This is a genomic window from Lacihabitans sp. CCS-44, assembly GCF_024343735.1.
In the GTDB taxonomy this organism is placed as follows: domain Bacteria; phylum Bacteroidota; class Bacteroidia; order Cytophagales; family Spirosomataceae; genus Leadbetterella.
In genome coordinates this window covers 57,672-115,342 of sequence record NZ_RJUE01000059.1, presented here as the reverse complement: position 1 = coordinate 115,342, position 57,671 = coordinate 57,672, and the positions used below count along the sequence as shown (strand labels likewise).

The following is a 57,671-nucleotide window of genomic DNA, read 5'->3' as shown; positions in this document are numbered from 1 at the left end:
TCAGGTCAAACTATACCAATACGAATGGTTTTGCGAATCAGTATTATTATCATTTACCTAAAACTATAAATGATACCCAACGAAATTATATTAGAGCCTATATTCGTAAGTTTGAAGACACTATTTATGGTAAAGATTTTAAAGACGAACTTAAGGGCTACCACCAGTACGTTGACCTAAGTTCATTTGCTAAGATGTTTATAGTGAATGAAGTATCGAGAAATATAGATGGTTACAGGATAAGCTCGTATTTTTCAAAAGATAAAGACTCCAAAGGTGGAAAGTTGACCGCCAGCCCTCCTTGGGATTATGACATTTCTTACGGGAATGCCGATTATTGCGAGGGAGGTAGATATGATTTGTGGGCCTACAAGTTCAATGAAATCTGTCCAAGGGACGGTTTTCAGGTACCTGTTTTTTGGAAGAAAATGGTTTCTGACCCTAAATTTATTGGTGAATTGCGTAATATCTATTTTGAACAAAGAAAAGCTGGTGGCGTGCTGGATCATGACAGAATCGTGAAGGAAATAGATGAATTAAAAAACAATGTGGCTGAGGCAGCAGCAAGAAATTTTCAGAAATGGCCAATAATAGGAACTTACGTGTGGCCAAGCCCGAGGCCGGTACCATCTACTTGGGATTTAGAAATTGTAGAACTCAAAAACTGGATATTTAATAGGCTGACTTGGATGGATAGAAATTTTCCTGAAGAATTTGTTTTGACTGCAAACGAGTTGCCTTCTGAAAGTCTTCAAGTTACAGCATTTCCTAATCCTTTTGTAGACAAACTACAGATAAAAATATTAAGCCAAAATAGTCAAAAAGCCGAAGTATCTTTCTCGGATATTACTGGCAGGATAATTCTCAAAAAAGATATCGAACTTTCTTCAGGAGAAAATTTTGTGGATTTCGACCAAATTCAGAACGTAAACGATTTCTTGTTTTTGAAAATTAAAACTGAAAGTGGCGTGATGGATTTCAAGAAGGTGGTGCGAGTGAAGTGAGTTTCAAAAAGTACATTTTGCTTAATTATTAAAAAAAATGTAAAAATCTATTCAGCCTGAAATTTGTGTAAATCCGTGATATTTTCAATATCCGTGTAATCCGTGTTCCATTAAATTGTTTATCCCTCCAAATACCTACGCCCTCACCATAATCTTATGAGGAATTCCATCTTCTATGTAGTCTTCATTGATACTTTCGAAGCCAAACGAAGCATAAAAGCTTTCCAAATACGCTTGGGCTCCTATTTTTATTGATTTTTCGCCAAAGAGTTCTTGTACTTTCTCAACGGATTTCCCAAATATTTGTCTTCCATATCCCTCACCACGGCCATTTGGTGACGCCACAACTCTGCCAATACTTAAAAAACCCTCATAATAAAGGCCAGCGTCAAAAAGTCGGGTGTAAGCCATCAGTTGATTATTGTGGCCATAACCCATAAAGTGTATAGCTTTTTGGTCTTTGTAATCCAAGTCCAGGAAAACACAGTTCTGTTCCACCACAAAAACTTCTGACCTGAGAGCCAATATTTCATAGAGTTCATCCACACTTAATTCAGCAAAAGCCTTACATTCTATCCGAAGATTACCCATTATTGTTATTTTTGTGAAAAAATATTTATGTTTCTAGATATTCATAACCATTCTCAGACTTTCGATGCCAATATAAAAAAAGTTTTTAATTTGGACATCACAGTAAGTACTTTGGGAGAAGATTTAGAGCATTTTTTTGGAGAAAATGAATCGGTTTCGGTCGGAATTCACCCTTGGAGCGTATCGGAGGATTCTTTTTTTGAGCAATTGGAGGTTTTAGAATACTTGGCAGGGGATTCAAGAGTAAAAGCAATTGGAGAAATTGGTCTTGATAAACTCAATGGGCCAGATTTGAAACTTCAAGAAGAAGTGTTTTTGAAGCAAATCCGAGTTGCGGAGGTGGTAAAAAAGCCAATAATAGTGCATTGTGTAAAAAGTTTTAACGAACTCATCGCGATAAAGAAGGTGGTCAGGCCTAAGGTGCCAATGGTTATCCATGGTTTCAATCGTAAAGTTGATTTGGCAAAAGAATTAACGCAAAAAGGTTTTTTTCTTTCATTTGGAAGGGCTTTGATGGAATCGGATTTGGTGAAAGAAGCACTCAGGAATATTTCTTTAGATCAAGTTTTCTTTGAGACTGATGACGATAAAGCATTAGTGGTGAGTGAAGTGTATGAAATGGCAGCGGATATTTTGAAAATAAATATAGAAGAACTAAAAGATAAAATATATCAAAATTATTTAGAATTGTACTTATGAGTGATTTAGGTTGGCTCTCGAGAAGTGAGCTCTTGATTGGAAAAGAAAATATACAAAAACTTCAGAATTCGCATGTTTTGGTGGTAGGTTTAGGCGGCGTAGGTTCTTTTGCCGCGGAATTTATATGTAGAGCGGGAGTGGGCGAGATGACCATTGTAGATGGTGACGTGGTTGATCCAACAAACAGAAATCGTCAGCTTCCAGCACTTTTTACAACGCATGGCGTCAGTAAAGCCGGTTGGATGAAGGACAGACTTTTGGCTATCAATCCAGACTTGAAGCTAAATGTCATTAATGAGTTTTTGAGTCCTGAACGCTGTGAGGAACTCATGAAAAATCAATATGACTACGTGATGGACTGCATTGACAGCATTACTCCCAAACTAACCTTAATTGCATCGGCCTACAAAAGTGGCAAAAAAGTAGTGAGTTCGATGGGAGCTGGTGGTAAAACAGATCCTACACAGATTAGAGTGGCAGATTTGTTCGAAACCCATACATGCAAATTGGCATTTTACGTAAGGAAAAGACTCAAGAAAATGGAGGTTGCCAAAGGTGTCAGGGCAGTTTATTCTTTGGAAGAAATGGACAAAGACTCTTTAATAATGACCGATGGCTCCAACTTCAAGCAGTCAGCTTATGGCACTATTTCCTATTTGCCAGCGGCCTTTGGAGGTGTTGCTGCTTCGATAGTTATAAGAGATTTGTTGGGTATAAATATAGAAACTCAAAAAAGGCCAAAAATGATGAAATCTAGCAATATCAAAAAGAAGAAATAGTATTATTAGAAATATTAAAATGCAAAAAAAGCCTTGAATCTCAAGGCTTTTTTTATGTTATTGATACTGTTTTTTAATTCGAAGTTATTATCTCAAATTTTAATTTCCTTGGATCCGATCGGTTTATAATTTGCTGGTTTCTAACATATTCTAAATTGTAAACATTAGAAATAACTCTTCCGAATTTGGTGAAAACATCTTTTAGTTCTTTCACTGTTTCTGGGAAATTTGCAGAACCACCACTTGCCAGTTTTGTTAAAACTGTTTTATCTACACCACCTTTTCCATTTAGTCCAATACAAAAACTGGTAATTTTATAAGAATTTTTATCAGACTTAATTTTGCCCAAAAGATAGTCGGCGTTGACTGCCGGAGGTGCCATGTTGTCAGAGCCATCCGTAAAAGTAAACAATACCCTAGACTGCGACTTGGAAGCTTGTAGCATGTCTATACCAGCATCCATGGCATTATAAAGAGCTGTAAATTTACCTTGCTTGAGGCCTTTCACATAGTTTTTCAGGGCTTCTTTGTCGGTAGACAAAGGAAACTCATTTACAGTATCAGAGAAATCAACAATACCCATCTTTACCACTTTCCTTTCTGTAAATATTTTCTCGATAAAATCTATAGCATAGGTTTTAACTGTTTCAAAATCAGTGCCTAATGATTCGCTTCTGTCCAAAACCAAAACTACACTGATGTCTTCTGATTGGCTAAAAGACATCGTAAATTCTACATCTTTTTTCCAATCATTGGTTTCTTTTTTGAACTCGTAAGCATTGATAGCTTCTATATTGTAGTTGTTTGAGTATTCATCAATAATTCTAAAATTGTCAATGATTACTTTGGTGCCAGCGGGGCCATCTACTTGGCCTTCAAAGTTTTTAGTAAAGTCAATTTTTATTTCTCTGGAGGTTTTTAACTCATCAAATCTGATTTCGGGGCTTTTACCCGAAGTGTTCCAAAAATCAATGTAAATGTCAAAGGTGGTACCGTTGGGATTTACATCGCCACCACCGCAGCTAATCAACACAATACTCAGTAGAACAGTCTTAAGGATTAAGAAAGCATTTCTTATTTTCATTGGGATAAAATTTATATTCAGCTTTGGAAACGAAAACATCATGCCAAAACTTTCATTTGCACGTAAAATTATTGCAATTTTGCACAAAAAATCGGATAAATGAACATTGGAGTGGTAATTTTAGCAGCGGGGGAGTCGAAACGAATGGGTGTGGCCAAGCAAATTCTTCCGATTTTTGGTGTTCCAATGCTTAAATATCTAGTAGATGAAGTCCTTGATACTGAGGCTCATCCAGTGACTGTTGTGGTTGGAGCTAACAAAACCAAGATTGTGCCGCTGTTGGAAAATATTCCAATTGGTATAATTGACAATCCCGATTGGCAAAAGGGGATGGGGAGTTCAATAAAAATGGGATTGGTGGGTTCGTACTTGATCACCAAAGGTTTTGATGGTTTGATATTTATGACCTCAGATATGCCGTTTGTAAATGCCGCCGTTATTAAAAAACTAATAGAAACTGCTCGTGAATTTCCAGATAAAACGATAATAGCCTCGAAATATAGCGGTACGTTGGGTGTGCCGGTATTGTACAAGAAAGAACGTTTTGAGGATATTTTGGATATGAAACCCGAACACGGTGCCAAACAAATTTTCAATAAATATCCTGAGGAAATCGTTGCCGTAGATTTTGATTTAGGAGCGGTTGATTTAGACACCAAAGAGGATTACTATAACTTTTTACAATCAAAAAACTAATCCATGCAAGCCATTGCTTTTTATATAACATTACCTTTTTTGTATTTTTTTTCAATTCTACCCCTTAAGTTTTTATATATAATTTCTAGAGGATTTATCTATCCAGTGCTTTATAAATTAGTGGGTTATAGAAAAAAAGTGGTAGAGCAGAATCTTAAGAACTCATTTCCTGAAAAAAGTAAAGAAGAAAGAGAACACATTGCCTCAGATTTTTATAAATACCTGGCCGATATGTTTGTGGAAACCATCAAGAGTTTCACTATTTCGGAGGAATCATTATTGGAAAAAATTAAGTTAGAGAACACCGAAATACTAATTCCGTTTTTTGAAGCAAACAAAAATGTCGTTATAACACTAGGCCACATCGGAAATTATGAATTGATAGCCAAAGCCATGCCTTTCTACTTGAAGCATAAAGTGTTAGTTCCGTATCACAAAATGAGTAATAATTACTTCAATAACTTGTTTTTCAAGTCCAGAACGGCTTTTGGGACTGTTTTTTTTCCTACATTCGACACCTTTACAAGTATCAAAAAAGACTATGGAAAGGCTTTTGCAGTTACGCTTGCCAATGACCAATCTGCTCCCCCGACTAAATCTTTCTGGACCAAATTCTTAAATCAGGATACTACTTTCTTTACGGGTACCGAGAAAATCGCTCAACAATTCGATTATCCCGTGGTTTTTGCACACGTTACAGTTCCTCAAAAAGGTCATTACACCATGGCTTTTGAGTTGATTTCTGACCAATCCAAATCAGAGCCAGAAGGTTTTATTATGACAAAACACGCCGAGCTTCTTGAAAAGGATATTCTGGCAGCTCCAAAATATTGGCTTTGGACACATAAACGCTGGAAACACAAAATGCCGGCTGGTGTAGAATATGGTTTTAATTTTTCAAGAAAATCTTAACCAAAACTCACGTTTTCTTCTCCAACTATCTCCAAAAGACTCTTTTGAACGTCTTTGTTGAGGTCAATCTTCATCGTTCTAGAAAACATGGCAACGTCATATTTTTCGTCCATGTCATACACATTCATCTTGAAGTTGAATTTGCCAGGATTTGAAGTAATAATATCCAGTAATCCATTGATAGTGATGTCGTTGATTTCGGCCAAGTTTAATTTTACATTTACTTCTTTGAATCGCTTGGCTTTCATGTCGTTGAGCAAGTCAATCTGCAACGGTTTAAATTCTAGCTCACCTTCGCGGTTCCATTTGGTTTGGATTTTTCCTCTAATGCTTACAAAAAAGCCCAGGCCTAAATAATTTGAAAACTCTACATAATCTTTCCCGAAAAGCATAATTTCGAGTGAAGAGGTGTAATCCTCAATCTTGAATATCCCAAACGGATTTCCATTTTTGGACTGTTTCTGTTGTACGGAAGATATCACTCCACCAACAATAAATTCTCGATTTACATTATCAGGCTCAAATAGCTGCTCCAAAGGTTTGCATAGCGACATTTCTATGGAAAACTGGTCAAGTGGATGTCCTGAAATATAAAAACCCACCACGTCTTTTTCGTATTTGAGTTTTTCTATGTCTCCCCATTGTTCTATGTTTTCCGACTTGGGTTTCTGAATGTCAAATCCACCATTGGTTTCAAATCCACCAAACAGTGAATTTTGTGCAGAAGCCTTATCTTCAGCTACTTTGTTGGCATACCTAATCAGTTTTTCTATAAAAGTGCTGCCATCAACTTCATGGAAATAAACTGCCCGATGAATATCGTCAAAACAATCAAAAGCACCTGCATAAGTCAGCGATTCGAGCGTTTTTTTGTTTACTGTTCGTAGATTTACCCTAGTCACAAAATCAAAAATATCGGCAAATGGCCCATTTTTGTCTCTTTCCTCTATAATGGCATCTATGGCGGCATCTCCACTTCCTTTTATTCCTCCTAAGCCAAAACGAATCTCCTTTTTCTTATTTACGCTAAATCTTTTGTAAGACTCGTTTACATCGGGGCCTTTTACGTTCAATCCCAATAACTTACATTCTTCCATGAAAAACGTAATCTTTTCAATATTTCCCAACTGTGATGTCAATACCCCGGCCATGTATTCCTCGGTATAATGTGCTTTAAGATAGGCAGTTTGATAGGCCACAAATGCGTAACAAGTAGAATGCGATTTGTTAAAGGCGTACTGTGCAAAAGCCTCCCAGTCGGTCCATATTTTCTCTAAAACTTTGGTATCATGGCCATTGGCAGCACCGCCTTCCATGAACTTCACCTTCATTTTGTTCAAGACCTCTATCTGCTTTTTACCCATGGCTTTACGCAAAACATCGGCATCCCCTTTGGTAAAATTGCCTAGCTTTTGCGACAAAAGCATCACTTGCTCTTGGTAAACCGTGATTCCATACGTTTCTCCCAAATATTCCTCCACTTCGGGCAAATCATACTTTATTTCCTCAGTTCCATGTTTTCGGGCAATAAAGTTAGGTATGTAAGCTATTGGACCCGGGCGATAGAGGGCGTTCATTGCTATCAAGTCGTCAAATCTATCGGGTTTGAGCTCCTTCATGTACTTTTTCATACCATCAGACTCAAACTGGAATATCGCAGTAGTTTCTCCTCTTTGAAAAAGCTCAAAAGTTTTGGCATCATCCAGCGGAATCTCGTCAATCTCTATCTCATGTCCATAGTTTTCTTTGATCATCCTCAAGGCCTCTTTTATTATCGAGAGGTTTCTCAATCCCAAAAAGTCCATCTTGATTACACCGGCATCTTCTATAACTTTTCCTTCGTATTGCGTTATCAATAAGTCGGAGTCTTTTGAAGTACAAACAGGTACAATGTCAGACAAATCCCATGGAGCTATGATGATACCAGCAGCATGAATACCCGTGTTCCTTACAGTACCTTCCAATTTTTCGGCCTGTTTTAAAACTTTGGAAGTCAGATCGTTGGCATTGTACATTTCTCGCACTTTCCGCACATTCTCCTGTTCGTCAGGGCCAAGGCCAAGTTCGTTCAATGATTTTGGGCCAGCCATGGGCATGTGTATCAATTTCTTGAAATCCATGCCATAAGACGGTTTGTCAGGAATCAACTTCGCTATGTAGTTGGCATCTGCAAGGGGTAAGTCCATCACCCGAGCCACGTCTTTTATTGACGACTTAGTGGCCATGGTACCATAGGTGATAATCTGGGCCACTTGATTTTTTCCATACTTATCTACCACATAATCAATCACTTTCTGGCGGCCTTCGTCGTCAAAATCGGTATCGATATCGGGCATTGACTTTCGGTCGGGATTTAAGAATCGCTCAAAAAGCAAATTGTACTTTATGGGGTCAATATTGGTAATACTTATACAATAAGCCACCACCGAACCCGCCGCCGAACCACGACCAGGGCCAATCATTACACCCAAATCACGCCCTGCTTTTATAAAATCCATCACAATCAAGAAATATCCCGCAAAACCCATGGTTTTGATCGTAAATAACTCAAAGTCAAGGCGTTCTTGGGTAGAAGTTATAATTTCTCCATAACGTCTTCTGGCACCTTCATAGGTCAAATGACGCAAATACTCCCATTGATTCAGCTTGTCGTCGGCGTGTATCTTAAATTCCTCAGGTATCGGGAAGTTGGGCAACAATATATCTTGCTTGAGATTCAGTTTTTCAATCTTCCCAACAATCTCATTGGTGTTGTCTATCGCCGCCGGAATGTCCCGAAAAAGGTGGCTCATTTCTTCCGTCGACTTGAAATAAAATTGGTCGTTAAAAAAAGCAAAACGGGTATCTCTTGAGCTCATCGTTTCGTCGTCCGCAAAATCTTTTGCCGACGGTGTTGCCAGTTTTTCGTTGGTATTTACACACAGCAAAATATCATGAGCCACCCAGTCGGACTGATCCACGTAGTGGCTGTCGTTCGAGGCAATAACTTTTACATTATACTTTTTTGCCCATTTAAGCAAAACCTCGTTCACTATGTTTTGTTCAGGTATTTCATGGCGTTGTATTTCCACATAATAATCCTCTCCAAACCTCTCCAGCCACCATTGAAACTCCTTTTCGCCCTCTTCCTCGCCTTTCTTCAATATCGTCTTTGGTACCGAGGCTCCAATACAACAAGTGGTAGCAATAAGCCCCTCCCTGTATTTTTCAATCATCGCCTTGGTCACCCTCGGGTATTTGCTGTATAGCCCTTCCATGTATCCCAGCGAACACAATTTCGTCAGGTTTTTGTATCCAATGGGGTTTTTGGCTAACAAAAGCTGGTGATACCGAATGTCTTTTTGCTCTTTCGTAAATTGCTTACGGGTATGATCTTCCACTACATACAACTCACAACCCACTATGGGCTTTACATTGAACTTGTCCGCCGCCGCCACAAAATCAAACACACCGAACATGTTACCATGGTCGGTAATCGCCATGGCTGGCATATTGTCAGCTTGTGCCTTTGCAAAGAGTTTCTTTACATTAGAAGCTCCATCCAACAGCGAATATTGGGTGTGATTGTGTAAATGGGAGAATTGCATCCTGTCTTTTTTGTAATAAGTAGTATTATGCAAATATAGCCAATAACCCAATTCTTTCTAAATCCTGATTCTCATTAATTTCTTTGTGAAATTCAAAGTCTTAAAAATCAGCACTTCTCTATACTTTGAATTCTTATCTGGCGGCCTGCTAAAGCACCGGGCTATCCGTTACAAGTCCTCGCGGCTACGCCAGCTGTGGGCTTTCCACTACTATCCCTGGCCGGAAGGTGGAGAGTAGTATAACACAGTTGACAACTTTCAAAAAGTTGTCAACTGTAGAGTATGCAACTACAAAGTATTCTTAATCTTTAGTACTGTTAGTTAATTCAGATTTGACCTTTTTAGGAGGCAAGAAATTCTCCCCACTGACTACCTTTTTACCAGTTTGTTCTTCGAGTCTCAAGCGAGCATCTTTGGCTATTTTTCCGCCTTTTTTACTTGCAACGGCATTTTCTGTTAAACCTTTTGCTTCGTCGGTTTCAGCTATTTGTCGAGTCGAAAGTTCGGCCAATGCAGTAAAAATCAGCTCGGCCTCACTCATGTGATCTCTCAGGTTTTGAGATTTTAAGCCCTTTAAATCTTTGTGGTTTTTTACGGTCAAGCCAGTCCATTCTCGATGGATGATATTGGTAAGTAACGCAAACTCGTCAGATTTTTCAACTCCACTTTCTTTCCAATAGTCAGTCAACTTATTTCTAGTTTCTTGGCCAGTCATGCGTTGTTGAATCCACTTTTCACTGTGACCCAATTTTTGCCAATTTTCTCTGACTCTATCAATACTTTGGCTGGGGTCGGCTATCTCCTGCATACGTTCATAGCCTACTTTTGCAAGCCATTGCTTAAAAGGTTCGGCCTTTGGAGATGGTATGGATTGTATGATACGTAATAATGTTTGAGTATCTGCAACATCTGTTTCTCGCATTTTTCCATCAGTTGCCTTTAGTTTCAACTGTCGACAAATTGTCGACAGTTCAAGCCCATCTTCGGTTTTTACCCTTAACTTCATTTTGAACCAATAGTCTCTCGGATTTTTACTATCTGTCAATATCTCAATGACGTCGATAACAGAGAAATACCAAACTTCTTGTTCTACATCCCAATGACTCCTTACTTTTTTACTTTCAAATAATTTTACATCATTCATGTTTGAATTTAGTTTGATTTTTTGGTTGCTAGATTTTTTTTTCTTGTAAACTTATATAATTTTCTTCAATTTTTCGGCTGAGTTTTTTAGCAAGTACCTTCTAAAAGATGGACGGCCTATAGTCTTTTGCTGCCAGCATAGATGATTCTTCATAAATCAAACTTTTATAGTTGACAAATTTTGAATTTATCAACTATGACAATTTCAACTCAAATCACACCAAATATTCCAATCAAAATTTGATTTCTAGATAATTTTCCCTAATTTTGCGACCCAATTTACTTTTAATACACTTAATCTGTTTTGTACAATGCCTAAGCAAAAAACAAATTCAGGAGCAAAAAAGAGGTTCAAATTGACTGGAACTGGAAAAATCAAGCGTAAGCATGCTTTCCACAGTCATATTTTGACTAAAAAATCGACGAAACGTAAGAGAGTTCTTGCATCGTCAGCTCTAGTTAGCTCTGCGGACGAAAGCCGCATCAAAGCTTTGTTGAATAATTAATTCAGCAATTGGTTCAATTGTTTCACCCGAATAAAGGCCTTGAAGTTTCCCTAATCGGAACGCCTGATTCAAAAAACTAAAAAATTATGCCACGTAGTGTCAATCATGTCGCGTCTAAAGCTAGACGCAAAAAAGTGCTGAAATTAGCCAAAGGCTATTACGGCAGAAGAAAAAACGTTTGGACGGTTGCCAAAAACGCCGTTGAAAAAGGTTTAGTTTACGCCTACATAGGTCGTAAGCAAAAGAAAAGAAATTTCCGTAGCTTGTGGATCGTAAGGATCAATGCTGGTGTGAGGCCATTCGGTATGTCATACTCAGTATTTATCAACAAACTACAAAAATCAGGCATTGAGCTTAACCGTAAGGTTTTGGCAGATTTGGCTTTGAATCATCCAGATGCTTTCAAAGCTATCGTAGAAAAAGTAAAATAATAAGAACCTAGTTTTTGTTAGTAAAAAAGACGCCAATTGGCGTCTTTTTTTGTTACTAATCTACATTTTTTAAGTCATATTGTGGAATTGTACGAGATAGTTCATAATTTTAAACAAAATTTATTAAAACCAACAGTATCAAAATGTTAGAAGTATTGCAAGGATTGATTCAACAAGCTGGACAAACAGCAGTTGTAGAAAATACAGAAGTGCCTAATGAGCATAACGAAGGTGTAATGGGAGAGGTTATGCAGGGTCTTTTGGGAGGTTTGACTAACCAAGCAAATTCACAAGGTGGATTAGGTAGTATTTTAGGAATGTTAACAGGTGGTGGAAATTCTAACCAAGCCGGTAACTTGATGAGCAACCCTTTGGTAGCTGGAATAGCACAAAATATTATCGGAAGCATTATGTCAAAGTTTGGTCTTTCAAACGGTGCCGCTTCAGGTGTTGTGGCCAACATGTTGCCATCAGTTTTGGGCGGTCTTATAAGTAAGTCTAACGATCCTGCTGATAGCTCTGTAGATACAGGAAGTATTATGAACGTTCTGTCTGGGGGTAAGACTTCTGGAATAGACTTCGGAAGTTTGTTGAGCCAAGGTGCTGGGGCATTTGCAGACGGAAAATTAGATATGAATGATTTGGTAAATTTGGCTTCTGGAGCATCTAATCAAGGTCAGAGTTCTGGTGGAGGCGGTTTATTCGGTAGCCTTTTAGGCGGACTATTCGGAAAAAAATAAGTTAGGAATTTGTAAAAAAAGCGTAGAATTAGATTTCTACGCTTTTTTGATGTAAAGTGCTTTCTTCTCATACAATGTCATGAAATTAACCCAAAAAATTATAATTTTATTTTTACTTTTTAGTAAGCTTTCTGCACAGATTACTGTTTCTCACCCCATAAATAATGCGGTTTATCAACGAAATAGTGCTAGTCAAGCCAATTTGATTATTAGTGGAAGTTACTCGCAGCCTATCGCTACCTCCATTCAAGCAAGGCTCTTAAATCCTACAAATGGGAATCCTATCTTTGGATATGATTGGTCGGTGATTCAAGAAAACCCTATTATGGGATATTTTCATGGACAATTTAGTAATGTGCCCGCCGGTTGGTATACCTTAGAAATTAGATCGGTAAGAAGTGGAACCGTTTTAGAAGCCACAACAATAAATCGAGTGGGAATCGGCGATGTTTTTATGATTGCTGGGCAGTCAAATGGGCAAGGATATTTTGACAACTCTAATAATCCAATAGGGTTGGCTTCTAATAACGAGAAGGTTGTTACACATGATTATGGTGTGTACTGTTCAAACGAAAATTTGCCCATGCCAGTGATGAGTCAAATTTTAGAATTGACAAAGCCAAGTACAGCGGGTTTTGCATCCTGGTGCTACGGAAGACTTGGTGAGAATATTGTCAATAATACAGGTTTTCCTGTAGCTTTTTTTAATTCTGGTGCATCAGGTTCTACTTCTGATAATTGGAAAGTAAGTTCCGATGGCGGTACTACAAATAATATCTTCAGTGGCCAACAGTTTTGTAGTACTTTAAGTGAAAACAATGGAAGACCATATTCAATTGGCATGCCTTATTCAAATTTTAAACGTGGTTTAAATTATTACAACTCATTGTTTGGAGCAAGAGCAGTTCTCTGGCATCAGGGTGAATCGGATAAGGTTCAGAATGTGAGTGCTCCAACGTATCAGTCAAACGTGAATTATGTAATTGCAAAATCTAGGAATGATTTTTCTAATAATTTGCCGTGGGTTATTTCTAGAGTTTCTTTTATTGATGGAGCTGCATCTGGAGTCATCACCGGAGCCCAAACTGGTTTAATAAATAATTCAAATCAAATATTTGCTGGACCTGAAACGGATAATATAAACAATAATACCGTTGCAGGTTCAAGGGACAATATCAATTTGCATTTTTCAAAAATAGTAGGAATGCCGTTATTAGCTGATGCTTGGTCAAGTTATTTAAACGCTTCATTTTTTAGTAATTCCAATCCCGTCGCAGCCAATACGCCTCCGACTATTTCGGTGAGTTATGTAAATTCTTCTCAAGTAATCTTAAGCGTGCCCTCTGGTTATGCTTCTTACAAATGGGTAAGTGGAGATTTCGCGTATGGAAATTCTACTTTTGGAACATCCAATACCTTAACGATTAGTTCGGGTACTTACCGTTGTTGGGTTACCACTGCCAACGGTAATCAACAGATTAGCAGTGAAGTAAATGTGGGCCAAGCCTTAAATTTGGCCAATAATGGATTAAGCTGTTCAGCCAATGCTTATTTGTCAGATTTGAAGTTTATTTCGGCTTCTAATGCTTTGGGACCGATAGAAATAAACAAAACGAACGGTTCGTCAGGAGATGGAGATGGAAGTGCGATAGTATTGAAAGGTCAAGTTTATGCTAAAGGACTAGGCGTAGCGGATAATTCAGAGATTAAGTATATAATTCCAAGTGGTCAATACTATAAATTTAAGTCCTACATTGGTATAAGTGATGATGTTTCAAATGCTTGTGACAACACAGGTGGTGTAGTTTTTAAAGTTTATGGTAATGAAACCTTGCTTTATACGAGTCCTACGATTTACAGAAACACTCCCTTGCAAGAGGTGAACGTTAATGTTTTTTCTTACAGCTCTATCAAATTAAAAGTAGAACCAGTAGGGTCAAATACGACTTGTAATCGTGCCGTTTGGGCCGATGCACGATTGATGTGTTCATTGGGCGATAATGTAGATCCTTCACCTGTAACCAATCTTGCCGCAATAAATACTTTAACCAAGTGTATTTCGTTTCAATGGACGCACGCCACTGATGATCAGGATCTTGGTGGGTATTATATATATAAAAACGGTATTAAAATAGATACTATTTCTGACACACAAAATACTTACACTATCACGGGTTTGAGTTCAGGAAATGCCATTCAGTTTGGAGTAAAAGCCTTTGATATAGTTGGAAATGAAGCCTCTACTGTTTCGGTATCTTTAAATTCAGTAAATCCAGTTATCCAATATGAGGGAGATGGGTATTTTTGTGTTTCCAGATCTTATTTACCCACACTGTTAGTGCCAGCTGGTGGCGTTTTTTCATTTGCTTCTGGCCCTCCAGCTACTATTAATGCTTCAACAGGCGAGTTTTTTTCAAATATTTCCGATGTATTTAATTTGAATTATCAAATTGGAGTTGGAAATCCTGCCTGTGAAGAAACTTTTGGTTTTGTTCTTGGTACCACAAGTCCACCTACTATAACGCCAGTGATTTCAGCCGACAAGTCTTTGGTAAACTCAGGAACAGCAGTGAATTTTACCTCAAATGCATGTGATGGATCAAGTGTTCTGACATGGAGCTTTTCAGGCTTAAACACTACAAGTGTACAATATAGTCCAACTTCCTCAGGTGTTTATTTTGCTTCGTGTAAGAAGGATTTATGCCAAGTGTATTCTAACAATATTACCATAAATGTATTACCCAATTGTACGAGCAATTTGGTTTTGGCTCCAACCGCCGATAACCTAAGTTCAAGAATAAATCCTTTGAATTTTAACAGCAGTAATACCATCCAAGCCACAAACATCATTTCTCCTACCAACAATGTGCAATACAATGCTGCCAATGCTATAATTCTAAGTCCGGGCTTTACTGTCGATTCTGGCGTGATTTTTTCCGCTAAAATCCAGAATTGTCCTAATTGACAGATACGTTTGTGACAATTTGTCATTAATATTTGACAAAAAAACCATTGGCATATTCATTGTGAAATAAGTATCGTAATTATTTTTAATTAAATACACTGACAGAAAATCATGGGAAAAATTATTGGGATAGATTTAGGTACTACCAACTCTTGTGTGGCCGTAATGGAGGGAAATGAACCGGTAGTAATAGCCAATAGTGAGGGAGCTAGAACCACTCCTTCTATTGTGGCGTTTTTAGATAACGGCGAGAAGAAGGTAGGTGCCCCAGCAAAAAGACAAGCAATTACCAATCCTAAAAACACTATCGCTTCGGTGAAGCGTTTTATGGGTAAAAAATATACAGAGGTAGGTTCGGAGTTGAGGACAATAGCTTACGATATAGAAAAAGGTGCTAATGACACTCCAAGAGTAAAAATTGGGGATCGTCAATATACTCCACAAGAAATTTCGGCTTTTATTCTTCAAAAAATGAAGGCGACAGCTGAAGATTATTTAGGACAAACTGTCACTGAAGCAGTTATTACTGTTCCTGCCTATTTCAACGATGCAGAACGTCAAGCTACCAAAGAAGCTGGTTTGATTGCTGGTTTGGATGTGAAAAGAATCATCAACGAGCCTACAGCGGCTGCATTGGCTTATGGTCTCGACAAACAAGGCAAAGACATGACAGTGGTAGTGTTTGACTTGGGTGGTGGTACTTTTGACGTTTCTATTCTTGACCTTGGCGATGGCGTTTTTGAAGTAAAATCAACTGACGGAGACACTCACCTAGGTGGTGATGACTTTGACCAAGTGATTATTGAATGGCTTGCAGCAGAATTCAAAGCAGATGAAGGTGTGGATTTGATGCACGATGCTATGGCTCTTCAAAGACTAAAAGAAGCTGCCGAAAGAGCAAAAGTAGAGCTTTCAAGTTCAACTCAAGCAGAAATTAACTTGCCGTACATCTTCCCTGTGGACGGTGTGCCTAAGCACTTGGTGAGGTCGCTTACAAGAGCTAAGTTTGAGCAATTGGCCGACAGTCTTTTCAAAAGAATGATGGAGCCTTGTAAGAGAGCTATGAAAAACTCTGGAATATCGAACAGCCAAATATCAGAAGTTATTTTGGTGGGTGGTTCTACACGTATTCCTAAAGTTCAAGAAGAAGTAGAGGCTTTCTTTGGCAAAAAACCTTCAAAAGGCGTAAATCCTGACGAAGCTGTGGCTATAGGTGCGGCTATCCAAGGTGGTGTATTGACAGGTGAAGTTAAAGATATATTGTTGTTAGACGTTATTCCACTTTCATTGGGTATCGAAACTATGGGTGGCGTATTCACTAAAATGATTGAGGCCAACACCACAATTCCTACCAACAAAGTGGAGGTTTTCTCTACGGCAGCTGACAACCAGCCTTCGGTAGAATTGCACGTGTTGCAAGGTGAAAGACCGTTGGCCAACCAAAACCGTACTTTGGGAAGATTCCACCTGGATGGTTTGCCACCAGCAATGAGAGGAGTTCCTCAAATCGAAGTGGCGTTTGACGTGGATGCTAACGGTATCTTGAACGTTACTGCCAAAGATAAAGGTACTGGTAAAGAGCAAAAAATCAGAATTGAAGCATCGAGCGGACTTTCAGATGCTGAAATCCAAAGAATGAGAGACGAGGCTAAAGCCAACGAAGAAGCTGATAAAAAAGAAAAAGAAACTATCGAGAAAGTGAATGCTGCTGACTCAATGATTTTCCAAACGGAAAAGCAGCTGAAAGAGTTTGGCGACAAGCTTTCAGAAGGCAACAAAACTGCTATCGAAGGAGCTTTGACGGAGCTTAGAGCTGCTCATGGAACTCGCGACTTGGCTGCAATTGATGCCTCTATGGAGAAAATAAACACGGCTTGGCAGGCAGCTAGCCAAGAAATTTATAATGCTCAACAAGCCGACGGTGGTGCACAAGGCCCAGCCGCTGGTGCTGAGGGAGGTTCTGCTCAAACTTCTGAAGAAAACGTTACGGATGTAAATTTTGAGGAAGTAAAGTAAGAGAATCAAGTTTCTGAAAAATACAGAAAAGTCTGGACTTTAATTAGTTCAGACTTTTTTTTACAACCTTTTTTTCGTGCTTCACGTATATGCTGTATAAATCTGCCTGAGGATTTTTTTTCATAAGGATTTAGGATTTATTTTAAGATGTATGGGTTTAGTCGAAAAAGCACCTTAGTTTTTAGGGTGCTTTTTTTAATTTCAGAAATTCAAAATAAAAAAAACACAAAGCCATTTGACTTTGTGTTTTCAAAAGAATTTAGAAATATTATTTAGTTTTTCAATTTTATCAAAGACAAAAATTCTTCTTTTTTCAAAGCATTATTAAAGGCACCTTCAAAAAATGAAGTCACTGTAGAACTGCTTTGGTCAGCGATTCCTCTTGAAGATACACAGAAATGATCTGCATCGACTACAACTGCAATATCATCCGTTTTAAGAGCCTCTTTTAGAGCATTTCCGATTTGAATGGTCATTCTTTCTTGTACTTGCGGCCTTCTGGCATAATGATTAACCAATCTGTGCAGTTTCGAAAGACCAATTACGTTTCCTGACGAAATATAACCAATATGAACTTTACCCACTATCGGCACAAAATGGTGTTCGCAGTTGGAGTAAAAACTAATATCACGTTCTACAAGTATCTCATCGTACTTATAATTGTTATCAAATAGCGTAATAGAAGGCATATTTTCAGGATTTAGACCAGAAAAAAGCTCTTTTACATACATTTTAGCTACTCTTTTAGGAGTTCCCATTAGGCTGTCATCGGTCAAATCTAAGCCTAATGTTTGCATGATTTCTTTAAAATGGCCAGCGATGACTTCTATTTTTTGGTCATCAGACATATCAAAGGCATCTTTTCTCAATGGCGTGGCAATGTTGGTCATGATATGATCATCGCCTATTTCTTGGTCATGGATAGCCTTAAGCTGGGTATTCAACATAGTTTCTTTCAGTTTCAAATAAAGTTATTTTTAAATCAAATTTTGTATCAATCTTCTGACGAAGAACATCATAAATCACTACAACTATATTTTCGGCTGTAGGGTTTAAGTTTTTAAAATATTCTACGTCTAAATTTAGATTTTTGTGGTCAAATTTATCAAGTATATTTTCCTTGATAATGTCACTAAGTATTTTCAAATCAAATACATATCCAGTTTTTGGGTCTGGATATCCTGTGAGCTTTACCAACAAATCATAATTGTGCCCATGGTAGTTGGGATTATTACATTTGCCGAAAATCTCTTGGTTTTTTTCATCGCTCCACTCGGGGTTAAATAACCTATGAGCGGCGTTGAAATGTTCTTTCCTAATTACTGATATTTTGTTCAAAATAAGGTTTTTTTAGTCTTGTACAAAGTCTGTGTACTACACAATCAAAAACGGACTGGCTGGTTTTGATATTTGTCTAACGAATGAAAGTTTAATATTGTTCAAATAAAAAAAAATATTACATTAGTAAAAAAAATTAATAATTATATGGATCGTAGAAATTTTCTGACAACTAGCCTAGCCACATCTGCCATTCCTTTTCTAAATGTCAATGCGGCTCAGAAGGATAAAAAAGTAAAACTAGCTTTTATCGGAGTGGGTCTAAGAGGAAGAAACCATGTTGAACAAGCCATTTATAGAGACGATGTAGAAATAACCGCTATTTGTGATATTGATCCAGATGCCATCAAACGTACCTTGGCCATTACACAGAAAGCCAATAGGAAAGACCCAGCGGTGTACGGAAAGAATGACAATGATTTTATAAATATGCTCAAACGCGATGACATTGACGGAGTGGTTATAGCCACCCCATGGGAATGGCACGTACCTATGAGTGTGGAGTCGATGAAGGCCGGAAAATATACAGCTGTGGAAGTCTCGGCCACTGTTACCTTGCAAGAATCTTGGGATTTGGTGGATACTTATGAAAAAACGGGGTCGCATTGTATGATTCTGGAAAACGTGTGCTACCGCAGAGATGTAATGTCGGTGTTGAACATGATACGCAAAGGAATGTTCGGTGAAATGCTTTATGCACATTGCGGATACCAACACGACCTCAGGGAAGTCAAATTTAACGATGGGAAAAACTTTTATGGTGGAGGTGTGGAGTTTGGAGAAAAAGCAATATCAGAAGCTAAATGGCGTACGCAACATTCTATCGATAGAAATGGGGACATTTATCCAACACATGGTCTTGGTCCGGTAGCTCACTGGCTGGATATTAATAGAGGTAATAAATTCAATTATCTGACTTCCACTGCTACCAAGGCCAGGGGTTTGCACAAACATATTGTGGACAAAGGCGGTGCTGATCATCCCAACTCCAAGGTCAAATTTAAGTTGGGCGATGTGGTGACTACCACAATTCAGTGTGAAAACGGAGAGAACATAGTCATCATACACGACTGTAACTCACCAAGACCTTACTCGTTGGGTTTTAGGGCTCAAGGTACGGAGGGCATCTGGATGGACGATAACAAATCTATCTACCTTCAGGGCAAAAGTCCGAAGGCCCATGCTTGGGAGCCGTTTAAGCCCTATCAGGAGGAACATGATCACCCAGTTTGGAAAACCCACGCTCAAACAGCCGAAAAGGCAGGCCATGGTGGAATAGATTTTTTTGTGCTGCGGGCTTTTATTGAGTCGGTAAAAAACAAGGTTGCTCCACCAATTGACGTTTATGACGCAGCGGCTTGGAGTGCCATTAGTCCATTGTCAGAACTTTCCATAGCTCGTGGAAGTTCGCCCGTTGAAATCCCGGATTTTACCCGAGGCAAATGGAAAACGAACAAAAGGATTTTCGGTTTAACTGAGAATTATTGATTTTGAATAAATTATTTTGATTGTTTTTAGGTTGTAGGAGAAATAACACTTTATCATTTGAACAACAAAATTGCAGTAATTACGGGTGGTACTTCTGGTATCGGAAAAGCGACAGTTGAAAAACTTGTTACTTTCGGAACTACAGTGATTCTTTTGGCTAGAGATACTCAAAAAGCTGAATCAGTTAAAAAAGAGATTTTGATAACTTTTCCGAATGGGAAGGTGGATGTCTTTGCTGGAGATTTAGAAGATCTGAATTCTGTAAAATCCGCTGCTGAGGAAATTAAAATGAGATATCCCCAAATAGATATCCTCATTAACAATGCAGGAGGTGTTTTTTCTAAGTTTGAAAAAACTATGGACGGTTTCGAGGTTGGTTTTCAAGTGAATCATTTGGCTCATTTTCTATTGACGCAAATTTTGCTTGACAATTTGCTAAAATCTGATGCTGCCCGTGTTATCAACTTATCGTCTGAAGCCCACAGAATTGGGAAGTTTAGTGTTGGAAATCTTAACGCCGAGAAAAAATTTAGTACTTGGAAACAATACGGAGCTACAAAATTGATGAACATCCTGTTTACGAAGGCTTTGGCTAACAAATATGGGGATAAAGGTTTACTGTCTTTTGCCATTCATCCAGGTGTGGTGAAGTCAGGTTTTGGAGCAAATAATGGTGGCTTTTTGAAATATTTCAATAAAATGCCTTTTTTGATAACACCCGAACAGGGGGCAGAAACAAGTGTTTATTTGGCCACTCAATCAAGCGAAAAACTGTCAAATGGCGGATATTATAAACGATGCCAGATTTCGTATTCATCGCTTGAAAGCCAAGACCTTGTGGCCCAAGAGCAACTTTGGGAAATTTCTATGAAAATGATAAAACCTTATTTATAAGCCTACTAATTGACCTTCTACAAAACTGGTGTCGGGTTTTGAGAGAAAAAGCTTTTGAATGCTAAAAACGGAATACGCTTGTAGTTTTCCGTTTTTTATTTTCATTTTAATTTCAGAGGCATTCTTAAAAAGATAGTTGGAAGTGCTAATTTCTACCGAAATTTCTTTAGAATCTTTTTCTTTCAATTTTTCAATGGTCATCTTTTTGACAGGTAAAGATTCCGATTTTTTGAGTTTATAACTGATAATTCCCTTATTTTCAAATATTTCATAGCTATTCACAAAAGCACTTTTATTTAAATCAGCTTCAACAAAAAGGCTCAATTCCTTTGTCCATTCAATATCTTTAGTAGTTTTGGTTTCTTTTTGCTTACCGATTTGCCAAGTCTTAAGTACCTCTGGTTTTTGGTTTTCTAGGCTGAGAATTAGAGACTCAGAGAATTCTTTTAAATCAAAGTATTTCTTGTTTAAAAGTTCTTTTTCTTGATTACAAGATAGTAACAGTAAGGGTATTAAAAGGATTATCTTTGGCATTTATTAATGGTGAATGTCTTCAATTCTGAATAGGTGAAAAGGCAAAATGTTAGGATCTAGGGAAACAAAATTGTTGGCACCTTGCCAAGTGTATTTCGCACCTGTAATGAGGTCATGAACCAAATAATACTCTGTTTCGTGTTTGTCTAGTTTGTGCAATGGAAGGTTTAAAATACCCGATTGCGTATGGTAACCTTCGAGATTTACGACCAAAAGCAGCCTGTTTCCGTTTTCATGGGTTTTTATATAGGCCAACATATTATCGTTAGAAATCTCACAAAATTCTATGTTATTGGTGTGTTGTAGGGCCGAATTTTGTTTTCTTATACGGTTTACCTCCGTATAAATGTGGGTTATTTTGTTTCGCTTTTCCCAATCCCAATATTTTATCTCATACTTTTCTGAGTTTTTATATTCTTCTTTTGGGGTGTTGGCGTCATGATACAAATACTCATAACCTGGCCCGAAAACGCCATAATTACTTGATAATGTCGCAGCCATAAAGTATTTTATCAAAAACAATGGCTCATGCCCAGTTTGTAAAATATATGGATTGATATCGTGTGTATTTGGCCAGAAATTTGGTCGGAAATAGTCTTTCATGTCAGATTTGGTCAACTCAGTCATATATTCTATCAGTTCGGCTTTCGAATTTCGCCACGTATAGTACGTGTATGACTGCGTAAAACCAACTTTTGCTAGCTGTTGCATTACTTTTGGTTTCGTAAATGCCTCTGACAAGAAAATCATTTCGGGGTAAACCTCACGAGTTTCGGCAATTACCCACTCCCAAAAACCGAAAGATTTCGTGTGTGGATTGTCCACTCTTATAATTTTTACCCCCCATTCTGCCCAAGTAAATATTACACTTTTTAACGATATCCAAAGGTTTTGCCAGTCATCACTTTCAAAATTTATAGGGTAAATATCTTGGTATTTCTTAGGTGGATTTTCAGCATATTTTATTGTTCCGTCTGGTAGAATTTTGAACCAGTCGGGGTGCTCAGCCACCCACGGATGGTCGGGCGAACATTGAATGGCCAAGTCCATGGCCAGTTCCATATCATATTTTTTGCATTCTTCTACCAGATGTTTGAACTCCTCTAAAGTGCCTAATTCTGAGTGTATTGCAGTATGTCCTCCTTCTGAGGAACCGATTCCATAAGGTACGCCAGGTTCTCCGGGCAAGCATTCGGTCGAATTATTTTTGCCTTTTCTGAAAGTAGTACCAATTGGATGCACAGGTGGTAAATACAGCACGTCAAAACCCAATTCTTGAATACGTGGCAAAAGTTTTTCTACGTCTTTAAATGTCCCATGTTCGCCCTCTGCTCTTGCAGCCGAGCGTGGAAATATAGAGTACCATGCTGAAAACTCCGCTTCTTTTCGGTCAGCAAAGACTTTTCTTTCCTCTGACCAGCACACGTTTTCTTTGATGGGGTATTTTTCTATCCATTGGTGAATTTGCTCGCTTCTACAAATCCAAATGGCTTCTTCATATTGAGAGGACGATTTAAAAGCCGAAATTGCTTTTTTAATCGCTTCTTTATCAGTGCCTTTGGCTACTTTTAATATAGTATTCAAAAACTCGAGACCAACCAATAATTCCACTTCGAGGATAAGTCCAGCTTTTATTTTTTCGTCAACTTCGTGCTGCCAAGTAGCAAAATGATCTACCCAAGCTTCTATTTTGAAACTGTAAAATCCTATTTTTTCTACCAAAAACTCACCTCCAAATCTATCATTTCCCTGGCCAAACATTTGGCTCTCATTCCAGTTTTTGTCGGTTTGATGTTTGGTCCAAAGTCTCTGTCCAAGATAATCATGTCCATCTATCAATATATCTGCTGAAACGTTCACTTTATGCCCGATCACAGTCTTGGTTGGGTATTTGCCGGCGTTTAATTCGGGTTTAATGTTTTCAATAACTGCTCGGGTTTTGCCATCAATTGGAAGCATTATTTTATTTTTTGTCATAGGTGTATTATTTTGTCGCTCAAAAATATTACTTATGTTTCAAATTGGCCTTTATTTTAATTAATATTTTGCATTTTTGTCATATTAATGCGTGCAAGATTCACGTTAGATCCTTTAAAATTACATAAATCTAATATTTCAATGAGATACCTATTTGTATTGTTTTTGTTAGTCAATACTTCTCTGAAGGCCCAATCGCTCAAAGGGGCATGGCAAAATACCGACAAGGAAACTACTACCACTATCATAGCCACAGATACTTATCTGACCGTCAATGTGTACGATTTAGGTGGTAAAAAGTTCATAGAATCATGGGGTGGAGAATATACCATAGGGGCTACCAATGAGGCTTTTATGGAGATTGAGTTTCATTCTCAGAATCCTGCTGTTGTGAATTCTTCACAATCGTATAATATAAGTCTCAAGAAAAAAACTCTGGAATTTAATGACAAGAAATTTCAAAAACTTGATTTTGCAAAGGAAAATGCCCTTTCTGGACTTTGGAGAATAGCTGCAAGAGCCAATGAAAAAGGTGAAATGACAGAAATGAAACCTGGCCCAAGAAAAACCTTGAAGATTATGTCTGGTGGCTACTTTCAGTGGTTTGCCATAAATACACAAACGCGTGAATTCTCAGGAACGGGTGGGGGGAGATATACGCTAGTAAATGAAAAATATACCGAAAAAATTGAGTTCTTTTCAAGGGATAACAACAGAGTAGGGGCGGAGTTAAGTTTTGAGGCTGCTGTAAACGGTAAAGAATGGACACATTCTGGCAAAAGCTCAAAGGGAGATCTCATCAAAGAAATCTGGACTATGCAAGATTAATTCCTTACATAAACCCCCTTTTCTGTGCTTTTGTATTTGGCTCCTAGTTCAGGTATGTTTTCGAAAATTGCGGGGATCACATTTTCACCGTCAATTATAACATCTGGCATGTCTTTTCTAAAATTATTGTAAATATTAGAAAGGCTCATATAATTATTTGGATTTTTAAAATCGGCTTGGGCAAGGCTCCAGCTTAGATATCCAGTGGCCATGCTATTGGTCATGTAGGCATCTATATGCTGTCCTGTTACGAAGATTCGCTTCCCTTGATATTGGGGAGCTAGGTCGGGTTCTTCTACTTTAAAATTCGAGAGGGCATTGAGTTGGTATCCCATTACAGACTTTGCTCCTGTTACGGATACAAACAAAATCGTTACAAAAAACAGCATAAAAAGAACTTCAGGAATTAGCATTTTTTTGGCATGAATAAAAAAGCCTGCACAAAAAAATGACAATGGAACAATCATATAAATTAGATTCGAGGGTACATATTGACCTGAGATAAGAAAAGCCGCCAATGAGAAAAACGAACTAATGATAATCAACTGATGAGACCTATTTTGGAAACTGTTGTATCTGTGACCTCTCAAAACCCTGATTATTCCGAAAAGCCCTACAGTCATAGGTAAAACCAATGCTATAAGAATATCTCTGAAACTTAAAAGTGATATATCGAAAGTGGAGTTGAGATTAAATAGCCAAATATTGGTAAAGTAATCCGCTTGGTCATTAAAATAAAAATACAAATACATAAAAAATATAGGCATGAGATATGCCAAAATGACCATAAACGTTTGTCTCAAGTTAATACCTGTATAGAGAAATAATACTAAAACTGCCCAAACGATAAGGATAAAACTGGGCAAGTGAAAAAGTGTTGCTATACCTAAAAATAACCCACTCTCAAAAACATCATCACCTACGCCTTCTCTTTTTTCAATTTGCCTTAAAGTGGAATTTAAAGACATCAGAACAAATGTGTTTGCCATTAAGGCAGGAGAAAGTTTCATGAAATCAAAAGAGGCGTTCATTAATGTAAGAAATATCAGCCCTGGGATATAATTTTTCTCATTGAATAGGTTTCTTCTATTTGCTATGAAAACAAAATATAAAGTTTGAAAGAAGATTACAATCGTTGCAATGGTTTCGTAAACGAATTGGTTTTTTCCTGCCCAAAGGTCTACCATTTGGTAAATGAAGCTAGAAAGCGGTCCAACTTGTGTTAAAACTTCGCTGTAGAGTTTAAGTCCTTCATTAAGCTTTTCTCCAACAAGCATCCACTCCAACTCATAGGTAAGTAAGGGCAATTTGCTGCCTATATAAATCATTTTTATACCCAAAAGCAATGCTAGAAGGGTAATAACCTGAAAGATGGAGTTAATTCTGAAAAACGTTAGCAAAGCCTTGTATTTTTAAATAATAAGGTGCAAAAATATCATTTCGTTTACGGATAAACCAAAAATAAGCCTGATATTTGTAAAATAATTCTGGTGGAGAATAGGTTTAGAATAAATGCTGAATCGTTTTTGGCATCTAACATCCAGATTTTTAAATTGAGAAATGGAAAGTAAAAGACAAAAGCAGGTAGGTAGGTTGATTCAAAAAGATTTAGGCGAGATTTTCCAAAGAGACTTTAAGTCGCTTTTTGCAGGAAATTTCGTTACGATCACAGATGTTAAACTTTCTCCTGATCTCAGTGTTGGCCGTGTTTATTTGAGTTTTTTGAAAACTGATAATCGCGAAGAAATACTGCAAAACATAAAAGAAAGCACAAAAAAAATAAGAGGTCTGTTTGGTCAAAAAGCTAAAAATCAACTTAGGATAATTCCAAATTTTAGTTTTTTTATAGATGATACAGCTGAGTATGCTCAGAAAATAGAAGAATTGTTTGCCAATATCCACATTCCACCTGCTGAAGAAGACGAAACCTCAGAATAAGAATGAATCTGCCTTTTTTTGTTGCCAAGAAGTATTTTCTTTCAAAAAAAAAGAGAAGTTTTATAAACTTTATTTCTATCATTTCCATGCTGGGTATTGCACTTGGCCTTACCTCGCTCATTATCATTCTTTCGGTTTTTAATGGCCTTGAAGATCTCAATAGGCAAATTTTTAAGGCATTTGATCCGGATCTAAAGGTCACATCAACACTCAAGAAAGGTTTTTACCCTACGAAGGGGCTTATTAAAAAAATCAATAATGTGGACGGTGTGGCATATACTATGGAGGTGTATCAAGACAAGGCTTTGGCCAGGAGTAAAGATGCCCAAATGATAGTAGTGCTGAAGGGTGTAGATAGCACGTTTACAAAAAATGTAGAAATGAAGAAGTCTCTGATTGAAGGTAAAATGTCTATTTATAACGGAGAAAGACCTGTGGCCTATATTGGTGGTGGTGTTTACTCCGTTCTGGACTTGAGCGTCGAAGATTATCTCAGTCCTTTGGGTATTCTATATCCTAGAAATCAAAAACTTAATGTGTTGAATCCCGAAGAAAATATTAACCAAGTAAATGTTGAAGTGTCTGGCGTATTTGCTTTGGAGCAGCAATATGATAATTATGTTTATTTGCCTCTTGCAACTGTAGAGCAATTGATAGATGCTCCCGGAAAACGGACGAGTTTGGAAATTACTATAATGCCAGGTTATGAGGTAGCATCAATAAAAAATAAAATTGCGAAGATTTTAGGAGCAAATCTACAAATAAAAGATCGTGATGAGCAAAATGATTCCTTGCTAAAAGCTATCAAAATAGAGAAATTATTCATATTTGTGGCTTTGTTTTTTATAATCGGAATAGCCTCTTTTAATATTTTTTATGCATTGAGTATGCTCGTAATTGACAAAAAAGATGATATTCAGACACTGTCATCCATTGGGGCTGGTCAAAGCTTAGTGAAGACCATCTTTTTAGCAGAAGGTTTTCTGATTTCTTTCATAGGTGTTTGCCTAGGTTTAGTGCTGGGACTAGGAATATGCTTCATTCAAATGCATTTTGGAGTTATTTCATTAGGAATGCAATATGCTACAGTAGATGCCTATCCAGTAAAAATTATACTTTCTGACATTGTTTTTTCTGTGCTTGGAATATTTCTGATAACATTTCTAGCGTCGTTGCTTCCTGCAACAAAAGCACAGAAATTTATGTTAAACCAAAAAAGCTAATACTTGATGAATTGCCGTTCTATATTTACTGTCATGGTGTTTTTGATATCTTTTGTGTCTCAAGCACAAGATTTTAAAACTAATGTGATAAACAAGAAATGGATTTTAGTTACTGAAAAGGCAGAGAAGTCAGAATCTATAAGATTTATACCATATGCCAAAGATAAAGTTACACTCAATACCATGATTTGGGTTTTTAGAACAAATGGGCGGATAGAATATGACTACCAATCTAGTGAAGATGTGGAAGCTTGCTTGGGCGTAGATTTTTTAGACTTAGACGTTGACGCCTGCACTTGGAGATTTAATTCTGCTAGTCAATCTATTTTGTTAACGTTAAAAGGCGGATATGCAAGTATTGATGATTTTGTTTTAAAAAATGAATATGATTTTCGGTCAATAGAAGTTGAAAATAGTGAAGTGGGTTTTGAATTGGTTTTGAAAAAAAAGGTTTTCTATCGCAACCTTAATTAATATTTTTTATGAAAATGAGTGTTTTGATTATACTGTTATTGGTCAGCAATTTGGTTTTGGCTCAAATTCAGCAAACACAAGATTTAAAATTTGACTTAATACACACAGAGCTAAAGATAAAACCAATTTGGATCAATCAGACACTTGAAGGAACTGCTGTATTGACACTCAAGCCTTATTTTTATGAACAAGAAACCTTGGTGCTCAATGGCAGAGGATTTTTAATAAATAGTGTTCAGATAGGTCAAAAAAATGTAAAATTTAATTATGATAGCGAACAAATAGTTATCTCTCTTCCTCAAAAATATACAAGGAAAGACACTTTGGTGGTGATTATAAAATATGTGGCTCAGCCAGAAAAGATAATTTCTCAAGGCAGTGATGCCATAGTAAGTGATAAAGGTCTTTATTTTATAAATCCACTGAATACTTTAAATGGCTTGCCAAGGCAGCTTTGGACACAAGGAGAGACACAAGCCAATAGTGGTTGGTTTCCAACTATAGACACCCCAAATCAAAATCACTCACAAGATATTTATCTCACTGTAGAGGAAAGCTTTACAACTTTATCAAATGGCCTTTTGGTTGGTACTCAACCGCATGATGATGGCACAAAAACTGACCATTGGCAGATGAAAACACCACATGCTGTTTACCTCACAATGATAGCTGCAGGTAATTTTAAGAAGGTGGTAGATAGTACTTTTAAGCGTTTTGAAGTGAGTTACTATGTTGAGCCAGAGTTTGAAAAAAATGCATTGGATATCTTTGGAAGAACGCCTGAAATGATTTCATTTTTTGAGAAAATACTCGGTGTGGACTATCAATGGTCAAAATATGCTCAAATACCTGTACGAAAGTATGTATCTGGTGCTATGGAAAATACTACTGCCACTGTACATTCTAAAACTGTACTAAAAACTGGAAATCAACTGGTAGATGGAAATGATGATGGAGTTATAGCTCATGAACTTTTTCACCATTGGTTTGGAGATTATGTAACTTGTGAATCATGGTCACATTTGCCTCTAAATGAGTCATTTGCAAATTATTCGGAGTTTCTTTGGGCAAGTCAAAAATATGGTAAAGATGAAGGCGACTTGGTTTATATCAACGCCCTTCAGGATTATCTTTACGAAGCCACTCAGAAACAAGTACCCTTGATTAGGTTTGATTATGCAAGCAGAGAGGATATGTTTGATGCCCATTCTTATCAAAAAGGAGGGAGGGTTTTGCATCAATTGAGAATGGAAGTCGGTGATGAGGCTTTCTTTGCAGCTTTAAATCATTATTTAAAAAGTCATGCTTTTCAAACAGCTGAAATAGAAGACCTTCGTATTTCTTTTGAAAAAACAACGGGCAGAGATCTAAAATGGTTTTTTGACCAATGGTTTAAACTTCCTGGTCATCCGAGGCTCAAAGTACTTCAAAAAGTAGAAAACAAAAAACTGCATTTGTCAGTAAGTCAGGTTGTTGATTCTGTAAATCAGATGATTTATAAGCTAAGATTGCCTTTAAAGATATTTACAAGCAAGACTATTTCGGAAAAGATAATCGAGATAGAGAAACAAGAGCAAGATTTTATTTTTGATTTGGAAGGGGACTTAAAAAACGTTTTGTTAAATCCTGATGGATATTTTTTAGGAGCTGTAGATCATGTTAAAACTACTGAAGAATTGGTGTTTCAGTTTCAAAATTCGTCTTCAGTTTATGGCAGATTATTCGCATTAGAGGCACTCACTTTCAAGCCTGAAGATGGAGTAGGGGAGAACCCTCTACAGAATAAAGCTATTAGGGACTTGACAGTGGATGCACTTAAGGATACTTTTTGGAAAATTAGACAAACGGCTGTACAAAAGCTATTTGATTATGATGGAGAAGACTTTCTTAAAGTAGAAAAAGCTTTGCAGAATTTGATTAAAAATGAAATAAAATCAAATGTGAAGGCAGATGCCATATTGGCTATGAAAAACTTCCTAAATCCTCAAAATGATTTATTATTTAGGGCTGCATTGAACGATTCTTCCAATCTTGTAAAATCAGCAGCTCTGGAAGCATTGTTTACAAATAAAGTTGCAGATGCTTCAGAATTGGCAGAAAAATTCTCGGGCAGTTATGATAATTCTATATTCGCCTCTGTGGCAAACTATTTTTCGGAGAATCCTCAGTCACAACACTATGATTGGTTTATGTCGCGATTAAGCAGAATGGAAGGCGTTGAAGTTTATCAATACTTAGCAATATTTGGCTCATATTTGGCTCGGTCGGATAAAGATTTAATTGTGGAATCTATTCCTTATCTTACCGATTTAGCCTCTAACGAGCCTGAGTGGTTTGTTAGAATAAGTGCGGCTCAGATTCTAGACATGCTCAGCGATGAAAACAAAGAAGCCGAAAAAGCTCTGAAGCAAGTAATATTGAAGGAAAAAGACGAAAGGTTGATTAATTATTACGAGCAATTCAAAAAATAGATGTGGAGCGATTATCTCAATTTTTTATCTAAACTTACTTTTAAGAGAGCTTATAATGCACTTGGACTGGTATTTGGGTATATTTTATCCAAATTAACCAAAACGCCAGTTAATGGTTTTTTGCCTGTTGCATTGGCTATTGAGCCCACCACATCTTGTAACTTGCGATGCCCGGAATGTCCGAGTGGACTGAGGTCTTTTACGCGGCCAACAGGTATGTTGGAAACAACTCTTTTCGAGAATGTTATTTCTGAACTCAAGGATACTTTGTTGTATTTGACTTTTTATTTTCAAGGAGAGCCTTTTTTGCACAAAGATTTTTTAGAAATGGTCAAGTTTGCTTCTGAGAAAGGTATCTACACATCTACCTCAACAAATGCTCATTATCTAAATTATGAAAATGCAATTGCCACCATAAAGTCGGGCTTAGACAGAATTATAATTTCATTAGATGGAACCACACAAGATACCTATCAACAGTATAGAATAGGTGGCTCGTTAGATAAAGTAATAGAAGGTACTAAAAACCTAATTGAGGCTAAACATAATCTCAATTCTTCCACTCCGCACATCATATTTCAATTTTTGGTAGTAAAGCCTAATGAACATCAAATCGGGGAAGCTAGAGAACTTAGCAAATCTCTTGGCGTGGATGAAATTAGATTTAAAACGGCCCAAATTTATGACTATGAAAACGGTTCCGATCTTATCCCTAAATCGGATAAGTACACCCGTTATAGAAAAAATGTCAAAGGTAAATATGAGATTAAGAATAAACTTCTCAACCACTGTTGGAAAATGTGGCATTCGGCAGTAATAACCTGGGATGGTTTAGTGGTGCCCTGCTGTTTTGACAAAGATGCAGAATATCGTATGGGTAATGTTTCTAAACAAACTTTTAAGGAGGTTTGGATGTCGGAAAAATATTTAAACTTCAGGAAACAACTTATAGGTTCTAGAAAAAACATAGAAATGTGTAAAAACTGTACAGAAGGGACAAATATTTGGGGTTAATCACATACACAACGAAAGTTTTTTCCGTATTATAGGTATTGGTTCGACTTTTGTGGGCTATTATTTTCAAGATATTTATGCCATTGAGAGAAATAATTTTTGCGTTTTTGATTTTGAGTAACCTGTTTTGTCATGCTCAGGAGTCTAGAGATGGATATTTGATTGAATGTGAAGCTTCTGAAAGCAACGAAGATGTCGCTTTTTTAGGTCCAATTTTAAAAAACTCAAGACCTCAGGCCAATACTGCAACTATAAATGTCACCTATTCTAATTTCCCAAGTGACGCTAAGGATGCATTTCAAGCCGCTGTAGATGTTTGGCAAAGTTTACTGATTTCTAAGGTTCCGATTAAAATTACAGCTACCTGGGATGCCATCAGTAGTAATACATTAGCTACCTCTGGGGCAAAAAAAGTATATAAAAATTTTGCAAACTCACCTATTAGAGATGTTTGGTATCCTTCGGCTTTAGCTGAGTCAATAGCTGGGGTAAATTTAAATGGCACTGAAGCAGATATAGCTATCACTGTTAATAAAAATATTAGTTGGTCTTTTGATACAGATGGAACCCGGCAAGCCTTTAAGTATGATTTAATGACTGTGATTTTGCATGAAATAGCCCATGGATTAGGTTTTACAACTTCTATGAAACTGGCGGGCACAAACGAAACCCAAGCTCAATGGGGTATAGAAGGGTTGCCATTGATATATGATATATTTTCGCAAAGGTCTAGTGGTCAAGTACTAACCAATACTGCAATTATTGGTAATCCATCCACTCAATTAAAAGCAGCAATAACAAGTGCAGATGTCTTTTTCAAGATTTCTTCTGGACCTTTGTCAAAAGATTATCCAAAAATGTACGCTCCTACCACTTATCGAAGTGGAGGTACACTTTCGCATTTAGATGAGTCCAAATATCCGAAAGGCACTGAAAATTCTTTGATGTCGCCGCAAATTGGTGCTGCCGAAATCAATCATTACCCAGGTCAGGTTATATTGGGTATATTGAATCAAATTGGCTGGGGAGTTTTAAAATATGATGGATTTGTGATTACGGCCACAGAGCCTCAGGATAATTCACAACAAATGTTTATTTACCCCAATCCTTCTCCAGACGTTTTGAACGTAATTGTTCCCGAAAAATACCACGATAAAACTATTGTGGTTGAAATATTTGACATGAGAGGCGTATTGATGCATGAAGAAATTATCGAAAGTCAAACAAATGCAAAAATAAACATACAGAAATTACCTTTCGGGAAGTATATTTTGCGAATTGCTCAGAATGAATCTATTCAGTTTATCAAGAACTAAATTATTCTATTTTATATGGAATGTAAGGCGTAATGTCTGCACCAAATTTGTGAAGTTCTCTCACTATGGTCGAGCTAATGGGTGCCAATTCTGGTGCAGTGATTAAAAATACTGTTTCTAAGTCTTTGGCTAGCTGGCGGTTGACCTGCGAAATCGTGTTTTCGTATTCAAAATCAGTCGTGTTTCTTAATCCTCTAAGAATAAACTGAGCTCCGTATTTTTTTGCTACTGAGGCAGTTAGGTCGTCATAGTTTACAATAGAAATTCTAGGGTCGTCTTTGAAAGCTCCACGGATTTCTCTCTCTATAACATCAATCTCGAAGTATCTTTTTTTGTTGGTATTGGTTCCGATTCCAATAATAATTTCATCAAAAAGACGTAGTCCTCTTTCAACAATATCGGCGTGACCTTTCGTGAAAGGGTCAAACGAACCCGGAAAGAAGGCCACTTTTTTCATTTTTTTTATCATTTTTGTCTCTTGTGAAAAAGCTGTTACACAAAGTTACACAAAGGGGACACAAAGTTTCATAAAAGGGAGGCTATTTTGATAATTCTGTCGCCAGAACCATTCTTATTTTGATTCTTGCACCAATGGCCATTACATCCACCAAGTCTTGAATCGTAAGATTTTGCTCGGCTCTAAGTATAACAGTTGGCTCTTCCATTCCCGTGGTGGCTTCTACAAGCGAGGCTTCCAGTTGAGGAAATGGAATCGGCTTTTTATCAATAAAATATTGCTTGTCTTCCGTAATTGATAATGTAATCGGCTGTTTACTAACATCGTGTGTCGATTTGTCAGACTTTGGTAACATCAATTTTATGACGTTCGGACTGCCAAGCGTAGACACAATCAAGAAAAACAAAAGCAAGAAAAACATGATATCGTTCAGTGACGAAGTCTGAACTTCGGCCTCGAAACGTCTTTGTCTTTTAAATTTCATTAGCGAATTGGCTCGTTTAATGTATCAAAAAAGTCCATAACAGTCGCTTGCAGATTGATGCTGAATTTGTCAATCATCATGTTGATACCGTGGTAAAACGAGTAAGCCAGTAAACCCACAACTAGACCAGAGAAACTCGAAATCATTTTCTCATAAAGACCATTTGAAATCGTTTCTATAGAGAAATTTCCGGTTACAGATATCTCATAAAATATACGAATGATACCCGAAATAGTACCCACAAAGCCCAATGTTGGAGCCACACCAGCTATCAAACCTAGATAACCCATGTTTTTCTCCATTTTAGAAATCTCTAAATTAGACTGTATTTCCATCGCACTTTCGATATCTTTTACTGGTTTTCCAACTCTGGCAATTCCTTTTTCTAGAATTCTTGAGATGGGTTTGTTTGTACCTTTGCAAAGTGTCGATGCAGTACGGATATCTCCTCTTAAAATATTGTCTTTCAGGGATCTAAGAAATCCCATGTCTATTTTTGAAGCATCTTTGATAAACAAATATCTTTCGGCTGCCAAAAACAAAGTGACCAAAAGTAAGGCCATGATGGGGTAAATAACGATACCACCTTTGAACAACAACGAGAGATAATTGATACTTTGAACTCCTGCGGCAGCGGCGGTTGAGTCTGTGGCGGCAGGTACTTGAAGAATGAGGTCTAAAAGCATATTTTGATGGGTCTAATTTATTTTTTGCGTTATTAACTGAAAAGCGACTTAAATATTTTGCAAAATAAGGTTTTTTTGGCCAAAATCAGAAAAACTGGACCAAACTATCAAATTTTCTTAAAATATTTTACTAATCGGCTTGCTCACAAAGTGCCTTTTGTACTAGGCATAGCATCCAAATCTTTGATATTTCTTTGCACCGCCATCTTTATGGCTTTTGCCCAAGCTTTAAAAATCGATTCGATTTTGTGATGCTCATTATCTCCTTCACATTTGATGTTCAGGTTGCATTTTGAGGTATCAGAGAAGCTTTTGAAGAAATGCATGAACATTTCGGTGGGCATTTCGCCTATTTTTTCTCTTTTGAAACTCGCATCCCACACCAACCACGGCCTGCCTGAAAAATCTATGGCTACTTGCGAAAGACACTCGTCCATTGGCAAAAGGAATCCGTAGCGGTTGATGCCTCTTTTGTCTCCCAAAGCCACCAAATAAGCTTCTCCAAGAGCTAGAGCGGTGTCTTCTATGGTATGGTGCTCGTCAATGTGTAAATCTCCTTTTACAGTGATGGTAAGGTCTGCACCTGAATGTTTGGCCAGTTGGTCCAGCATGTGGTCAAAAAAGCCCAATCCAGTTTCGATGTGTGATTTTCCTTTGCCGTCCAGATTCAATTTTACATAAATATCGGTCTCTTTGGTGGTTCTTTTTACTTCGGCTATTCTTTCGGGAAGTTTTAAGAATTCATATATTTTGTCCCAATCTTTGGTGACCAAAGCTGTAGCATTTTTTTGTTCTTCGGTAGCAGTTTCGGGCAAAGTTTCGCCAATAAAGATTCCTTTTCCACCCAAATTTACGGCCAATTGCATGTCGGTAAGTCTGTCTCCCAAAACATAAGAATTGGCCAAATCGTACTCGCCTTCAAAGTATTTGGTCAAAAGACCCGTTCTTGGTTTTCTGGTTGGGGCGTTTTCGTGTTGAAAAGTTCTATCTATAAAAACCTCGTCGAACAGGATGTTTTCACCTTCCAAAAGATTCATCATTTTTTGATGTGCCGGCCAGAACGTTTCCTCTGGAAAAGAGTCCGTTCCGAGGCCGTCTTGGTTGGTGACCATGGCGAGTTCGTAATCTGTTTCTTCGGATATTTTTCTAAGATTGGAAATTGATTTTGGCAAAAACTCAAGTTTTTCGAGAGAATCTATTTGAAAATCTATTGGGGGTTCTACGATTATGGTGCCGTCGCGGTCTATAAAAAGGACTTTCTTCATCTGTTATATTTTTTGCAAAAATAGGCCTAGAATTATTCTTTTTAAAATTATCTTTGGTAAAGTTTGGAAGTTACAAGTGCTAACTGACATATACTTCGCGTGCCTTGCCAGGCGGGCATTCTTTTTTTTTGAAAAAAAAGAATGGCAGCGGCCAACCGTCAAAAAAAACACTTCCTGTACCGCGGCGGCGGACCGTAAAATCCTCTGCGAAATTTTGGAATGGAGCTAGAAAATGTAAACAAGCTTTTTTGTTTCCAAAATTTCACAACGGACTGTACAGGAAATATTAGGAACATTATTGTTTATTTTATGAATATTGTCAATAGTTTTACCTTATTTTAATAATAAAAATGGTATTTCGTATTTGTTTGTTAACCTTATATTTAACTCAATTCAACCAAAAAAAATGAAAAAACTACTTCTGCTTTTGTTTGTTGCATTTAATTCCTTTTCTCAAACCAAATCACTCAAAATCAGTACTCCGCTTAAAGATTCCGCTCCTGAAAGTGCTGGAATGTCTTCTGAAAGAATTAAGCGGATTGAGGATATGTTGGCCGAAGCTATAAGAAATGAAAATATACCAGGAGCCACGGCTTTAATTGTCAAAGATGGCAAAATTGTTTATCAAAAAGCTTTTGGATATGCCGATGTGCCGAATAAAGTGGTCATGAAAAATGACCATATTTTTAGAATAGCTTCGATGTCGAAAGCCATTACTTCCACGGCTATCATGATGCTTTGGGAGCAAGGGAAGTTTACCTTAGACGATCCGATTTCGAGATATATTCCTGAATTTAAAAATCCTGTAGTTTTGGATAGATTCAAAATGGCAGACTCTACCTACACCACCAAACCTGCTGATAAAGAGATAACTATCCGTCATTTGTTAACACACACATCAGGCCTTGGCTATGGTGTAATTGACGGCGATGAAAAAATGAAGGCCATTTACAAAAAGGCTGGCATTGTGGACCTTTTCACCACCAATCCAGTGAAAATTGGTGATAATATTAAGAAATTAGCCAAACTTCCGCTTCATGCTAATCCAGGTGAAAAGTTTATTTACAGTGAGGGATTAGATGTTTTGGGATATTTGATTGAAGTGGTTTCTGGCCAGACTTTCGATGAGTTCTTGCAAAAGAATTTGTTTGAGCCTATGGGCATGAGCGATACGTATTTCTATTTGCCATCTGCTAAAGCCGACAGATTGGTGAAAGTACACACCAAAAAAGACAACAAATGGGTGCATTTTACGGATACTTTTTATGATGTAGATTACCCTGCCAAAGGTGCCAAAACCTTCTACAGTGGAGGTGCAGGACTTTCTTCTACAGCGAAAGATTACGCTACGTTTTTGCAAATGTATGTTAATGGAGGCGAGTACAACGGTAAGCGATTTTTGAGCAAGACCACTATAAAAGCCATCATGTCTGATCAGTTGGGCGATATTTGGGGTGGTGACAAAAGTGCCACAGGCCACGGTTTGGCCTTCGGATTGGTAAAAGCCAAAGGTGAAGGCAAGGGTGGAAGCGGCTCAGAAGGCACCTTCGATTGGGGTGGATATTTCAACACTGCCTACTTTGCCGACCCAAACTCAAAAATCATAGGCGTTCTGATGAAACAAACCCAAAGAATAGGGGAGGACCGAACATCCACGCTTTTCAGACAAATGGTTTTTGCGGCAGTGGATGAGTGAGTTGAAAGATGCTGTACTTAGTCTTCAGACTAAGCACAGCTGTGGTCTTTCAATTTGTATTGGTTGGCTTTAATGTCTTTTTTCCTGTATAGCATTTTTGTGAAAATAAACCAGTCTGGATTTATCTTTTCATTAGGTATTCTCTGTGTTTTTGTTTCAGATTTGTACTATATATTGCCTCCAGAGGTTAGGCTATATGACCTCACTTATATTTTTATCCGAATAATAAATACCTTTGGCGAGTTTTTGATAGTGAAATATATTTTAGAGCATTATACTGTTGCAAGAAAGTCATTTGATTGTTGAAACTATAGCCTAGCTCGCTGAAGTCTATTGAACACCATTGCTGCCTAGTCTTCAGACTAAGGATAAGGTGATTATTCAAATTTAGCCGTTAAATAAAATTCGATCGTTTAATTTCTTGTTACTTAAAGGTTCTTTCAATTTTACTGCTTATAAATGGGTACTGCTTGATTGTACCAACTATTTAATCCTCTTAAATCATGAAAATTATTTTACATTCAATTCTTTACGTGTTAATTTCTTATTTGAGTTTCTCGCAAAATCGGTCTGAGGTTCGAAATTCAGATATAGATAATCCTGGTGAGAGGTTTAGCTTTGAAATGATGAAAACTATGGACCCGCTAACAGGAAAAATTCCTTACAATGAGCTTGAAAAAGCAAGAGGTTTAATGGATAATTATTTCTCGGTAATGGCTCAGATTCCTGGAATAGAATGGAAGGAGAGAGGGCCAAGTAATATTGGCGGTAGAACAAGAGCTCTACTTTTTGATCCCAATGACGCTACCAAAAAGAAAGTTTGGGCTGGAGGTGTGGCAGGAGGTCTATGGTTTAATAATGACATTACACTTTCTGGTACTTCGTGGCAAAAGGTATCTGATTTCTGGGATAATTTGGCTATTTCTTGCATCGCTTATGACCCATCTAATACCCAGGTTTTTTATGTCGGCACAGGGGAAGGGTATTTTAATGGTGATGCTGTGCAAGGTGGAGGTATTTGGAAAACAACAGATGGCGGAATTACTTGGAAAAGGCTAAGCAGTACTTTGCCTAATTTTTCTGTGACCTCAGGGCAAACTTTTGCTTTTCAGGCTGTTCAAAAAATCGTTGTAAATTCCTCAGGCAGGGTATTTGCTGCTACCAAGGCTGGAGTTTGGTATTCTTCTAATGGGGGCACCACCTGGACAGCTGCTGCACCTATTTCATCAAGTGGAAATTATTCGGCTTTCGTTTCAGATTTAGAAATTGGTTCTGATAATGTAGTTTATGCAGCGTATGGTCTCTTTGATATTACTGACTCCGCAATATTTAAAACCAACAATATTAGCAATGATGGTACGTCATGGACGGTCAATTTGTTTGCCTTTGATGGAGGTAGAACAGAGCTTGCTTTGGCTCCCAGCACTTCAGGGGCCGCACAAATAATGTATGCAGCAAATCAAAGTAACATTGACGACCGCATAAACTTTATGAAAAGGTCTATTGACGGCGGTACTACCTGGACAGATATCACCAAACCAACAGGTGGTGGAACAACAGGGGATATCACCAACGGTCAGGCTTGGTATGATCTTATATTGGCTGTGCATCCAACCAATCCCGACCTAGTTTTTATGGGTGGTGCTACTCATGCTCGAACATTGAACGCTACGGAACCTACGGTAGCTTGGAGTGCTTTTAGTTACGGATCACCCATGCATCCCGACCACCATGCTTTTGTTTTTAGGCCGGGTTTCCCGAATGAGGCCATAGCAGGCAATGACGGCGGAGTCTATTATTCTTCCAATTGGGGAAATTCGACCATTACAAATAATAATTCCGTAAGTTTCTCTGTAAGAAATAAAGATTATAATGTAACCCAATACTACTCAGCAGCCATAAAAAATATTGCCGATGATGGCTATGTATTAACTTCTGCACAAGACAACGGTACCCACAAAATTACAACTGCCTCCGGCGTGATCGGCTCGGCTGCTTATGTAGAAGATTGTTGCGACGGTATGAGTTCCTTTATCGATCAAAACGAACCCACCATACAGATACATGCCACACAGTACAATTGGTTTCAGCTACACAATGAGTCACTCAATACCAATGTTACCGTTGTAGATAATAACTATGGTTCTTTTGTGAATCCGGCAGACTATGACTCGCAAAATAATATTTTGTATACTTATGAGGGTTATGATGACTTTGATTCAACCTACCTTTCTCGGTCGGTGATAACCGCTTCACCTCTTGGGGGAGTTTACAATTACTTTAATTTTCCGGGCCAATTCTCAGTATCTTTCATAAAAGTGGCGTATGGTGCCAACACGGTATTTTTCGGCACCCGTAGCGGGAAGGTTTATAAACTCTCTAACATACCTACTGCGGGTTTGCCCACAAGTGCTCCTGCTCCTGTTTTGGTAATGGATATGAGTACACTTGGCACTGCTGCTGGATTTATTTCTTGTATTGAAATAGGGGCTAACGACAATGAACTGCTCGTAACCTGTTCAAACTTCAATGTGAAATCGGTTTTTTATACCAACAATGGCGGGATTACTTGGATAAGTAAGGATGAAGCAACCTACGGTTTGCCCAATATTCCTATCCGCTATGCCTTATTCAATCCATTAAATCGTCAACAAGTATTGCTGGCCACCAGTTTGGGAGTTTGGACTACTAGCAATATTACCTTAGGGAATCCTCAATGGGCTCCTACAAATGCAAAACTAGCACATGTAAGTTGCGATCAACTCCGGTACCGCTCCGCCGACCACACCGTGGTGGTTGCTACCCATGGAAGAGGGGTCTTTACTACACAGCTGAATCAAGCCAATCCGTGTCAAACTGTGATGACATTGGTGGCTCCTTACGACAATAAAACCTCGGGAACGACCATTTTTGATAAAACGCAGACGATTTCGGCAACCAACCAAATATCGGGTTCAGCAAATGTCACCATGAAAGCGGCCAACTCCATAACCCTATTACCCACGAATCCTACAGATGGTTCTGCAGGATTTAAGGTAGATGCAGGAGCTGTTTTTTATGCTTACATCACAGGTTGCGACAATTAAAACTATATTCCCAACCATTTAGCGTAATTGAGCGTCATGATGATAAGAAACAAATATATACCAAAATGAAAACAAAGCTTTTGTTCGTAGTACTTAGTTTCTTTTTTTTGAATTGTGAACAACTCGATATCAATGCCTTTGGCATTGTAAAAGGGAAGCTGACCGTGGGGCCACTTTGCGGGACGATTCCTGCTGGTACAGAACCCAATAGAGACAATCCCTGTGGTTTGTCAGATGTCGAGCTTAATGTCCTATATAGTGAATATAAAGTGGTGGTAAGCCCCACAAAAAACACCGAAAAAGCCACCACGCAAGAGAAGATGTTGGATAAAACTGGTGCTTTTTCGTTTGAAATTCCAAGCGGAGAATATAAGGTGCAAGTGCTGAAAAAAGATGGTTCAGCGATTTTAGAAGCTTCGGAGAAAAACATTCTTACCAAAACCATCAGCCTTTCGCAAAACCAAGTAGTGGAAGTTAGTTTGTTTGTGGAGAAGAATATTAAGTAGAATCTTGGGTTTTAAGTGGATTAAAAGTTAAGAATGAGTTTATAATAACTATTGGATAAGACACAGCAGTGAAATTTTATCTATCGGTCTGAAGACCGTTTAACACTCGTGCTTAGTCTGAAGACTAAGCACAGCTGGAGAATAAATGAAGTGGGACTATTACTGCGAAAATAGCCAAGTTCGGTTCACTTCCATTCATCGTTATTATAATGAACCCTAAAATGAGAAGAAAATAGATTAAGGGTGAAAAAAAGAATATTTTGAATTTTTTCACTTTCATTTTAACACCTTCCGGTATTTTGGACTGGAGTCCAATGGCGACTGACCAAAACCAACCGAAGAAAACGCCCATGAATATAACCATCATTATCGGAAAAACCTTCATGTAGTTCAACATGAATGAAGGATCAGGATTATAACCACTTTCCCAATTTGTAAAGATGGATCCCATCATAACGAATTGAAATATCATTGGAATTCCGAATGTCATTAAGAATAATTGCCAATGTTTTGCCTTTAAGAATTTTTCGATCATTTTTATGTATGTTTAGTTTTTAGAATCGATTGGTTTTAGCAGAGTCTCCGTAAGGGACTCTGCGAGGTGCTTTTGGGAATAGGTTTGGCATTTGAGTGAAGTTCAGAGTCTCCTAAAGGGAGACTCTGAACGGACGAAAGTAAAGTTTATTTTTTTAAATAAACAATGAATAAAACGAAACCCAAAGGCATTAACAAAATGCCTAAAATAAAAAAAAGTGTATTTAAACCATATGGTAATGGTTCGGCAAAGCCTATGCCACCCATTAACCAACCTAGCATACAGAGTAAGGCCGAACCTATAATTTTTATTTTTTTATTCATTTTTCTTTATTTATTGTAGTATTAGTTTTTAGGCAACTTACCTTGGTGATTGCGGCTATATCTATTTTCAATGTTAAACTTATGTTTCAGCAGAGTCTCCGTCAGGGACTCTGCGTGCTGCTTTTAGAAAAGTATTTGGCATTTGAGTGAAGTTCAGAGTCCCCTAAAGGGAGACTCTGAACGGACGAAACGGACGAAAATCGGCTTTTTGAGACTGTTATTTTTTTTCCATTATTTCAATATCACAGCTTATAGTCGTTGATAAAACATTAATTACATAGATCATTTTACTTTCTGATTTCAGATAAAATCTATCGCCTTCTTTAACTTGAATATTCAAAGAGTCATAAGGTTTTGATAAATCTGCCGATAAACCATTTATTCCTTTAAATTCCAATAACACTATGTCGTCAAACTCTTTCTTAGCACTTACTAAAATTTCTCCGTCAAAAATGGAAGTAGGCGAGGAAAATGAAATTTGAATTTTTAACGGGAATAATTGTTTCGGCACAAAGTCTTCTGGAATTAGTTTGGTGAGATTCTGGATTTTGATATTGGAGATATCAGCTTCTTTATTTAAACTATCATTTCGATTTTCTAGAATTTGATTTTTCTGAAACAATTCAAGCTTTTCTGTGTCAAATTGTGCCTTACCAATATAAATACCAAGAACAAAAGCACCACCAAGAGCAGTTAGAATACTCGGAATAAATATGGCCCAATTAATCCTATTCCAAAGACTTTTGCTTTTTCTTAATTCGGTGTTTTCCTGAATTAAGTCTTCTATCCTTGCGTTGTCTTGAACCGTTACGATTTTTTCAACAATTCTTGGTTCTAGGTATTTCTGTTCGATTTTAGTTGTAGTTTTCAATTCCAACTCTTTTTCCTCTATTCTAGTATCTAAAAAATTAATTAGTTTTTGCTGGCCTGAATTCCAAGAGTCTCTGTAAGGTTGTTCTCCCATTCCACTTACATAAAATGAAGGCTTAAACTTAATCAATTTAACATCAGATTGATATGTTGGTTTCATTGGAAAAATTTGGTCAACATACATTATTGTTTTTCTAACTATATCATCAAGTTCCTTTTCGTCATTATATCGAAGGTTTTCTGCTCTTGATTTTAATTCATTAAGTTTATCTATCATTTTATTCTGTTTGTAATTGTGCCCTATATTTGTGTTTGCTAAATGTGGCAAATAACCATTTTTTGGGAATGCTTATTTTGTCTCAAATAATTGATTTTTAGTGATATATCTGTCCATGGCTATTTGTAGTCGGTTACTGTTTTTTAGTTTAGCATACCGTCTGGTCTCTTATTATTACGAAATTAAGATTTTGATTTGATTTTATGAAACTTTATTGATTTGTGCTTTTTGGAATGAGTTTGGCATTTAAGTAAAGTTCAGAGTCCCCTAAGCGGAGACACTTATCAGACGAAATTTTAAACTAACTTGATTCTCCAAAATTAGCGAATACTTTAGAACCTGAATTCTTTTTTTCGTAGGCAATTGATTCAATTAAGAATTAAATTTGTTTAGCAAATATTGATTTTAGTTTATTTTTAAATATTCATAATCAAATGAACCAGTTTCATCGTTAAAACCGGTTGGTAAATATTCAATTAGCAGAAGATGTTTGTTCTCCTTCTTTAAGGAAAAATGAAAATATTGTTTATCGTTATCTGGATTATTCGGGACTACTTCAATTGGGACATGGTAGTCTGAATTATATGATGAAACTTTTTTTTGAATTCCATTTTTACAATTGTAATTATAGTTCTTTTCATTTCTATCTATTAGTTGAATATTCTGACTTGAAATGATTAGTTTATCTAAACCATTAGCGATTAGCACATATTCCCCACGATAAATTGCAGGAATTTCAGAAATTTCTACATATTTTTCAGAAGAGTTACAGCTAAAAAATATTAAGAGAAATTGAATTATAAATAAGCCTCTGAATTTTATTTTCATATTTATTTGCATTTGTAGCTCAAGTTTACTGTAAATTTAGTTTTTTATTGTTTGAAAACTTTGGTGAAAAGTATGAATTGTAAAAAAAATCATTGTTAAAAAAAATGAGTTCAAATTTAAGGAAAATAATAATTTTTTTTTGAATTTAAGAACCCAAATGAATTAAAAGCTTGACATAATTTGTTCAAATGGGCAATCTTATTCACCCCAAAGTCCCTCTCAACTTCTTATACGCCTCCCAATCAAATTTATCTAAGAAATCCGCGGCGGCACGAACGCCTCTTTTGAAAAGGTCGAGTTTTTCTTCGTCGGTGATGTCGAAGTTGAGCCAATTGTGTCCGTCGTTGTCTATCATGCCTATCAGGTGTTTGTAGTCGCGGTTTTTCAGTAGAAAATCGTAGTCGTGGAGGTACCGCATGGTGTTAAATATGGCAAAGAAATACTTCAGGAAGGTTTTTATGCTGTTGAATTTTTGGCGGTCTTTGCCCAGCCTTACGCCAAAGGTAGGTTTGCGTGGCACACCCGCACTCAGGTGAAATACATTGATGGGGAAGTTGGACAGCGTGCCGCCATCCACAAAATTGATTTTCTTGGGTATTTCGCCTTCATAACCAACACATTCTTTCCAAAGTTCACTCTGATTTTCAGGTAAATTCTGCACCGTGAATGGCTTGAAAAACAGCGGAATGGACATCGTGGCCCGCACATATTTGGAGGGAGAAACCTCGTCGGAATTCTTAAAATACAGCTCTTTGTGCAGCGGAAATTCCACTTTGGTCTGAGTAGTCACATCAGAGGCGATAATGGCTATTTTGGAACTGAATACGGTATTGCCCGTAACACCTTCTTTGAGTTTCAATTGACTGGCCACCGTATTTCTATGGTTTTGTAAGTCGCTGGTGCTGTGTATCTGGTGGGTGTCGAGAATGTTTTTTATCCAATCTTCAAAGTTTTTGCCTTCGTTTAGGCCCAGTTCTTCTCTAATCAGTCGGAGAAGTTTACCCAAATTGAAAAGGTTTTTTATCCCCACCCATATCATCGGTTGGTCGCTCAGTACGTCCTTGATGATTTTCTTTACATATGGCTCACCATCTACAAAGTCAAAGAAGTTTTTGTTGCTGATGATATCGATCAATTCTTCCGAGATGGTAGTGTATTTTGTGGGTTTCACGCTGGCCAACATCATGGCGTTTATGGCCCCAGCAGAGGTGCCGGCTAAGCTGCAAAACTTAATTTTGGCTTGCTCCAGAGCATAAGTATAGCCCACCAATGCAATGCCCAACACACCACCGCCTTCCATCACGATGTCTACATATTGGTTGCCTTGGTTGTCTTCTGTATCTGATACTTTCGGGTTTTTAGCTTGAATTTTGGCTATCAATTGCAGTACCTCAGGGTCTTCGGTGAAGTCTTTTATATTCATGGCTTTTTGTTTTGAAGATAAAATGGTTTTCTTGGAAAAGCAATTAAGTACTTGTAAATCAGGTGTAAATACTTGAGGAAATGAGTAGAATGTGCATGCAGATTTTGGTTTAGTGAAGAATTTTAGAGTTCTGATTATCATAGTCGTTTAGGAATCACTTGCGTGCCTTGCCAGGCGGGCATTCTTTTTTTTGAAAAAAAAGAATCAAAAAAAACACTTTCTGTGCCGCTTCGGCGGTCCGAAATGATCCTCTGAAAAATTTCGCTTAGGCTTTTTTCGTTGTTTGAAAAATTTGGGTGCGAAATTTTACAACGGACTGCACAGAAAATGTAAGGAACAATTAGTATAGGGAAATTATTTTTTGATTTAACATAGGAAAAATGAATTAAATGGAATTAATGGATCCTTATAACAGCCAGCACTGTTTGAACACAATCAAAATTCTTTGACAGAAATCTTTATTCTTATAAGTTGAGGAAAAGAATTTTGCGTGTGTGAGTTTGTGGACGGTCGGCCGCAGCCGTGCGGTTTTTTTTGTTTCGTTTTTTTTCGAAAAAAAATGAAAGCCCAGGCGGCAGCCGACACAAAGTATGTAAAAAGGACTTGTATTTTGCCTGTAGTTATATGACAGATCAAGCTAAAGTTATTCTTGGAAATACTTGATTTTTGAAAATTAACTCAATTTTATTTTTGAAAATTAAAATCATCATTTATATTTGATCAAAATTTAACCATTTGGTTAAATCATTTAGTTAAACTATTTGGGTAGTGAATACGGAAGAGAAAATTATTAAGGCTGCCGAGGAGGTTTTTATTGAGCAAGGATATGATGGGGCTCGTATGCAAGAGATTGCCGACAGGGCCGAAATCAACAAAGCCATGTTGCACTATTATTTTAGATCGAAGGAAATGCTCTTTGAGAAGATTTTCGAAGAAAAAGTAAAAGTGTTATTCCCGACCATTGGCGAGCAAATGAAGTCCTACGAGGGCTTTACGGATAAGGTTTGTTTTTTTATTGAACAATACTACCAAATCCTCATCAAATACCCATTTATGCCGTTTTTTGTCATTTCTACCATCAACAGAAAAGACGACAAACATTTCATCAAAAAACTGCCCTTTGGTTTTATCAAGGAGATTTTCTTCGAAAGCTTTTTTAGTGACCTGCAGTCGGGTAAAATTAGAGAGGTGAATCCGTTTCAGTTTGCTGTAAGCGTGATGGGCATGAGTATTTTTCCTTTTCTCACTCGGCCGGCCATGAAAGAACTGATCGGAATAAACGACGAGCAGTTTCAGATCCTTATGCAACAAAGAATAGACGAACTCAAGAATTATGTCAGACTTATTTTAACACCTACCAATCATGCATAAATTTTCGCTCATGGTATTGTTTTATTGTGCAGTAAATTTTGGATTTGCTCAGTCTAAAATTACACTTGAACAATGCCTAGATTTATCAGAAAACCATCACCCAAACGCGGCTAATCTGCCTTTGATTCAACAAACGGCCGATCTGCAGGTGAGGTTGCTCAATTCCAATTATCTGCCTCAAACTAGCCTTGGAGGTCAAGCAACTTGGCAGTCGGAGGTGACAAGTTTGCCCATTTCTTTGCCCAATGTGTCTATTTCGCCGCCTCCCAAAGACCAGTACAAGGCCACATTGGATGTGGTGCAGAATATCTGGGACGGCGGAGTTTTGGCCAAACAAAAAGAGGTGACAGTGGCCAATGCCAAAGCTGAAGAGCAGAAATTGGTGACGGATTTGTACCAAATAAAAGAGCAAGTGAGCGGCCTTTATTTCGGGATTTTGTTTGCTGAAAAACAAATAGAAAATGCCCAAATTCTACAAAAAGATTTGGAGTCGAAGTCAGAGAAAATGCGGGCGGCCATCAGCAATGGCACCGCCATAAAGTCGAATCTGTTGGCCATAGATGCCAAGCGTTTGGAAGTAAACCAATTACTCACCGATGCCCAAAAAAGAAGGAAGAGCTCAGTGGAAGCTTTGGAGCTTTTAACTGGTAAGTCATTAGGTGAAACGACCGTTTTTGAGCTTCCAAGTTTTGTTTCTACAGCATCTCAGGATATTTCTAGGCCAGAATTGCTGCTTTTAGAAAGCCAGAAAAGTGTTTTAGATATCAATCAGGAAATGGTAAAAGCCAAGAATTTACCAAAAATATCGGCCTTTGCCACAGGTGGCTATGGAAAGCCCGGCTTGAATTTCTTGGCCAATTCGTTTGGGACATATTTCATTGGCGGAGTGAATTTGAAAGTGCCCTTGAGTTTCTTGTACAGCGGTTCGCAGAGCAATGAAATTCAACAGATAAAGATTTCTCAACAGAAAATAGATACCCAAAAGGAGTCTTTTATTTTGGCAACGAAAATCAAGCTGAGCAATCAAAATCAAGAAATTGAAAGGCTCGAAAGTTTGGTTTCGACGGATGCCAAGATTTTGGAAATAAGAAAACAAATCAAACAAACCGCTGAAGCTCAGCTAGACAATGGCATCATAACCGCCTCCGACTTTCTGACCGAACTGACCAATGAAGACATCGCCAAACAAAACAGCATTTTACATGAGGTGCAACTGATTCAGGCGAAGTTTAACTTGAAAATTATTTCGGGGAATTTGAAGTGAGGTTTTTTTGGGGGAGGCAATGAGGCATAAAGGCAAAAGGCAATGTGTCAATTAGTCAATTTGGTAATGGGTTAATGAGGAAAAGGTAATCAGTTTTGGTCGCTGAATATGACATACTAAGCTTCGTTTACTGAGCATGGCTCAATAAACTTCTTTTACTGAGCCTCGTTCCCCAAACTTCGGCCACTGACCTTCGGTCACTGAGCACAATGAATTTAGATGATAATCTAAATGAAATTGCGACCTTAGGTCTCGAAGTGCCGAAGTGGCCGAATCGAATAAAAATATTTTAAAAATAAATAAAAAATGAAAAAATTATTCTTCTCCATTTTAGTCATATCGCTTGTATCTGCCTGCAAGTCAGGCGATCAGGCTTTTGATGCTACGGGTGTATTTGAGGCCACCGAAACCATTGTCTCATCAGAAAGCAATGGTAAAATACTGACCTTCAACGTTGAAGAAGGCTCGGTGCTTACGGCTAATCAATTAATCGGTACCATCGATTGTCAGAATTTGGGTTTGCAAAAAGCTCAAGTTGAAGCCAGTATGAATGCCCTCTCTGAAAAACGAAACGACGCTTCTCCCCAAACGCAGATTTTGAAAGAGCAAATCAATGCCCAAGTGGCCCAAATAGCTGCTCAAAAAGAACAATTGAAAAATCTAGAAAAAGAAAAAGGTCGTTTGCAGAACTTGGTTAAAGCAGATGCCATTCCCACCAAACAACTAGATGATTTGACAGGGCAATATGAAGTTTTGAAAAAGCAAATATCGGCCATGGAAACCAATGTGGGCGTTTTGAGACAACAAATCAAATCTCAGGAAGCTCAAGTGGGTATTCAAAACCGCGGCATATTGAGCGAGAAAAAGCCCTTACTGGAGCGTGTGGCTCAGATTGAAGACCAAATTAAAAGATGCAGCATCGTAAATTCTACCCCGGGAACGGTCTTGGTGAAATTTGCAGAGGCCAACGAAGTGACGGCCTTGGGCAAGCCTTTGTATAAAATAGCAGACATGGAAAACATGGTTTTGCGTGCCTACATCACAGGCGATCAGTTGGCAAAAATCAAGACCAATCAGACCGTGAAGGTATTTGTGGATAAAGGCAAAGACGAGTACAAAGAACTCAGTGGCGTGGTGGAATGGATAGCGTCCAAGGCAGAGTTTACGCCCAAAACCATCCAAACCAAAGACGAAAGAGCCAACTTGGTGTATGCCACCAAAATTAAGGTGAAAAACGATGGATTTTTGAAAATAGGAATGTACGGCGAAGTGAAATTGCCTTGATATGTCTAGTATTTCAATAAATAATATCACAAAAACCTATGAAAAGGGGAAGGTTTTGGCACTGGACAACATCAGTCTGGAGGTAAAATCAGGAGAGCTTTTCGGGCTAATTGGACCTGACGGTGCGGGTAAAACCACGCTTTTCAGGATTCTGACCACTTTGTTGGTGGCCGACAAAGGGCAAGCGACAGTGGCAGGCTTAGATGTGGTCAAAAATCTTTGGGATATCAGAAAAATAGTGGGCTATATGCCCGGTAAATTTTCTCTTTATCAGGACCTTAGCATAGAAGAAAATCTGAATTTCTTTGCCACGGTTTTTAATACTACCGTCGAGGAGAATTTCCATTTGATAGAGGACATTTATGTGCAAATAGAGCCTTTTAAAAAGCGACTTGCAGGAAAGCTGTCAGGTGGAATGAAACAAAAATTGGCCTTGTGTTGTGCTTTGATTCATCAGCCCAAAGTGCTTTTTTTGGACGAACCCACCACAGGTGTAGATCCCGTTTCGAGAAAAGAATTTTGGGATATGTTGGATAGGCTAAAAGAAAGGGGAATAACGATTTTGGTCTCGACACCCTACATGGATGAAGCCAGCCGTTGCGACAGAATTGCCTTGATACAAAAAGGGAAAATCTTGGATATTGATACTTTGGAGAATATCATCTCAAAAAATACACAGTTGCTTTTGGCTGTAAAAGGGGAGGAGCGTTTCCGACTTTTGAACGACATCCGGGCTTACGAAGATACGCTCACTTGTTTTGCTTTTGGAGAAGAAAACCACGTGGTGTTGAAATCAGGCACAGAAAAAGTGGATTTTTTGAGCAAATATTTAGCTGACAAAAAGCACAAAGGGGTAGAAATAAAACCAATTGAACCCAACATTGAAGATACTTTTATAAAACTCATGTTAGAATCCGAAAACGCCCAATGATGTCAGAAATAGTTATACATACCGAAAACTTAACCCGAAGATTTGGCGATTTCGTGGCGGTTAAAAATATTTCTTTCGATGTAAAAGCAGGGGAGATTTTTGGTTTTTTGGGTGCCAATGGTGCAGGAAAAACGACTGCCATGAAAATCCTTTGTGGGCTATTAAGTCCAACTTCAGGTGTGGCGAGTGTTGCGGGATTTGATGTTTACAAAGAAAATGAGCAGATAAAGGAGAACATCGGCTATATGAGTCAGAAATTCTCACTTTACGAGAATCTGACTGTTAGAGAGAATATTACGTTTTTCGGAGGAATATATGGAATAGATCGCAAGAGTTTGAAAATCAAGTCGGAAGAATTGATTCAAAGACTGAGTCTTGGTTCAGAAGCAGATAAACTCGTAGGTTCTTTGCCATTGGGTTGGAAACAGAAAATATCCTTTTCGGTGGCCATTTTGCACAATCCTAAGGTGGTTTTTCTTGATGAACCCACTGGTGGAGTAGATCCTATCACCCGTCGCCAATTTTGGGATATGATTTATGAGGCCTCGGCCAAGGGGATTACGGTGTTTGTCACAACCCACTATATGGACGAAGCAGAATATTGCGATCGGGTGTCTATCATGGTCGATGGGGCAATAGCTGCCATGGGAAAACCCTCGGAGCTAAAAAAGCAGTTTGAGGTAGATAATATGGATGGTGTGTTTTTACAATTGGCCCGTGGAGCAAAACGGTCAGAGTGAGGGAAATGAAGCTTTCGATTGGCAATCAACTAAAAGTTATTCCACAAAAGACACAAAGAAGGCACAAAATCCACAAAGAGGATTCTAATATAAAGCGGAAAGGCTAGCGTCTTAGCGACCTGGCGGTAAAATAGAAAAAAATGAAAGTATTTTTTGCCTTTGTAAAAAAGGAGTTTTGGCATGTGATACGCGACAAACGGAGTCTGATTATCTTAATTGGCCTTCCGATTGTGATGATGCTTTTGTTTGGCTTCGCCTTAACGAGTGAGGTCAAGAATTCCAACATTGCGATATTGGATTTCTCAAAAGACGCTGCTACCAAAACGCTGGTGGATAGGATAGACCAAAGCCAATATTTTACGGTAAACAAATACCTGCATTCAGAAAATGAGATTGAAGGAGTTTTTAGAAAAGGAGAGGTTAGATTGGTACTCATTTTTCCTCAAAACTTCGAAAATGACCTGTCTAAAGACAAAAAAAAACAGGTAAGGTTGGTGGCAGATGCCTCTGACCCCAATACGGCCAACATCACCATAAATTATGCTTCGGCTATCATCAGGGACTATCAGAATGAGGTGAATGAGAATAAAAAGCTGCCTTATGCTATAGAAATGGAGACCAGAATGCTCTATAATCCGCAGTTGAAGAGTTCCTATAATTTTGTACCTGGCGTGATGACGCTCATTATGATGCTCTTGGGAGCGATGATGACCTCTGTTTCTATCGTAAAAGAAAAAGAAATGGGGACAATGGAAATTCTACTGGTATCGCCCATGAAGCCGATTATGGTTTTAATCAGCAAGGCAGTTCCTTACATGGTTTTGTGTTTTTTGGATATTATCCTCATTTTGTTGATGGCCGTTTATATTCTCGATATGCCTATTCAGGGCAGTTTGGTATTGCTTTTGGCGGAGAGTTTATTGTTTATTATCACTACGCTTTCATTGGGTTTGTTGATATCTGTCAACGTGAATTCGCAACAAGTGGCCATGTTTATTTCGTTGGTGGCACTGTTGATGCCTTCCTTGATTTTTAGTGGTTTTATGTTTCCGATAGAAAATATGCCGCTGCCACTGCAGGTCATGAGCAATCTGATACCCACCAAGTGGTATTATAGTATAGTAAAAGCCATCATGGTAAAGGGATTGGCTTTTGAATATGTGGTAAAGCAAACGCTGATTTTGGTCGCAATGACGGTGTTTTTCTTGACTGTGGCCATCAAGAAATTTAAGATTAATTTGGAAGTTTAAAGCCTGTTAAGGGTGGTTCAAGCGGTTAAGAGTAAAAATAAACAATTATGGTTCATTATATCAGCCAGCACTGTTTGAACACAATCAAAATTCTCTGACGAAAGGTTCTATTTTTTACACAAATGTGAAAAGAATTTTGAGTGTGTGAGTTTGCTGGGTGCAGTTTTTTTTGCTTCGTTTTTTTTTGAAAAAAAATGAAGGCCCAGCCGGCAGGCGACACAAAGTATATAAAATTTCGCTGGAAAGAATTGCAAGAATAATAGTAAAGTATAGATTTTCTTTGGATTGAAGGCAAGTTAAATGAATATCAAATTATGAATAAATTACTTTTTCTACTTCAAAAAGAGTTTAAGCAAATATTCCGGAATCCTACGATTCTGCGAATGATCATCATTATGCCTATTTTGCAGCTGATTCTTTTGCCCTTGGCGGCTGATTATGAGGTAAAAAACATAACGGTAAGCGTTGTTGATCTTGACCATTCGCCTTATTCCAGGCGTTTGATTCAGAAAGTCGATGCTTCTTCCTACTTTAATTTGGTTGAATATTCTCCATCTTACAAAAAATCTCTTGAGACCGTTGGAGACGGCAAAACGGATTTGATACTGACCATTCCTAGAGGTTTTGAAAAGACTTTAATAAAAGAGAATACTGGCAAACTTCATCTGGCAGCTGATGCAGTAAATGGAATCCGTGGAGGTTTGGGGAGTACTTATTTGGCTCAAGTGGTGGGTGATTTTAACAGAGAAATTCGGGAAGAATGGCTAGTAATGCCTCGAAATTCCGAAATTCCGCAGATTGAAGTAACTTCGGCCAATTGGTACAATCCATATTATAAATATCCACTCTTCATGGTGCCAGGTATTTTGGTGGTTTTGGTTACCATGGTGGGGGCTTTTATGACTGCCCTCAACATTGTAGCAGAAAAAGAAGTCGGAACAATAGAACAACTCAATGTTACACCACTTAAAAAACACGAATTCATTCTGGGGAAATTGATTCCTTTTTGGGTGCTGGGCATGGTTTCAATTACCATGGGAATGACAGTAGCCTTTGTGATTTTCCGTATTTTACCTGTAGGGTCTTTCTTAACCATTTATGCATTTTCGGCAGTTTATTTGTTTGGTGTACTCGGTATTGGTTTGTTAATCAGTACTTTCTCGGATACCCAACAACAAGCCACACTTTTTGCCTTTTTTGCCATGATGGTTTTCATACTTTTGGGTGGACTTTACACGCCCATTGAAGGTATGCCACGCTGGTCACAGATTCTGACTTATTTTAATCCCCCAGCATATTTAATAAAAATCGTAAGGGCCATTTATATAAAGGGAAGTGTATTTTCTGATCTCAAAAACGATTTTTATATTCTGATAGCTTTTGCCGTCGGTTTCAATGGTTTGGCTATTTTGAATTATAGAAAGCGAATGGCATAAACTTTTTTATGGTCGAAATTTGAATTTAACGAATATTGAAGTAGCATGGATTATTGCTGTCTTTTTAGTTTTAATATTCGTTTTTTTTACTTTTTAAAATTACTCCAATTCCTTTATTTTTTTGTCCCAAAAATCGAATCTGGTTTGGTAAAATTGGATAAGCTTGGTATGAAGATCTTCTGAAACTTCAGCAGGTCTGGGACAAAATACAAAACCGTCGAGCCAGTCGATGCTAGTTAGGGTTTCGGACAAATAGATTCTTTCGGCGTCGCTCATTTGGTCTTTTGAATTGAAGATAAACATAGCTAAGTCGTTTATAGCCAGTCCATTTTGTACGAGTTTGTCGTCAGGTGTAAGTTTCCAAAAATCACCAGTGATTATAGATGGTTGTACCGCCGGAATATTATAAACTGGATTATTGGCAATTTTGGCACTTCTCAAAGAGTAGCTCTCGATAGAATAAAACTGATAGTTTTCGAGATCTGTTAAAAGATAAATAGCTCTTGGACAGTTCATCATACCTTGCCAGCTGGCTATACTTAAGAAACCATCCAGATTAAAGGATAAATCTATGATTAAGGTCTCAAGGTCTCCGTTTTGGTTATAAGACAAGATATATGGAGCTACATGATATCCCCAATAAAGTGGGTTGGAAATACCTAAAGGGTCTTGGATTTGAAAGAGTTCGTGGGAAAGTAAAGTGTAACGGGCTGGGGCGAAATTCCAAATTTTGCCTGCTTCTATTCCGATTTTTTTTAGAATCAAACAAATAAGATGGGTACGGTCTTCACAAGAGCCATTGAGATATCTGTATTCAATGTCTTCGTTGACGATAAGACTGAAAATTTCTTTACGCTGCTCATAGTCAACTACCTTCAGGTAAGGAATGAACGGCTTGGTGTTAAATAACTGATTATATTCTTGTTGGCTATTCATGGTTTGGGTTTTAGCCCTATTTAAAGTATTTATTTATAAAGATAAGTACTTAGAAAATATTTGATGTCGCCATCATTGAAAATTTAGAATTGTATTAGATTAATATAAAAAAATAGTGGAATTGAGCAAAATGGGTTTTCTCATTAATGGAAATTACAATTTATTTTTTTTATATCTATTCTTCGAAATAGCCTCTGGTCAAAAATACACTTGATGGAATCTCAAGTCAGAATTAAGACACTTGTTAATGTTTTTTTTAAACATGTTTTTTTAAATATAATGTATTATATTTATATGTAAATCAATTACTTACGCTCGTGGATTCACATTTGCTAAAGAATTTTTGTATTTGAATTGTAACCCTTAAATTTTTGCAAATGAAACTATTACACATTATTGCCTCTCCGCGAGGTGAGACCTCCCGAACATTGTCTATATCTAAAGAGTTTTTGTTGACTTTGAAAGAAAAACACAAAGATTTAACGATTGATGAAATTGACCTCTTTAAAGTCAAACTTCCTGACGTTTCTCTTTCTGCTTCTACCACAAAATATGCTCTGATGAGTGGGGGCAATGTCGATGAAAGTTCCAAGAGTAATTGGGATGAAATTTTAGGTTTTTCAATGAATTTCTTAACCTATGATTATTTTTTGATTACCTGTCCAATGTGGAACTTCACTATTCCCTATGTATTAAAACATTATATTGATGTTATTATGCAAGCAGGTGTGTTGTTCAACTTTACTGAGACGGGTGTAGCGGGGTTGGCAATCAACAAAAAAATGATTTGTGTAACCTCTCGTGGAAGTGACTATAGCCAAGGTACTTATATGAATCAGTTTGATTTTCAAGAGCCTTACTTGCGGGCTATATTTGGGATGATAGGCATCTATGACATCAGTTTTATAAATGCTCAGCCACTGGATATAGCCCCAGCACTTACTGAGGCGAGTTTGGTAAAAGCCAAAGGAAATGTAACTGCACTAGCCAGTAGCATTTGAGCATATAAGTAGAGTGGCTGCATAACTTTTATGTGGCCACTTTTAAATATTTTGTCTAGGTATCGGTAGTATTCTTTCTTTTATATGATTTAAAAATTCCATTCAAACGTTTCTTTGTGATTAGAACTTTTAAGAATCAGAGTTTTTTAAATTTCCGTAGTGTTCGTTCTTTAGTGCTAAGGCTTATAGGTATGCAGCCATGTTGCATGAGCGGTTCTATAGTTTTTACCATTTCTATTACTACTGAGCCATTGGGTTCTATTACTTCTACTTTCTGCCAATCTCCATAGTTCAGCATCATCTTAGCGTGTTCATCACTGATGTTTTTTTGGTTTGATTCTTTAAGCAGATTGTCTTCATATTTTTCTTGTATTTCAGACACCCAGCCTGGCTTGGCTCTTCTGAGGCGGTATTTTGTCCACATATTGCAAAACTCATAATTGCGAGTCATATCTGCAAAAAATGCTAATTTTTGTGGTAAAGATATTGATGATATTCAGACGATTTAGTCAATATAAAGAAGCCAAAAGCAAAGATAACAATGACGAATCGAATGAATGTTTTGGTTGAAATGAAAAAAAGGAAACAAAAAAATGGAGAAAAAGGCTATTTACAGATTTTCAGGACCAAAAGGATTTTTAAAAAGAATCGGTATAGGAAATTCAAACTATTCTCTGTGTAGTGCTTTCACAGCCTACGACCTAGTGCATTTTGTGATTACATGATGTATCTTTTCTGGTTTTGACTAGTTGCTTTTTTGTTTCACAAATAATTTGTCATGTTAAGCTGGTTTTTTCTGTCCACATTGTCAAGTAATTTGCAAATTTTCAATAACTACTTTTTGCTAAAGCCTTTGCGGGTCATTTCGCCCCAGCCGTGGGTACCTTTAATTTTTTCATAATAGCCTACCATCGCTGCATATACTGACATCAGATGGAAATGAAACGGCTCTACAAAAGCTCCTTCAAGCAGCTTAACATAGTCTTTTATTTTAACATATTTGTGGTACGTTAATTCCTCTGTCAGTAAGGCCAAAACAGAAAACATGATGGAATAGAAGTAAACAAAAAGTAACAGAATTGCGAATGAATCCCAGTTTACCATTCCCATAGTTATGAAATAAATCGTTATAACCAAGCCAACAAACTCTATGAAAGGAGCCATGAATTCGAAGAATGTCCAGTAAGGGACACTTACCAAACCGAGCAGTTTGAATTTGGGATTGAAAAACATCTTTCGGTGTGTCCAAAGAGTTTCTATAGTGCCTCGCATCCAGCGGCTGCGTTGCTTTTTAAAGATAGAGAAACTCTCTGGGGCTTCTGTCCAGCAAAGTGGATCGGGTATAAAACTAACGGTATAAGGTAAATCATGTTCGTGCATATATTTCCGCATCCGCACTACCAGCTCCATGTCTTCTCCCACAGTTTTGGTGTTGTATCCTCCAGCTAAAATGGCAATTTCTTTATCGAAAGCCCCAAATGCTCCGCTGATGAGCAAAAGTCCATCCAGTCTTTCCCATGCCATTCTACCTAAGAGAAAAGCTCTAAGATATTCTAAAACCTGAATTCTAGGAAGGAGCTTGTCGGGGACATTTACTTCTATCAGTCGTCCGTCTTTTATTACACATTGGTTGGCTATTCTTACCACACCTCCTGTAGCTATTACTCTTTTGTTGTTAGACTCCATAAAAGGCTTAGCAAGTTTTAAAAGAGAGTCACGGTCGAGAATACAATCTACGTCAATACATACCACGTAGGGGTTTTGGGCTATGTTGATACCCACATTGAGGGCATCAGCTTTTCCACCGTTTTCCTTGTCTACTACCAACAATTTTTTGAATGCGGCATTTCGAGATTGATAGATGGCTTTTACGTTTTTGGTTGCTATTTTGGGTTCGTAGTCTATATCGGCCTGAACGAGGTCGTAGGTGCTAATGAGCAGCTCCATAGAATTGTCTTTGCTGCCGTCATTTACTACTATTACTTGGTAGTTGTTATAACTCAATGAAAGTAATGACTTTACATTTTCTTCAATGGTCATGCCTTCATTGTAAGCTGGTGCTATCAAAGACAAAGCGGGTGCATATTCGCTTGAAAGCAATATTTGGTAGTTCACGAAGCTATTTTTTTTCAGGTAACCTCGTAGCTCTATTATAGATAAACAAGACAATATCAGGTAGGAACTCATGATAAATATTGCATATAGCAATATCAATATCAGGTAGATATCTACGAATATGGTAATAAACTCATTGAAGTTCATATTTGTAATGTTGGTTATTCTGAGTTAGTAGTCTGTTGAGTACGTCTTTAGCTTCTATAAGTATATCATCGCTGGTGGTTTCGTCTATGAGTTTTTGTACATATTGAGTTTT

At 37.6% G+C, this 57,671-nt stretch carries 51 protein-coding genes (2 of these 51 cut by a window edge); 30 read left to right on the top strand and 21 right to left on the bottom strand.

Translation table 11 applies throughout. The annotated features are described in order from the left end of the window. A protein-coding gene (locus tag EGI26_RS13830) for a CotH kinase family protein (RefSeq protein ID WP_255079148.1) crosses the window boundary here: on the top strand, positions 1-1,004 show its 3' portion. 613 nt of this gene lie to the left of the window's left edge; only the last 1,004 of its 1,617 coding nucleotides appear in the window; its start codon lies beyond the left edge, outside the window; the stop codon is at positions 1,002-1,004. A gap of 135 nt (positions 1,005-1,139) precedes the next feature. On the opposite strand, the gene EGI26_RS13825 is transcribed toward EGI26_RS13830, so the two are convergent. Then, positions 1,140-1,595, bottom strand: a complete 456-nt coding sequence (locus EGI26_RS13825) for a GNAT family N-acetyltransferase (RefSeq protein WP_255079144.1) — start codon at positions 1,593-1,595, stop codon at positions 1,140-1,142. A 27-nt stretch (positions 1,596-1,622) separates the two neighbouring features. Here EGI26_RS13825 and EGI26_RS13820 point away from each other — a divergent pair, with 27 nt between their 5' ends. Together EGI26_RS13820 and EGI26_RS13815 are read left to right on the top strand one after the other, a co-directional pair. Further along, entirely contained in the window at positions 1,623-2,294 is a 672-nt protein-coding gene (locus tag EGI26_RS13820; RefSeq protein ID WP_255079141.1) for a TatD family hydrolase, read from the top strand. Beyond that, complete coding sequence (locus EGI26_RS13815) at positions 2,291-3,073, top strand: ThiF family adenylyltransferase (protein ID WP_255079140.1); 783 nt, start codon at positions 2,291-2,293, stop codon at positions 3,071-3,073. The genes EGI26_RS13820 and EGI26_RS13815 overlap by 4 nt, the downstream gene beginning before the upstream one ends. A 73-nt stretch (positions 3,074-3,146) precedes the next feature. Here the strand turns inward: EGI26_RS13815 and EGI26_RS13810 are convergent, their stop codons facing one another. Next, positions 3,147-4,157 carry a VWA domain-containing protein gene (locus EGI26_RS13810; RefSeq protein ID WP_255079138.1) on the bottom strand — a complete coding sequence of 337 codons (1,011 nt, stop codon included), beginning with the start codon at positions 4,155-4,157 and terminating at the stop codon, positions 3,147-3,149. 99 nt (positions 4,158-4,256) lie between these two features. Here EGI26_RS13810 and EGI26_RS13805 point away from each other — a divergent pair, with 99 nt between their 5' ends. Further along, positions 4,257-4,853, top strand: a complete 597-nt coding sequence (locus EGI26_RS13805; protein WP_255079137.1) for an NTP transferase domain-containing protein — start codon at positions 4,257-4,259, stop codon at positions 4,851-4,853. Between the two features lie 3 nt (positions 4,854-4,856). Further along, the gene (locus EGI26_RS13800; RefSeq protein ID WP_255079136.1) at positions 4,857-5,765 is read left to right on the top strand and encodes a lysophospholipid acyltransferase family protein; all 909 of its coding nucleotides are present in this window, start codon (positions 4,857-4,859) and stop codon (positions 5,763-5,765) included. Here EGI26_RS13800 and dnaE read toward each other — a convergent pair. Both dnaE and EGI26_RS13790 read right to left on the bottom strand, forming a co-directional pair. Beyond that, entirely contained in the window at positions 5,762-9,352 is a 3,591-nt protein-coding gene (dnaE, locus tag EGI26_RS13795) for a DNA polymerase III subunit alpha (protein WP_255079134.1), read from the bottom strand. The two genes, EGI26_RS13800 and dnaE, sit on opposite strands and share 4 nt — an antisense overlap. A 301-nt stretch (positions 9,353-9,653) precedes the next feature. Beyond that, a complete protein-coding gene (locus tag EGI26_RS13790; RefSeq protein ID WP_255079133.1) occupies positions 9,654-10,496 on the bottom strand; it encodes a Bro-N domain-containing protein in 843 nt (280 codons plus the stop codon). A gap of 310 nt (positions 10,497-10,806) precedes the next feature. Between EGI26_RS13790 and rpmI the strand changes: the two genes are divergently transcribed. The 5 genes from rpmI to dnaK all read left to right on the top strand — a co-directional run bounded on the left by rpmI (position 10,807) and on the right by dnaK (position 17,153). Beyond that, positions 10,807-11,001 carry a 50S ribosomal protein L35 gene (rpmI, locus tag EGI26_RS13785; protein ID WP_255079131.1) on the top strand — a complete coding sequence of 65 codons (195 nt, stop codon included), beginning with the start codon at positions 10,807-10,809 and terminating at the stop codon, positions 10,999-11,001. A gap of 86 nt (positions 11,002-11,087) precedes the next feature. Beyond that, positions 11,088-11,432, top strand: coding sequence for a 50S ribosomal protein L20 (gene rplT, locus EGI26_RS13780; RefSeq protein WP_255048226.1), 345 nt, complete (start codon positions 11,088-11,090; stop codon positions 11,430-11,432). Between the two features lie 143 nt (positions 11,433-11,575). Next, positions 11,576-12,172 (top strand): DUF937 domain-containing protein, encoded by a 597-nt coding sequence (locus EGI26_RS13775; RefSeq protein WP_255079130.1) that lies wholly within the window; start codon positions 11,576-11,578, stop codon positions 12,170-12,172. 79 nt (positions 12,173-12,251) lie between these two features. Further along, the gene (locus EGI26_RS13770; RefSeq protein ID WP_255079128.1) at positions 12,252-15,137 is read left to right on the top strand and encodes an NPCBM/NEW2 domain-containing protein; all 2,886 of its coding nucleotides are present in this window, start codon (positions 12,252-12,254) and stop codon (positions 15,135-15,137) included. A 111-nt stretch (positions 15,138-15,248) separates the two neighbouring features. Continuing rightward, complete coding sequence (gene dnaK / locus EGI26_RS13765; protein ID WP_255079127.1) at positions 15,249-17,153, top strand: molecular chaperone DnaK; 1,905 nt, start codon at positions 15,249-15,251, stop codon at positions 17,151-17,153. A 272-nt stretch (positions 17,154-17,425) separates the two neighbouring features. Here dnaK and folE read toward each other — a convergent pair whose 3' ends face one another. Then, complete coding sequence (folE, locus tag EGI26_RS13760; RefSeq protein ID WP_255079124.1) at positions 17,426-18,118, bottom strand: GTP cyclohydrolase I FolE; 693 nt, start codon at positions 18,116-18,118, stop codon at positions 17,426-17,428. Then, positions 18,081-18,491, bottom strand: coding sequence for a 6-carboxytetrahydropterin synthase (locus tag EGI26_RS13755; protein ID WP_303626757.1), 411 nt, complete (start codon positions 18,489-18,491; stop codon positions 18,081-18,083). Before EGI26_RS13755 ends, folE begins: the two co-directional genes overlap by 38 nt. Positions 18,492-18,638: 147 nt before the next feature. Here EGI26_RS13755 and EGI26_RS13750 point away from each other — a divergent pair, with 147 nt between their 5' ends. Together EGI26_RS13750 and EGI26_RS13745 are read left to right on the top strand one after the other, a co-directional pair. Further along, complete coding sequence (locus EGI26_RS13750) at positions 18,639-19,979, top strand: Gfo/Idh/MocA family protein (RefSeq protein WP_255079123.1); 1,341 nt, start codon at positions 18,639-18,641, stop codon at positions 19,977-19,979. A 57-nt stretch (positions 19,980-20,036) separates the two neighbouring features. Beyond that, positions 20,037-20,873 carry an SDR family oxidoreductase gene (locus EGI26_RS13745; protein ID WP_255079122.1) on the top strand — a complete coding sequence of 279 codons (837 nt, stop codon included), beginning with the start codon at positions 20,037-20,039 and terminating at the stop codon, positions 20,871-20,873. Here the strand turns inward: EGI26_RS13745 and EGI26_RS13740 are convergent. Both EGI26_RS13740 and EGI26_RS13735 read right to left on the bottom strand, forming a co-directional pair. Continuing rightward, entirely contained in the window at positions 20,868-21,407 is a 540-nt protein-coding gene (locus tag EGI26_RS13740; protein ID WP_255079121.1) for a hypothetical protein, read from the bottom strand. The genes EGI26_RS13745 and EGI26_RS13740 overlap by 6 nt on opposite strands. A 3-nt stretch (positions 21,408-21,410) precedes the next feature. Beyond that, entirely contained in the window at positions 21,411-23,384 is a 1,974-nt protein-coding gene (locus EGI26_RS13735; protein ID WP_255079120.1) for an alpha-1,4-glucan--maltose-1-phosphate maltosyltransferase, read from the bottom strand. A gap of 141 nt (positions 23,385-23,525) precedes the next feature. On the opposite strand from EGI26_RS13735, the gene EGI26_RS13730 reads away from it, so the two are divergent. Next, positions 23,526-24,212, top strand: a complete 687-nt coding sequence (locus tag EGI26_RS13730) for a membrane or secreted protein (protein WP_255079119.1) — start codon at positions 23,526-23,528, stop codon at positions 24,210-24,212. Here the strand turns inward: EGI26_RS13730 and EGI26_RS13725 are convergent. Then, positions 24,209-25,612: a hypothetical protein gene (locus tag EGI26_RS13725; RefSeq protein ID WP_255079117.1), complete on the bottom strand. Its 1,404-nt coding sequence runs from the start codon at positions 25,610-25,612 to the stop codon at positions 24,209-24,211. The two genes, EGI26_RS13730 and EGI26_RS13725, sit on opposite strands and share 4 nt — an antisense overlap. 160 nt (positions 25,613-25,772) lie before the next feature. Here EGI26_RS13725 and rbfA point away from each other — a divergent pair, with 160 nt between their 5' ends. From rbfA to EGI26_RS13695, 6 genes are all read left to right on the top strand, one after another. Beyond that, complete coding sequence (gene rbfA / locus EGI26_RS13720; RefSeq protein WP_255079116.1) at positions 25,773-26,150, top strand: 30S ribosome-binding factor RbfA; 378 nt, start codon at positions 25,773-25,775, stop codon at positions 26,148-26,150. A 2-nt stretch (positions 26,151-26,152) separates the two neighbouring features. Continuing rightward, entirely contained in the window at positions 26,153-27,373 is a 1,221-nt protein-coding gene (locus EGI26_RS13715) for an ABC transporter permease (RefSeq protein WP_255079115.1), read from the top strand. A 6-nt stretch (positions 27,374-27,379) separates the two neighbouring features. Next, positions 27,380-27,847: a hypothetical protein gene (locus EGI26_RS13710; RefSeq protein WP_255079114.1), complete on the top strand. Its 468-nt coding sequence runs from the start codon at positions 27,380-27,382 to the stop codon at positions 27,845-27,847. Between the two features lie 8 nt (positions 27,848-27,855). Then, on the top strand, positions 27,856-30,318 hold the full coding sequence (locus tag EGI26_RS13705) for a M1 family metallopeptidase (protein WP_255079113.1): 2,463 nt from the start codon (positions 27,856-27,858) through the stop codon (positions 30,316-30,318). Next, the gene (locus EGI26_RS13700) at positions 30,319-31,332 is read left to right on the top strand and encodes a radical SAM/SPASM domain-containing protein (protein ID WP_255079112.1); all 1,014 of its coding nucleotides are present in this window, start codon (positions 30,319-30,321) and stop codon (positions 31,330-31,332) included. A gap of 77 nt (positions 31,333-31,409) precedes the next feature. Further along, positions 31,410-32,648 carry a T9SS type A sorting domain-containing protein gene (locus EGI26_RS13695; RefSeq protein WP_255079109.1) on the top strand — a complete coding sequence of 413 codons (1,239 nt, stop codon included), beginning with the start codon at positions 31,410-31,412 and terminating at the stop codon, positions 32,646-32,648. 1 nt (position 32,649) lies between these two features. Here the strand turns inward: EGI26_RS13695 and coaD are convergent, their stop codons facing one another. From coaD to hisB, 4 genes are all read right to left on the bottom strand, one after another. Further along, positions 32,650-33,105, bottom strand: a complete 456-nt coding sequence (coaD, locus tag EGI26_RS13690; RefSeq protein WP_255079108.1) for a pantetheine-phosphate adenylyltransferase — start codon at positions 33,103-33,105, stop codon at positions 32,650-32,652. Between the two features lie 82 nt (positions 33,106-33,187). Beyond that, positions 33,188-33,589, bottom strand: coding sequence for a biopolymer transporter ExbD (locus EGI26_RS13685; RefSeq protein WP_255050743.1), 402 nt, complete (start codon positions 33,587-33,589; stop codon positions 33,188-33,190). Further along, a complete protein-coding gene (locus tag EGI26_RS13680) occupies positions 33,589-34,275 on the bottom strand; it encodes a MotA/TolQ/ExbB proton channel family protein (RefSeq protein ID WP_255079101.1) in 687 nt (228 codons plus the stop codon). Before EGI26_RS13680 ends, EGI26_RS13685 begins: the two co-directional genes overlap by 1 nt. 143 nt (positions 34,276-34,418) lie before the next feature. Beyond that, a complete protein-coding gene (gene hisB, locus EGI26_RS13675) occupies positions 34,419-35,540 on the bottom strand; it encodes a bifunctional histidinol-phosphatase/imidazoleglycerol-phosphate dehydratase HisB (RefSeq protein WP_255079095.1) in 1,122 nt (373 codons plus the stop codon). A 406-nt stretch (positions 35,541-35,946) separates the two neighbouring features. Here hisB and EGI26_RS13670 point away from each other — a divergent pair, with 406 nt between their 5' ends. The 3 genes from EGI26_RS13670 (at position 35,947) to EGI26_RS13660 (ending at position 40,828) form a co-directional block, all read left to right on the top strand. After that, positions 35,947-37,236 (top strand): serine hydrolase, encoded by a 1,290-nt coding sequence (locus EGI26_RS13670; protein WP_255079094.1) that lies wholly within the window; start codon positions 35,947-35,949, stop codon positions 37,234-37,236. A gap of 503 nt (positions 37,237-37,739) precedes the next feature. Further along, on the top strand, positions 37,740-40,322 hold the full coding sequence (locus EGI26_RS13665; RefSeq protein ID WP_255079091.1) for a 3-coathanger stack domain-containing protein: 2,583 nt from the start codon (positions 37,740-37,742) through the stop codon (positions 40,320-40,322). A 65-nt stretch (positions 40,323-40,387) separates the two neighbouring features. After that, positions 40,388-40,828, top strand: a complete 441-nt coding sequence (locus EGI26_RS13660; RefSeq protein ID WP_255079090.1) for a hypothetical protein — start codon at positions 40,388-40,390, stop codon at positions 40,826-40,828. 681 nt (positions 40,829-41,509) lie between these two features. On the opposite strand, the gene EGI26_RS13655 is transcribed toward EGI26_RS13660, so the two are convergent. The 4 genes from EGI26_RS13655 to EGI26_RS13640 form a co-directional block, all read right to left on the bottom strand. Then, complete coding sequence (locus EGI26_RS13655) at positions 41,510-41,686, bottom strand: hypothetical protein (RefSeq protein ID WP_255079089.1); 177 nt, start codon at positions 41,684-41,686, stop codon at positions 41,510-41,512. 217 nt (positions 41,687-41,903) lie between these two features. Beyond that, positions 41,904-42,833, bottom strand: a complete 930-nt coding sequence (locus tag EGI26_RS13650; RefSeq protein ID WP_255079088.1) for a hypothetical protein — start codon at positions 42,831-42,833, stop codon at positions 41,904-41,906. A 405-nt stretch (positions 42,834-43,238) separates the two neighbouring features. Further along, a complete protein-coding gene (locus EGI26_RS13645) occupies positions 43,239-43,661 on the bottom strand; it encodes a hypothetical protein (protein WP_255079086.1) in 423 nt (140 codons plus the stop codon). Between the two features lie 202 nt (positions 43,662-43,863). Next, positions 43,864-45,084, bottom strand: a complete 1,221-nt coding sequence (locus tag EGI26_RS13640) for a patatin-like phospholipase family protein (protein WP_255079085.1) — start codon at positions 45,082-45,084, stop codon at positions 43,864-43,866. A 768-nt stretch (positions 45,085-45,852) separates the two neighbouring features. Here EGI26_RS13640 and EGI26_RS13635 point away from each other — a divergent pair. From EGI26_RS13635 to EGI26_RS13605, 7 genes are all read left to right on the top strand, one after another. Next, the gene (locus tag EGI26_RS13635; protein ID WP_255079084.1) at positions 45,853-46,455 is read left to right on the top strand and encodes a TetR/AcrR family transcriptional regulator; all 603 of its coding nucleotides are present in this window, start codon (positions 45,853-45,855) and stop codon (positions 46,453-46,455) included. Further along, positions 46,448-47,719 carry a TolC family protein gene (locus EGI26_RS13630; RefSeq protein WP_255079083.1) on the top strand — a complete coding sequence of 424 codons (1,272 nt, stop codon included), beginning with the start codon at positions 46,448-46,450 and terminating at the stop codon, positions 47,717-47,719. Before EGI26_RS13635 ends, EGI26_RS13630 begins: the two co-directional genes overlap by 8 nt. A 306-nt stretch (positions 47,720-48,025) precedes the next feature. Further along, entirely contained in the window at positions 48,026-49,003 is a 978-nt protein-coding gene (locus EGI26_RS13625; protein WP_255079081.1) for an HlyD family secretion protein, read from the top strand. Position 49,004: 1 nt separating this feature from the next. Then, entirely contained in the window at positions 49,005-49,934 is a 930-nt protein-coding gene (locus EGI26_RS13620) for an ABC transporter ATP-binding protein (protein WP_255079079.1), read from the top strand. Next, positions 49,931-50,674 carry an ABC transporter ATP-binding protein gene (locus EGI26_RS13615; RefSeq protein ID WP_255079077.1) on the top strand — a complete coding sequence of 248 codons (744 nt, stop codon included), beginning with the start codon at positions 49,931-49,933 and terminating at the stop codon, positions 50,672-50,674. Before EGI26_RS13620 ends, EGI26_RS13615 begins: the two co-directional genes overlap by 4 nt. Before the next feature lie 140 nt (positions 50,675-50,814). After that, positions 50,815-51,924 (top strand): ABC transporter permease, encoded by a 1,110-nt coding sequence (locus EGI26_RS13610; protein ID WP_255079076.1) that lies wholly within the window; start codon positions 50,815-50,817, stop codon positions 51,922-51,924. Between the two features lie 314 nt (positions 51,925-52,238). Then, on the top strand, positions 52,239-53,360 hold the full coding sequence (locus tag EGI26_RS13605; protein WP_255079074.1) for an ABC transporter permease: 1,122 nt from the start codon (positions 52,239-52,241) through the stop codon (positions 53,358-53,360). A 99-nt stretch (positions 53,361-53,459) separates the two neighbouring features. On the opposite strand, the gene EGI26_RS13600 is transcribed toward EGI26_RS13605, so the two are convergent. Further along, a complete protein-coding gene (locus EGI26_RS13600; RefSeq protein WP_255079072.1) occupies positions 53,460-54,296 on the bottom strand; it encodes a protein-glutamine glutaminase family protein in 837 nt (278 codons plus the stop codon). Positions 54,297-54,673: 377 nt separating this feature from the next. Between EGI26_RS13600 and EGI26_RS13595 the strand changes: the two genes are divergently transcribed. Next, positions 54,674-55,297, top strand: coding sequence for an FMN-dependent NADH-azoreductase (locus EGI26_RS13595; protein WP_255079071.1), 624 nt, complete (start codon positions 54,674-54,676; stop codon positions 55,295-55,297). Between the two features lie 136 nt (positions 55,298-55,433). Here EGI26_RS13595 and EGI26_RS13590 read toward each other — a convergent pair whose 3' ends face one another. The 3 genes from EGI26_RS13590 to EGI26_RS13580 all read right to left on the bottom strand — a co-directional run. Further along, positions 55,434-55,748: a hypothetical protein gene (locus tag EGI26_RS13590; RefSeq protein ID WP_255079069.1), complete on the bottom strand. Its 315-nt coding sequence runs from the start codon at positions 55,746-55,748 to the stop codon at positions 55,434-55,436. A 383-nt stretch (positions 55,749-56,131) separates the two neighbouring features. Continuing rightward, complete coding sequence (locus EGI26_RS13585) at positions 56,132-57,559, bottom strand: glycosyltransferase (RefSeq protein WP_255079067.1); 1,428 nt, start codon at positions 57,557-57,559, stop codon at positions 56,132-56,134. After that, positions 57,546-57,671: the 3' portion of a hypothetical protein gene (locus EGI26_RS13580; RefSeq protein WP_255079066.1), read on the bottom strand. It continues 720 nt past the right edge of the window; the window shows 126 of its 846 coding nt (coding positions 721-846); its start codon lies off the right edge, out of view — the gene reads right to left on this strand; the stop codon is at positions 57,546-57,548. The genes EGI26_RS13585 and EGI26_RS13580 overlap by 14 nt, the downstream gene beginning before the upstream one ends.

Excerpts from the sequence above, each read along its gene's own strand:
- EGI26_RS13740 (WP_255079121.1), bottom strand. The coding sequence starts at position 21,407 with ATGCCAAAGATAATCCTTTTAATACCCTTACTGTTACTATCTTGTAAT.
- EGI26_RS13645 (WP_255079086.1), bottom strand. The coding sequence starts at position 43,661 with ATGAAAATAAAATTCAGAGGCTTATTTATAATTCAATTTCTCTTAATA.
- rpmI (WP_255079131.1), top strand. The coding sequence starts at position 10,807 with ATGCCTAAGCAAAAAACAAATTCAGGAGCAAAAAAGAGGTTCAAATTG.
- EGI26_RS13825 (WP_255079144.1), bottom strand. The coding sequence starts at position 1,595 with ATGGGTAATCTTCGGATAGAATGTAAGGCTTTTGCTGAATTAAGTGTG.
- EGI26_RS13595 (WP_255079071.1), top strand. The coding sequence starts at position 54,674 with ATGAAACTATTACACATTATTGCCTCTCCGCGAGGTGAGACCTCCCGA.
- EGI26_RS13590 (WP_255079069.1), bottom strand. The coding sequence starts at position 55,748 with ATGACTCGCAATTATGAGTTTTGCAATATGTGGACAAAATACCGCCTC.
- hisB (WP_255079095.1), bottom strand. The coding sequence starts at position 35,540 with ATGAAGAAAGTCCTTTTTATAGACCGCGACGGCACCATAATCGTAGAA.
- EGI26_RS13695 (WP_255079109.1), top strand. The coding sequence starts at position 31,410 with ATGCCATTGAGAGAAATAATTTTTGCGTTTTTGATTTTGAGTAACCTG.
- EGI26_RS13620 (WP_255079079.1), top strand. The coding sequence starts at position 49,005 with ATGTCTAGTATTTCAATAAATAATATCACAAAAACCTATGAAAAGGGG.
- EGI26_RS13680 (WP_255079101.1), bottom strand. The coding sequence starts at position 34,275 with ATGCTTTTAGACCTCATTCTTCAAGTACCTGCCGCCACAGACTCAACC.
- EGI26_RS13805 (WP_255079137.1), top strand. The coding sequence starts at position 4,257 with ATGAACATTGGAGTGGTAATTTTAGCAGCGGGGGAGTCGAAACGAATG.
- rbfA (WP_255079116.1), top strand. The coding sequence starts at position 25,773 with ATGGAAAGTAAAAGACAAAAGCAGGTAGGTAGGTTGATTCAAAAAGAT.
- EGI26_RS13670 (WP_255079094.1), top strand. The coding sequence starts at position 35,947 with ATGAAAAAACTACTTCTGCTTTTGTTTGTTGCATTTAATTCCTTTTCT.
- EGI26_RS13820 (WP_255079141.1), top strand. The coding sequence starts at position 1,623 with ATGTTTCTAGATATTCATAACCATTCTCAGACTTTCGATGCCAATATA.
- EGI26_RS13790 (WP_255079133.1), bottom strand. The coding sequence starts at position 10,496 with ATGAATGATGTAAAATTATTTGAAAGTAAAAAAGTAAGGAGTCATTGG.
- EGI26_RS13650 (WP_255079088.1), bottom strand. The coding sequence starts at position 42,833 with ATGATAGATAAACTTAATGAATTAAAATCAAGAGCAGAAAACCTTCGA.
- EGI26_RS13735 (WP_255079120.1), bottom strand. The coding sequence starts at position 23,384 with ATGACAAAAAATAAAATAATGCTTCCAATTGATGGCAAAACCCGAGCA.
- EGI26_RS13630 (WP_255079083.1), top strand. The coding sequence starts at position 46,448 with ATGCATAAATTTTCGCTCATGGTATTGTTTTATTGTGCAGTAAATTTT.
- EGI26_RS13665 (WP_255079091.1), top strand. The coding sequence starts at position 37,740 with ATGAAAATTATTTTACATTCAATTCTTTACGTGTTAATTTCTTATTTG.
- rplT (WP_255048226.1), top strand. The coding sequence starts at position 11,088 with ATGCCACGTAGTGTCAATCATGTCGCGTCTAAAGCTAGACGCAAAAAA.
- EGI26_RS13815 (WP_255079140.1), top strand. The coding sequence starts at position 2,291 with ATGAGTGATTTAGGTTGGCTCTCGAGAAGTGAGCTCTTGATTGGAAAA.
- EGI26_RS13730 (WP_255079119.1), top strand. The coding sequence starts at position 23,526 with ATGAGATACCTATTTGTATTGTTTTTGTTAGTCAATACTTCTCTGAAG.
- EGI26_RS13615 (WP_255079077.1), top strand. The coding sequence starts at position 49,931 with ATGATGTCAGAAATAGTTATACATACCGAAAACTTAACCCGAAGATTT.
- dnaK (WP_255079127.1), top strand. The coding sequence starts at position 15,249 with ATGGGAAAAATTATTGGGATAGATTTAGGTACTACCAACTCTTGTGTG.
- EGI26_RS13775 (WP_255079130.1), top strand. The coding sequence starts at position 11,576 with ATGTTAGAAGTATTGCAAGGATTGATTCAACAAGCTGGACAAACAGCA.
- EGI26_RS13750 (WP_255079123.1), top strand. The coding sequence starts at position 18,639 with ATGGATCGTAGAAATTTTCTGACAACTAGCCTAGCCACATCTGCCATT.
- EGI26_RS13705 (WP_255079113.1), top strand. The coding sequence starts at position 27,856 with ATGAAAATGAGTGTTTTGATTATACTGTTATTGGTCAGCAATTTGGTT.
- EGI26_RS13800 (WP_255079136.1), top strand. The coding sequence starts at position 4,857 with ATGCAAGCCATTGCTTTTTATATAACATTACCTTTTTTGTATTTTTTT.
- EGI26_RS13710 (WP_255079114.1), top strand. The coding sequence starts at position 27,380 with ATGAATTGCCGTTCTATATTTACTGTCATGGTGTTTTTGATATCTTTT.
- EGI26_RS13715 (WP_255079115.1), top strand. The coding sequence starts at position 26,153 with ATGAATCTGCCTTTTTTTGTTGCCAAGAAGTATTTTCTTTCAAAAAAA.
- EGI26_RS13605 (WP_255079074.1), top strand. The coding sequence starts at position 52,239 with ATGAATAAATTACTTTTTCTACTTCAAAAAGAGTTTAAGCAAATATTC.
- EGI26_RS13625 (WP_255079081.1), top strand. The coding sequence starts at position 48,026 with ATGAAAAAATTATTCTTCTCCATTTTAGTCATATCGCTTGTATCTGCC.
- EGI26_RS13700 (WP_255079112.1), top strand. The coding sequence starts at position 30,319 with ATGTGGAGCGATTATCTCAATTTTTTATCTAAACTTACTTTTAAGAGA.
- EGI26_RS13585 (WP_255079067.1), bottom strand. The coding sequence starts at position 57,559 with ATGAACTTCAATGAGTTTATTACCATATTCGTAGATATCTACCTGATA.
- EGI26_RS13655 (WP_255079089.1), bottom strand. The coding sequence starts at position 41,686 with ATGAATAAAAAAATAAAAATTATAGGTTCGGCCTTACTCTGTATGCTA.
- EGI26_RS13610 (WP_255079076.1), top strand. The coding sequence starts at position 50,815 with ATGAAAGTATTTTTTGCCTTTGTAAAAAAGGAGTTTTGGCATGTGATA.
- coaD (WP_255079108.1), bottom strand. The coding sequence starts at position 33,105 with ATGAAAAAAGTGGCCTTCTTTCCGGGTTCGTTTGACCCTTTCACGAAA.
- EGI26_RS13660 (WP_255079090.1), top strand. The coding sequence starts at position 40,388 with ATGAAAACAAAGCTTTTGTTCGTAGTACTTAGTTTCTTTTTTTTGAAT.
- EGI26_RS13685 (WP_255050743.1), bottom strand. The coding sequence starts at position 33,589 with ATGAAATTTAAAAGACAAAGACGTTTCGAGGCCGAAGTTCAGACTTCG.
- dnaE (WP_255079134.1), bottom strand. The coding sequence starts at position 9,352 with ATGCAATTCTCCCATTTACACAATCACACCCAATATTCGCTGTTGGAT.
- EGI26_RS13770 (WP_255079128.1), top strand. The coding sequence starts at position 12,252 with ATGAAATTAACCCAAAAAATTATAATTTTATTTTTACTTTTTAGTAAG.
- EGI26_RS13640 (WP_255079085.1), bottom strand. The coding sequence starts at position 45,084 with ATGAATATAAAAGACTTCACCGAAGACCCTGAGGTACTGCAATTGATA.
- EGI26_RS13600 (WP_255079072.1), bottom strand. The coding sequence starts at position 54,296 with ATGAATAGCCAACAAGAATATAATCAGTTATTTAACACCAAGCCGTTC.
- EGI26_RS13810 (WP_255079138.1), bottom strand. The coding sequence starts at position 4,157 with ATGAAAATAAGAAATGCTTTCTTAATCCTTAAGACTGTTCTACTGAGT.